Genomic DNA, 45,520 nt, shown 5'->3' with positions numbered 1-45,520 from the left:
TGTAGGGGCGACTGGAAGGTCGCCCGCACTACACGCAATGCTGAAACCAGAATGACCGCGGTCCTGCAAACATGCGGGCGAGCTTCCACTCGCCCCTACACTGCCTGTATAAACCTCATGCAACCCATTGCGTAGCCTCACCGCGCAGTGTATCGCGTAGCTGTAGGGGCGACTGGAAGGTCGCCCGCACTACACGCAATGCTGAAACCAGAATGACCGCGGTCCTGCAAACATGCGGGCGAGCTTCCACTCGCCCCTACACTGCCTGTATAAACCTCATGCAACCCATTGCGTAGCCTCACTGCGCAGTGTATCGCGTAGCTGTAGGGGCGACTGGAAGGTCGCCCGCACTACACGCAATGCTGAAACCAGAATGACCGCGCTCCTGTAAACATGCGGGCGAGCTTCCACTCGCCCCTACACTGCCTGTATAAACCTCATGCAACCCAATGGCATCACCGCAACCCACCGCGCAGTGTATCGCGTAGCTGTAGGGGCGACTGGAAGGTCGCCCGCCACCACACGCAATGCTGAAACCAGAATGACCGCGGTCCTGCAAACATGCGGGCGAGCTTCCACTCGCCCCTACACTGCCTGTACAAACCTCATGCAACCCATTGCGTAGCCTCACTGCGCAGTGTATCGCGTAGCTGTAGGGGCGACTGGAAGGTCGCCCGCCACCACACGCAATGCTGAAACCAAAATGACCGCGGTCCTGCAAACATGCGGGCGAGCTTCCACTCGCCCCTACACTGCCTGTATAAACCGCCATGGAACCCATTGGCATCACCGCGCAGCCCCTACACTGCCTGTACAAACCGCCATGGAACCCATCGCGCAGCCTCATCGGGTGGGGCGGCGTTTCGGCGCCGTGGCTTAATTGATTTTTTTGAGTACCTGGCAGGTGCGTGCCGGCAGATAGAGCTTGAGCCATCCTTTGCCGATCCGCATATACTCTCACCTCCGCGGATGTCCTGAGTGTGTTCAGTCGATGACTTTTGTTACTTTGCCGTCGGTGAAGATGATAATAAGGTCGTTGCTGTATATCCAGCGTGTGCGTTCACCGCTTTTCCGTTCAGCCGGCGGCATGCCGAGCAACACTTTTACTTCAAGTTCTGTCATCCCCTCTGTGACTTTGCCTTTGCTCATGGCTGCGGTGTTGTGAAACATCAGGTCGGGATGCTCTTTAATGAAATCAGCCATCGCTTTGACTTCCGATGCGTTAACGCAGGAAAACTCCTCAATCAGTTCGCGGTGTCGCGGATTATCGGCGGGATTCAGTTTTTCAAATGGAAGGGTGCGGGGGATTATGCCTTTTTCGCGATAGCGTGCATCAAGGTCATAGGATGTATAGCGCAACTCTCCGTCGCCACACTCGATAAGTGTGTGGCGGGAATATGCCGTTTCGGTGTTGTTGCTGCCCCGGGTGTCATGTTGAAAGAGCAGGAAGGAATTGCCGGAGTAGTCGGCTTGTTCGATTTTCTCCGTTTCGGGATTCATCGTTTCTACCGCATGACACATTGCGGCGGCGAAGATACACTCGCCTTTGATGCCGGGGAGCGCCACGCTTCCGGTGAATACGGCAGTGCCGTCAATGCTCTTGGGGTAGACTGCCGGCAGGTCGCCGCAACTGCTGTTCAGTCGGGCGGTGTCGGTCCATGCCGTGTAGTCAAACGGTACAAATTCCTTTTTCTTGAATAGGTCGATTGCTCCGGCGTCGACCGATAGTGAGGCTAAAAATATTGAGAATACTATTATACGTAACATTGCCTGTAGTTTTATGTAAGTGTGTCGCATGACTGCATTTTCCTGAAAAGCACAGCAGTCATGCGACACATTTTTTCAGAGATAATTAAAATGCGATGCCGAGGCGTAGCATAAGATTTGACGAGCATCCGGTTTTTGTGCTCTCTCCGTCAATTTCATTCACCATGGTTCCGAAGCCGCGTTGCCAGGTTACATCAATATTAAACCGGTCATACCACATACCGATGCCGAGCTGGATGCCACCGTCAAAGTCTTCGTAACCACTCTCGTCTTTGAACTCATCCCAGTCGATATCGTCAATCTTGTGACCATCTACCTTACCCGACAGGGAGTGGGCGAAATCATAGCTGAGATAGCCGCCGAAGTGAGCGTCGATTTTGATTTTGTCGGTCACTGAATATTTGTAGCCGATAGTGAAAGGAGAGTAGGTGAGATTCCATGCAAGAAGCGACGCCTTTATTTCGCTCTCGTCAATTTTTTCGGTAACTGCAAACCCCCGGTTGCCGAGTCCGAGCTCCATTCCCCAGTAAAGTCCCGATTTGCCGATTGCCTTTTGAAATCCGAAATCGACTACAAAGCCTGTCTTTGTGCCGAGTGAGACTTTTTCGCCGTCGGCATCAAATTCGATGCTGCTAAGTCCTGCGATGTTATTAAACGATGCGCCTGCGCGGGCATACCATAGTGTGGGATTTTTTGCCTTTGTGTAAGTGCGTGATGTAAGCATCTGGGCAGATGCGCCGAGAGCGAGTATGCCCATGAGCGCTGTTAGCATGATTTTTTTCATTGTTAAAAAATTAAGTGATAATGTTGGTTAATATAAGTAATGGATTTTGTGATGATTCATGTGATGCCGGCCGTTTATTTGCCTTTTTGATTGGGCTGATTGGGCGTGATAGATGGCGATATCATCACGCTGGAGTTGGCGACGGGGTATACTACTCCCATCATTTCAATTTCGGCTTTGGATGCGGGTCGGAAATTAGTGTATTTTACCGGATAGCCTGAAAGCTCTATATACATCTTCTTGGAATCTTTTTCACTGACATAGGAGTGATACACGACTTCAATCACGGCATCGGCGTCGGCCTCGCGGCAGGCAAGGAACAGGGCGTTGCTTTTAAGATTGTCGAGGTCGCCGTTGGTAGTGTCTTCAATTGATTTGATGTCGAAGATGTAGGGACCGTAGATTTCACGCTCATTGCTCAGCATTGTCATGTCACATATCTGTGGCGTGATTACCATTCTGATTTCCGGGTTGATACGTCGTGCTTGTGATTCTTCCCATGTGTTTTTAGCCTTGTTGGACTGGGCGGAGGCGGTGATGACGCTGCCTGCGAGAAGTGCCAACGCCATTGTAGCGCGTAAGGGATTCATAATGCGTTGCCCTGGGGTTTGTGTCGGGCGCAACTTCTAAGGTGCATGACCGTTCCCTTGTCGCTGCCGGATTAAACTAAAAAAAAGGTGTATAAATACACAAAAAGCGCGGGAACTGCATCAACTTTGCTTATCCCGCCCTTCAGGCTTCTCGCATTGCCATCGACAGAGGATAAGCAACGACGGTCAGCCCGCGCAGTATATGGACACGCACACGACAACCCGGTTGAGGAGCAAGCTCCTTTACCGGAATGGCGCGGGTAGGTTACGGTGTTAGCCGCACTAATCCATATTAGCGCAAACCGTTTCGTTGCTGTCTACTTCTCTGTCCTGGAAATTTTGCGAGAATTTGAAGGGTCAGAAATAAACGCGTTGAAACGCTTTTTTCAAATGTATACAGCCTGCTCCTCTGAGCTGACCGTTGCTGCAAAGTTACTTAAAAAAACTTATTTTCCAAATATGCCCTGTGATTTTGGATGTCGGGCAAAAAAAGATGGCGCAGCAAAATCATGATTTTGCTGCGCCATCTTGTGGGGGAACGGGGTCTTAATTGATTTTTTTGAGTACCTGGCAGGTGCGTGCCGGTAGATAGAGCTTGAGCCATCCTTTGCCGTCGGCGGCGTACAGCTCGTCGTGCTGGGTGAGATGATGTATGCCTTCGTCGATGTTGCCAAATCCGCCGTATTCGGGATTGTCGCTTGATAGCACTACCTCATATTCGCCTTCGGGGGCAAGGAAGCCGTAGCCGTTGTAGGACTTGAACGGCGCCCAGTTAAATACAAACACATAGTTGCCTCGCATGAACGCCAGGACCTGGTCGTCATCTTTTTCCCACAGCTTCACGACAGGCAGCGCCTGGAAGTCGTAGATGTCGTCGACAAGGCGTATCATCGCATTGTCGAAGGCGTTAAGCTCGCAGTAGCGGAGTTCCTGACGGTCTACGAGGTCCCACTGGCGGCGGGCATACTTGTAGCTCCAGCCGTTGCCTTCGCGCGGGAAGTCGATCCACTCGGGATGTCCGAACTCGTTGCCCATGAAGTTGAGATAGCCTCCGTTGATGGTGCCGATGGTGACAAGGCGTATCATCTTGTGCATCGCTATGCCTCGGTTGACAGTGGCGTTGTCGTCGCCCTTGGTCATGTGCCAGTACATCTGGTCGTCGATAAGACGGAATATGACGGTCTTGTCGCCCACGAGTGCCTGGTCGTGGCTCTCGACATAGCTGATGGTCTTTTCATCGGCGCGGCGGTTGGTCAGTTCCCAGAATATTGATGTCGGGTGCCAGTCCTCGTCTTTCTTCTCTTTGAGCATCTTTATCCAGTAGTCGGGCACACCCATCGCCATGCGGTAGTCAAATCCTATGCCGCCCGCCTTGAAGGGGGTTGCGAGTCCTGGCATGCCGCTCATCTCTTCAGCGATGGTGATGGCCTTGCGGTTGACTTCGTGGATAAGCTTGTTGGCGAGGGTGAGATAGGTGATGGCGTTTGTGTCCTGTCCGCCGTTGTAGTAGTCGCCGTAAGAGCCGAATGCCTGACCGAGCCCGTGGTTGTAATAGAGCATCGAGGTCACGCCGTCAAAGCGGAAGCCGTCAAAGCGGAACTCTTCAAGCCAGTATTTGCAGTTGGAGAGCAGGAAGTGGATCACCTGGTTTTTGCCGTAATCGAAGCAGAGCGAGTCCCATGCCGGATGCTCGCGGCGGCTGTCGCCGTAGAAGTATTGGTCATAGCTACCGTCAAGTCTGCCGAGTCCTTCCACTTCATTTTTCACGGCGTGGGAGTGTACGATGTCCATTATCACCGCTATGCCTCTTTCATGGGCGGCGTCGATGAGCGCCTTCAGCTCCTCCGGGGTGCCGAAGCGGCTCGACGGAGCAAAGAAACTTGACACATGGTAACCGAACGACCCGTAGTAGGGGTGTTCCTGTATCGCCATTATCTGGATGGCATTGTAGCCGTCGGCGGCGATACGTGGCAATACATTGTCCTTGAACTCGGTGTAGGAGCCTACGCCTTCGCGCTCCTGCGCCATGCCTATGTGACATTCATAGATGAGGAGCGGACGGATGTCGGGGGAGAAGCGTTTCACCTTCCATTTGTAGGGCTTTTCGGGAGCCCATACCTGGGCTGAGAATATCTTGCTCTGTTCATCCTGGACCACTCGGTTGGCATAGGCGGGTATGCGCTCTCCGGCGCCTCCTTCCCAGCTTACAATCATTTTATATAGGTCGCCGTGATGCAGGGCGTCTTTTTTGAGCTTTATTTCCCATACGCCGTTGCCTATGGGCTTCAGTGCATATTTTCTGTATTCTTTCCATCCGGAAAAATCGCCTATAAGGGTTATTCCGGTGGCGTTGGGAGCCCATTCGCGAAATACCCACCCGGTCTCTGTGCGGTGCAGACCGAAGTAGTTGTGGGCATTGGCAAATGCTTTCAATGACCCGTCGGCGGCGATAAGTTCTTTCTCCTTTTTCAAGGCATCTTCGTGCCGGCCTGTGATGGCTTCGGCATATGGCTCAAGCCACGGGTCATTTTTAATGATTGATAATGTTCCCATAAGTTAATGAGGTTTTTATATATACTTAGTGATAATCTGCGTTTACAAATCTAACAAATTAAATCCGACATTGCACCATGGCGGCGGAGTTTTTTTGTTATTTTCTTCTACAGTTATCTTGCCGGGCGTCAAAGGGAGTTGAGGCTGATGACTTCCTGCAGGAGCGCGACGCCCTCCTCTACCGTCGGGACATCGCTGATTACGATGCTCCTTCTGCCGTTTTTTTCGCGTATGCGGCAGCGGCGCGGATGAGCCTGCATGTAGTTGAGGATTTTGCCAAACATCGGCGACCTGTAGTAAGCCTGGTTGCTGTCATCGACAAAATACATGTACATCTGTCCCATCTTGAGCATGATTTTCTCAATTCCGAGGCGACGCGCGAGATAGCGCAGGCGCGGTATGCGGAGCAGTTCGGCTGTCTCTTTGGGTATTTTGCCGAAGCGGTCCTCAAGGTTGAGCTTGAAGCGTTGCAGGTCAAGCTCCCGCTCGATGCCGTCAAGCTCTTTGTAGAGGCTTATGCGCTCACTCTCCTGGGGCACATAGTCGGGCGGCAGCAGCAACTCCATGTCGCTCTCTACCGTGCAGTCGGCTACATACTCTTCCTCGCCGCTGCCGTCGTCGGCTGTGAGTGTGTCGGCAAACTCTTCGTTTTTGAGTTCGGTCACTGCCTCTTTGAGTATGCGTTGGTAGGTCTCATATCCGAGGTCGGCGATGAAGCCCGACTGTTCGGCACCGAGCAGGTTGCCCGCGCCGCGTATGTCGAGGTCCTGCATGGCTATATGTATGCCCGACCCGAGTTCGCTGAAGCTCTCGATTGCCTGAAGGCGGCGGCGCGCCACGGGAGTGAGCGGCAGATGGGGAGGCACGAGCAGGTAGCAGAATGCCTTGCGGGAGCTTCGCCCTACGCGTCCGCGGAGCTGGTGCAGCTCGCTGAGTCCGAAGTTTTGGGCGTTGTTTATCACGATGGTGTTGACATTTGGCATGTCTATGCCCGACTCGATAATCGTAGTGGCGAGCAACACGTCATAGTCATGGTTGGCGAAGTCGATTATCGCTTTTTCAAGCTTGTCGGGGGGCATCTGCCCGTGAGCCACGATAGTGCGGGCGTCGGGCACGAGACGCTTTATCATGTTTTCGAGCTCGTAAAGACCCTCGATGCGCGGATTGATGAAAAACACCTGACCGTTGCGCGACATCTCGAAGTTGACCGCCTCGGTGATTATGTCGTCGTTGAGGGCGTTGATGGAGGTGAGGATGGGGTAGCGGTTGGCGGGGGGAGTGGTGATTGCAGAGAGGTCGCGCGCTCCCATGAGCGAGAACTGGAGGGTGCGCGGTATAGGCGTGGCTGACATGGTGAGGGTGTCGACGTTGACCTTCATCTGCTTTAGCTTTTCTTTGACCGCGACTCCGAATTTCTGCTCTTCGTCGACGATAAGCAGTCCCAGGTCCTTGAATTTCACATCCTTGCCTATGAGTTTGTGGGTGCCGATGAGGATGTCGATTTTCCCTTCGGCGAGGTCGGCGATGATTTTTTTGACATCTTTTGCGGAACGGGCGCGGGAAATGTAGTCGACACGCACGGGAAATTCCTTCAGGCGCTCGCGGAAGGTGTTGAAATGCTGGTAGGCGAGCACTGTAGTGGGCACGAGCACGGCTGTCTGCTTGTTGTCGGTCGCTGCCTTGAAGGCGGCGCGGATAGCCACTTCAGTCTTGCCGAAGCCTACATCGCCGCAGATGAGGCGGTCCATAGGCCGGGGCGACTCCATGTCGCTTTTTACCGCCTGAGTCGCCGTGAGCTGGTCGGGGGTGTCCTCATATATGAACGAAGCCTCCAGCTCCTGCTGCAGGTAGCTGTCGGGGGAGTAGGCAAATCCCTGCTCGTCCTTTCGGGCGGCATACAGCTTTATAAGGTCGCGGGCTATGTCTTTCAGCTTGGACTTGGTGCGGTCTTTCATCTTGCCCCAGGCGCCGGAGCCGAGACGGTTGATGCGCGGCTCTACACCTTCCTTGCCGCGATACTTTGACAGCTTGTGAAGCGAGTGGATGCTCACGAGCAGGATGTCGTTGTTAAGGTAGATAAGCTTTATCATCTCCTGCATGCGTCCGTTGACCTCGGTGCGTATGAGACCGCCGAATTTCCCTACTCCGTGGTCGATATGGACTATGTAGTCGCCGGTCTCAATCTGTCCGAGCTCTTTTAGCGACAGGGCGAGCTTGCCCGAGCGGGCGCGGTCGCTCTTGAGGTTGTATTTGTGGAAGCGGTCAAATATCTGGTGGTCGGTGAACACACACGTTTTCGTGGCGTGGTCGACAAATCCTTCATGAAGCGTGGAGATGACCGGGGTGAAGCGTATGTCGTCGCCGCGGTCGTTGAAGATGGCGCGGAGGCGTTCGATCTGTTTCTCCGAGTCGCTGAGTATGTAGATGGTGTACTTGTCGGCGAGCAGCCTGGTGAAGGAGTCGCTGATAAGGTCGAAGTTTTTGTGATAGATGCCTTGAGGCGTGCATCCGAAGCCTATTGCCGCTTTCGTGTCGCCGTCGGGGTTGTCGGCTGCCGCCGTGAAGTGGACGAGGCGGTGACGCCTGAGGGCAACGGCAAATTCTTTCGGGTCGATGACCTGCTGCATCGCCTGCGAGTCGCCTTCATCGGCTATCAGGGCGCTGTCGCTGAATGACTCGGCTGCGATTGCCTTGACGCGCTCTACGGTGTAGTCGGCGTCGCGCACCCATATGGTGGCGCCGTCGTCAAGATAGGTGAGCAGCGAGCCGCTTGACCGGCGCGCTACATTTGACGTGACGGCGATGCTGTCGAGCTTACGCTCCGAAAGCTGGGTCTCGATGTTGAAGGCGCGTATCGACTCTATCTCGTCGCCGAAGAAGTCGATGCGAAACGGCTCTTCGGAGCTGTAGCCGTAGATGTCGAGGATGGAGCCGCGTATGGCGAAGTGTCCCGGGTCATATACATAGTCAACTTCCGTGAATCCGTTGGTGCGCAGCCACTTTGCCGTCTCCGAGAGGTCGGCGGTGCCGCCTGTGGCGAGATGCAGGGTGTGTTCGGCGATGGTGTCGCGTGAAGCCACTTTCTCGGCAAGCGCCTCGGGATAGGTGACCACGTAGCGCAGCCCGCGGTCGGAGTTCCAGCGGTTAAGCACCTCTGTGCGCATGATTTGTGAAGGCGGGTCGGGCTGCCCGTATTTTATCGCCCGCTTGTAGCCGGAAGGAAACATCAGCACCGCGCCCTCGCCGAGCAGCCTCGACAGGTCGTGGTAGAGATAGCCGGCGTCGTCGAGGGTGTCGCCTACGACCAGCACCGGTGTGTCGCCCGGCTTTTGGGCGAGCGCACCCATCAGCATCGGCGCCGACGAGCCGGCGAGCCCGTAGAGGGTGATGGCGTGTGAGTCACGGCTGCCAAACGCCGCGTCAATAGCCTCGCGCCGCGACGGCGTGAGAATCATTTTGCACAGTTGTTCCAGCTCCATCGCGTAAGGATTATTTCTTCACGGGCGAGAGTATCGCCTTGTAACGGGTCTTGTCGTTGAGCACTACCGCCGCCGAGTCAAGGGCGTTGTCGCGCTTCAGCGTCTCGATCACCTGTCCCTTCTGGTAGTAATAGCGGCGTATGATCTCGGAGGCGAGTATCTCCTCGATGTCCTTGCGGTTGTTGTCAAGGTCATGGTCGAGGTTGTGTTTCAGCAATCCTTCAAGCACAGTAAACTCCTTGCGGGTGGAGTCGTTCATGTAGCCCTCGACCTCAGCCGCTTTCTTGAGCGACTCGAGCATCTGTTCACATACTTTGTCGTAGTTAAACTTTTCCGGGTCGATGCTCTTCTTGAAGTCCTCAAAGATAGAGTCGGTCATCTGCCACTCTTCGGCAGGGGCTATCTCGGGATGTTCGGCTGCATAGCGTGTGGCGTAGTCAAATGCCCAGTTGTCGCTCACGATGTTGTAGGTAAGGCGGTTTACTTCCCCGTAGTCGATGTCGATGTCGGGAGTGATGCCGCCACCGTCGCGCACCTCCCTGCCGTGGACAGTCTTGAACACATTGGTCAGCGAGTCGGGGATGCGTGCCACGGAGCCGTCGGGGTTGCGGTGGCTGTAGTCGATTGCCTGGATGAGGCGCCCGGAGGGTATGTAGTATTTGGCGATAGTCACTTTCAGCACCCCGTCGTAGGGGAGGGGACGTGTCGACTGCACGAGCCCTTTGCCGAAGGAGCGGTTGCCGATGATGACGGCGCGGTCAAGGTCCTGCAGCGCGCCGGCTGTGATCTCGGAGCTTGACGCCGACCCGCCGTCGATAAACACGGCGAGAGGTATCTCGGTGTCGATAGGCGCAGAGGTGGTCTTGTAGACTTTCTCGTTGAGCAGCCCCTTGCCACGGGTGCGTAGCACCTCGGTGTTTTTGGGCACGAAGAGCCCCACGATTTTCACCGCAGCCTCAAGGAGTCCGCCGCGGTTGCCGCGAAGGTCGAGCACGATTGACTTCACGCGCGGGTCCTTCTTGAGCTCGATAAGGGCGTTGCGCACATCGGTAGCCGCCTTGTCGGTAAATGACGTGAGGTTGATGTAGCCGATGTTGTCCCTCACCACTCCATAGTAAGGCACGGCGGGAAGCTGTATCTTCTGTCGCATGATGTCAAAGGTGAGTATCGAATCGGCTACATAGGGGCGACACACCACTACCTTGACCGGTGTGCCAGCCTGTCCCTTGAGCTTCGCGCTCACCTGTGCGCTGTGCCATGTGGTCACCGAGTCGCTGTCCACCATCAGTATGTGGTCGCCGGGGCGGAGTCCCGCCACCTGTGAGGGACTTCCCTCGTAAGGCTCGGAGATAAACACCCCTTTGCCGGGCTTCTCGAGAATGACGGCGCCGATGCCGGCATATTCGCCCGAAGTCATCATGGTGATGTCCTCCTGCTGTGAGGCGGGAAAATATTCAGTGTACGGGTCGATGTCGTTGAGCATCGCCGCGATTGCCGTGTTGATTGACTTCTCCGCGTCAATGGTGTCGACATAATTGGTCTGCAGCTCCTTGTAGAGCGAATTGAAAATGTCGAGATTGCGGGTGATTTCCGCCTTATTGCTACGGGTGGCGGCAATAGCCGACAGCGCGAGTGCGGCGACAAATGCCACAGCCCCGACGCGTCCCGGAAGTGAATTACGATACTTCTTCATCCTTATAAATAATTGAGGTGCTAAGTTACTTAATATTTATAACAACCAATTATTAATTTTGTCAAAATCGGTTAATAAATAGTTTTTCACGCGCTGCACACATAGCAGTGCAGCGCGTGATGTCATTGTGTTGCATGGCGGTTCGTGCAGGCAGTGTAGGGGCGGTGATGTCATTGTGTTGCATGGCGGTTCGTGCGGCAGTGTAGGGGCGAGTGGAAGCTCGCCCGCGTGTCTGCAGTGCCGGGGGGCATTCGCGTTTCCGCAGCGCATGTGGTGGCGGGCGACCTTCCAGTCGCCCCTACAGCTACGCGGTGGAGCGTTGATGTGATTTACAGGACATTATTAATGATTGTCCATGCAGATACACGGTGGGTATTGATGTGATTTGTAATGCATCATAATGGATTGTCCATGCAGGCAGTGTAGGGGCGAGTGGAAGCTCGCCCGCGTTGCGTCTGCGTTGGTGACGTATATGTGGTTGGCATCCCCGGAGGGGATGATCTGACTTGTAGCCGTGGGTTGAGCGTAGCAATACCCACGGACAGGTGTCGCCGGGCATGATGTTTCCGACAGGAATCATCAAAATACGGCATGGAAATGATGAATATATGCGATGATGATTCCTGCGGAAACGATATTTTGGGGGTTGCGGTTACCGTGGGTATCGCTGCGCTCAACCCACGGCTAAACATGGATTATCCCCTCCGGGGATAGACCGCGTTTCCGCAGTGCATGTGTTGCGGGCGACCTTCCAGTCGCCCCTACAGCTACGCGGTGGAGCGTTGGTGTGATTTGCAATGCACCATCATGGATTGTCCATACAGCTACGCGGTGATGTCATTGTGTTGCATGGAGGTTTGTGCAGGCAGTGTAGGGGCGAGTGGAAGCTCGCCCGCGTTGCACCCGCGGGGTCATATATGGGCGGCATCCCCGGAGGGGATGATCTGACTTGTAGCCGTGGGTTGAGCGTAGCGATACCCACGGACAGGTGTCGCCGGGCATAATGTTTCCGACAGGAATCATCAAAATACGGCATGGAAATGATGAATATATGCGATGATGATTCCTGCGGAAACGATATTTTGGGGGTTGCGGTTACCGTGGGTATCGCTGCGCTCAACCCACGGCTAAACATGGATTATCCCCTCTGGGGATAGAGCGCGTTTCCGCGTTGCATGTGTTGCGGGCGACCTTCCAGTCGCCCCTACAGCTAAGCGGTGGAACGTTGCGGTGATTTACAGGGTATTATTAATGATTGTCCATACAGCTACGCGGTGGAGCGTTGGGGTGATATGCAATGCATCATCATGGATTGTCCATGCAGATGCGCGGTGGGTATTGATGTGACTTGCAAGCATCATCAATGATTGTCCATGCAGGCAGTGTAGGGGCGAGTGGAAGCTCGCCCGCGTTGCGCACGCTGTGGTAGCAGTGCATGTTGGGTGGCATCGCTAAAGGGGATAGACCGTGTTTCCGCATGGTTTGTGTTGCGGGCGACCTTCCAGTCGCCCCTACAGCTACGCGGTGGAGCGTTGGGGTGATTTGCAATGCATTATCATGGATTGTCCATGCAGATACACGGTGGGTATTGACGTGATTTGCAATGCCCCATCATGGATTGTTTATACAGGCAGTGTAGGGGCGAGTGGAAGCTCGCCCGCGTTGCGGTCGCTGTTGCGGATACATGTTGGGCGGCATCCCCTAAAGGGGATAGACCGTGTTTCCGCATGGTTTGTGTTGCGGGCGACCTTCCAGTCGCCCCTACAGCTACGCGGTGGGCGTTTGGGTGATTTACAGGACATTATTAATGATTGTCCATGCAGATACACGGTGGGTATTGATGTGATTTGCATTGCACCATCGTGGATTGTCCATACAGGCAGTGTAGGGGCGAGTGGAAGCTCGCCCGCGTTGTTCACGCCGGTGCGGGTGCATGTTGGGTGGCATCCCTACAGGGGATAGATTGCGTTTCCGCAGCGCATGTGTTGCGGGCGACCTTCCAGTCGCCCCTACAGCTACGCGGTGGAGCGTTGGGGTGATTTGCAATGCATCATCATGGATTGTCCATGCAGTCGCCCCTACAGCTACGCGGTGATGTCATTGTGTTGCATGGGGATTGTGTAGGCAGTGTAGGGGCGAGTGGAAGCTCGCCCGCGTTGCGGAGGGGGTATAAAAGTGAAGCGAGGGTTGCCTCACGGCAATCCTCGCTTCGGGGGGAATTCAAAATTAATTAAGCTGTTATTGAATCCTGTATAAATCTTTATTTTACGATAAATTTCTTACCGTTCTGGATAGCGATACCGGTGTAGCCCTGGCTAACCTTCTGACCCATTACATTGTAAACAGGTGCGTTCCAGTCAAGCTCTGCAGCCTCAGCAGCAGTCACGTTGTCGATACCTGCAGGGTCGCCTGTGGTTACAAACATAACTGTTGATTGTCCCTTATACTCAAGCTTAACGTAGCAGTTAACAGGAGTAGCAGGAGCATTGTCGGCAAGTCCAAGATATACATAGAAGTATTTTTGACCTGCGTCGTTGGGACCGTTGTCGTCTGCTTCAAACTCGGCTGCGGATACAACTTCACATACAAGCCATGAAGGTATATCATCACCTGTGATTGTAGAGCAGGTAACATTTTCAACATCACCCGGGCAAAGTACAGTTACGGCAGTTTCAGGCTCATCATTAGAAAGACCTACAGATATAATTTCTGTGCTGGGGTCATCCTCTTCTCCAGTTACGATGTTCATCAGCGGCTTAATATAGGGATACTCAGCTTCAACAGTAATAGCCATTGAACTGTAAGTTGTCCATATTGTTTCGCCGGTTGTTTGGTATGTCCAGCCTGCTATATAGCCTGTATCTCTAAATGATGCTCCTTCTTTGTCAGCTACAAATGCATAGAAGTTGCGGGGCTCCGGGCAATAAGTGCTAAGAGTCCTATCGTAATTGAAGAATGCTATATAGGGAGCAAATGTTTTGAATGATGGGTCGGTGAATCCGGTAACCACCATCATAACTTCAGAGTCGATAAGGACATAGTTGATTTCGTCACCAATTTCGTCTTCAGTAGTGAAGGGTACGGTAATTGTCAAGTCTGCATTGTTCTTTGCTTCCGCAATAGTATATGTATAAGAATAAAGCGGTGTATCATCTACTACATTTTTGTCTACTTTGAAAAAGTCAAACTGTAGTTTTGCATTAGCACTGCAAGTTGTATTTACGTCAAGGCTAAGTGATGATAATGCATATGGAGCAGCTGGTGCAGGGAAATCTTGACAGAAACCGACTACCTTTATATCATTTACAGTTTCGCCAGTTTCAAGATAGAATGTTTCTATAGGTTCTTCTTCTGTGCCGGGATAATCACATGCAAAAGATATATTATCCATCAAATAATCGTCAGAATAACGATTATAGATGAAAGATGAGCCGGAGGTAAATTCGTTAATCTGACCGGTCTGACCTGTTAAAACCTTGGAAAGCTCACTTAACAATTCCGGGTTGGGTTGTCCATAGCCACCATATTCAACGAAAGATGGGATGAAACCGTTGTTCCCTTGTGTGCCGGCTTGATATGTTTTGTCTCCACATGTCAGCACAGGAGTGTTTTGTCCGTATCCGGCACTCAATGACGGATCTGATAGGACAGAATAGTCGAATGTCGTAGCAGAATTGACTACTTGTTCACCTACAATTGTTTCCCATTTATATGATTCATCTTTAGCAAGTGTCAGTCTATTATCTTTAATATACCATGACATGTTAAGCCATTCGTTATTTACATAAGCCGGAAGAATTACAGATCCGGGATAAGTATACAAGCCATTGGCAGCATCTATTCCTATAAAAGAGTAAAATGTGCCGTCAGGGTAGGCGTAGAGTGGATTTACGTCAGCGTTTGCACGTGATGTTTCAGCTGCAGCTTTAAGATCAGTTTTTTCTGATACTGCAGTCATTGATTTTGCACGCTCTACTTTTTGTGCGTTCTTAACTACAAATTCCATCTTTTCTCCTGCCTGATCGTAGGATACGACGCTGTTCACTTTTTGAATTGCATTAGCTGCAGCCACTGTTGCCAATGCGGTCGTTAAGGTAAAAATTTTTTTCATACTGTTTAGTATAATTGGTTATATGGGGATTAAGCTTTGTGATAATGATAGTGTCGCTTAAACAAGCGGCACTATCATGTAGTCATTTTCGTTGTCTTTGCTCTTCAAAATAACTGTTGTCGGAGCAAGAGGATTATCTGTCGACAAAGTAAATTGAGTTGAGTTGAGCAAATTAATAAACGTAGTTAGCGAGGGAATATCGCGGAGTCGGTTTTTCCCGTTGTTATTGCCTTCGGTTGTAGAGAAGTCAAATTTGACCGATACGCCGTCGGCATCAACGGTTTCATCACCATAAATATATGCTGCTGCCGATGTTCCGCTGTTGCGGAATGACAGTGCATATGTACCTTGATTTGAGTAATATGTCAAATCGATGCTGTTGAAGTTGCGTTTAAGCTTGTCTTTAGTCTCAGTCTCTATTACAGCAAGAACTGTTGCAAATGAGCCATAACAGTTGGCGGTAGTTATACGCCATGAGAATGATTTGCGAGCAAATATCTCATTTAATGCAAGAGACTGACGCAAGCCGGCTCCTTCGATGCCTTCTACGTGGAGGGTTCCGTCTTCGCTAAATAGTAGTTCTTGGATTTCAGTATCTTCAAATTTTTCTTTGAATCTGATTCCATTGTTGTTTATGATGTAGGGATGCTTTGTTGTCTGAGAGATTGCATCTCCGCCCTCCGGATATATGTTGAATACACCGGTAGACGCTTTTGATACAATAAATCTGTTATCGTCGCCTAAATCAAGAAGCAGAGGGTCAAATTTATCATTGAAGAGAGAGCGTGACTTTGCTTTTAAATCATCAAAATAAGTTGCCCAGTCTGCGTCTTCAGGAAGAGCGGTCATAATAATGTCAACACCATGTTTTTTTCCGCGGAGTTCGATGCGGTCGGCTGTGGCGTCCATGATTATAAACTCATAGTCGCCACGGTGTCCATAGCCCGATTCGTCACCGGGAAGCGAGGGCACGTCGTAGGGGTCGGCAAGCTGATGGAAAATAGAGTTGTAGCTGTTGAATGTCAACACGGGACCGTAGTCGGCGATGACATCAAACATTGAGGTCTCTTCTTCATAGACGTTTCCGGTAAGGGAGCTGTTGGCTGCGATCTTGACTGAAGTGTTTTTGTCAAACTTCATCAGGAACGTGTAGCCTCCTTCGTCGGTATTGTCGGCAAAGTATTGCATTGCCCAGCCATTAGGAGCAGCACAGAGAAGGTTGTGGTTCTCGGTCTTGGCTTGTTCAAGTCGCTCGGCTGCCGATGCGTCAAAGATGTCATCCTCCTCGTTTTTGCAGGAAGAGAAGGCTGAGGCAAATGCAATCAGGGTTGCCGAAGCGAATATGTATTTATTAATATGTTTCATAATCATAAATGTAATCGTGGGGGTGGTTACTGTACATTTTCGATTTCTGACAGAAGCGCGTCAAGGTCAAAGTTGCGCTGGCGGAACTGCACCTCGTCGCGAAGCTTGTCGAGGTCAAGATTCCAGGCGCTTTCAAGCCAGTTGCGTGCAATCGATGTCTTTTGCAGGATTACAGCCTTTCCGTCGACATTGTCAGTGTCGACAACATCGTAGAGGTCATACTGCTGTGCAAGCTGAGCGAAATATGCCTCGATGTCTGGTACAGTCTTGAATGCCATATTTCCGCCTGAAACTCCGTAGTTGCCTGAGTCATCGGATGCCGAGCCTGTGGCATCGACTTTTACGCAGATGTCTGTTACGGTATATATACCGTCGGCTTCAACAAAGCATCCGGTCAGAGTCTTCATGTCGTTGGCACGGTCGGTGGCGTTGGCGTAGTAATATTTTGTACATGCAAGCTCGATGCCATTGGCGAGTTGTGCTACCTGCCATCCTCTGTTAGCAAGCCATAGGGTGAGATCCCACTGCTCGTCGGTTCTTGTGATGTAGTTGGCGATGGTTTCAGCGAAGTCCTCGCGAGCCTGTCCCGAAGCATATGCCGATGTACATCCATAGGAAGCTACTACCGCACCGCTTCTGTCCTGCCATCCCATCGGCTCATAGCGGTCGGCGGTAATCAGGTCAAATTCCTTGGGGTAGGTCTTTGTCTGGTGAAGGATGTGGGCAAACTCGTGGTGCATAGTCTTGAAATACTTCTCGTTGAGCTGCTCGAAGTCGTTGGGGTCAAACTGGTTCACGCGGAACAATGACACCTTCAATCCTCCCTCGGCAAGACCGAGAATCTCGGTTCCGTTGGCGGGGTTGATTGCGGTAGAGCCGATCAGGTGGAGTATCTTGGGACCATACTGCTTGAGGAAGTCGATGCCGACAAGGTCGGTGTAGACGTCAAACCACAGATACTTGGTGAGCACCGCAAGTTCCTGTGCCTTGTTATATTCGGCAGGCACAAGGTTGTAGTCCATGTCGGTGGCAAGGTCTTCCATCTTGTAGATGAAAGTGAGGTTGTAAGGTTCGGTGTATTCTTTCTGAATCCACCTGTCAAACTTATAGGTATAGCTGTTCGGGTCAAGGGTGACATCTGTTGTGTCGAAGATGCTCTGGTCGTCGAGCTTTTCTTCAGAGCATGATGCAAGCGCGCCTGCAATCATGACCCCTGTCGCGAGACAAGATATGTATTTATTTGTTAGCTTCATAATCTTATAGTTGTTTATTGACTATGATGGTTATTTCAGTATCGGTTTTACCGGGGCCAGGGTCGTAGATCCTTCGGGCAGCGGGATAACGCGAATGTTGGGTTCAAATCCGGCTGAAAGCACGTCGGTAGGTATCTGGAGCGCGCGGCGCGGGTCGTTGAGAGTGAGTGTCTCTACGCGGTCTTTGCCGATTTTGTGCTCGATTTCGATTCCGTAGCGCTTGATGTCAAACCAGCGTAGACCATCCTCTATTGTCTCTATGCGGCGGAAGTGGAGCGCACATTGTATGAACGGCTCTATCGCGGGAGTGAGGGCATAAGTGTCGGAGGGATTGACCTCGTCGATGTGAAGCGGTTTCACGATTCCGTAGCCGGGGTCTCTGGTCTGATAGAAATTTATGATAAGCTCTTTGGTTAGCTCGGGGAATGTCATCGGAACCGGAATATTCTGGCGGCTCTTGTCCCAGATGCTGAGGTCGGCTATGGCGTCGTCGATTGTGTAGACTTGTCCGCTACGTGAAGCCACGCCTGCCGCAGCCATGTAAAGGCGTGCCTCTGCTCGGGTAAGAATAGCTTCTTCGGCGGTGAACTCGCTTCTTATGATGTGGCAGTATCCGATACCGGCAACCTTGTCGGTGTACTCGAATATTTCGCCTGCTTTCATTGTAAAGAGTCCGTAATCCTGAGAACTTCTGAGATATAGCTTACCTGAGTAGCAGGGGTGAAAACTGTATCTCGACCATGTAGGTCCTGAGCCGTAGATAGTCGCATTTGCCGCATCGCGGTTGATGGAAAAGCGTTGTCCGCGTTTACGATGCCATTTTGATACTGTCGGCAGCAGTAGAAGGTTGCTCTGCTCTTCAGCCGAGCAATATGCGTAAACCTGTGCGTCGGAAGTAGTGAATGTCTTTGACCATATGGTGCGCATCATTCCGGCAGGATTTCCGGTGGCTCCGCCGAGAGCCTGGGTAGCATGGTAGTCAGCTTTCTCGTAGTCGCGCTTGTAAAGGTAGAAGCGGGCGGCGAAAGCATTGGCAGCCTTGCGGTTGAAGTGATATTTGGGCACATCATAAATCGCGTCGTTGATCAGGGGCAGACCTGCCTCGATATCAGCCTCGATTTTTGAATATACGCTTGCAAGGTCTTCGCGGGGATAGTCGACCATCACCTTGTCTTCAATCTCATACATGTAGGGGATTGAGGGAATCTGCTTTGATAGTTCCGGTCCGGCATAGTGCAATGCAAATATGTTGGTAAGGATGAAGTGGTGGTAAGCACGGCTTATAAGAGCCTCGCCCTTGATTGCCGACACTTCGTCGCCTCTTCCTTCGGCTTCAAGGCGTTCCGCTGCATCAAGCACGTTGTTGCACACCGCGATGGCATGGTAACAGTCTGACCATACAGCGGAAGGTGAATCCTGCTGAATATCGCTTACAATATCCTCCCAGGAGTATGCCTCAAGGTCAGCGGGTGAGTCGTAGGTGAGGTTGTACCGGTTGCCTGTGTTGTCGGGAGAGTTGTTGTCGATGATGTTGTCGGTACCGAGCTCACATATCGGAGTGTAGTTTGTAGTGCTGTATGCGTTAATCATCAGCTGTCGCATCTGTTCCGACGTGCTTATGATCACACGGTTGTCAGGGGTCTTGTCCAGATAGTCGTCACAAGCGGCTAAGGGGAGCAGCCCTAAAAGCGGAATATATTTTATAAAGTTCAGTTTCATAGTTTTTTATGTCTTGTAGATTAAATGCCGAGACGCAAAGTGAATGTGAACTGCTTGGGTGAGGGGGTTGCTACACCGCCTGAGTTGAAGAACTCGGGGTCCTGTCCGTTGAGCTTCTTGTCAGAGTAAATCAGGAAGAGGTTGGTCGCCTGAAGCTTGAGAGAAGCCGAGCGCATGCGGAGCTTTTCCATGAAAGAAGCGGGTACGTCGTAGGTTATCGAGATGTCCTTCATGCGGATGAAGTCACCCTTTGCGATACGGGCCGTAGAGTAATTATATGCATTGTAGGCATAGCTCAGATACGGGTCAGCGTCATACTGGCGCTTTGAAGCGATTACAGGGATGTTGGTGTACTTCTCGTCGCCCGGCTTCACCCAGCGGTTCTTGAACTCCTTGGGCATTGCGTCAAGGTCGCCGTAGTAGTCGTCAAATACCGGGTCAAGACGGATTACATTGCCGAATGAATAGGTGATGAACACGTTGGCATGCCAGTTTTTCCAGCGGAACACGTTACCGAAACCTCCTGTTACAGTCGGGTCGGTAGGACCTTCATATACAAGGTGGTCAAGGTTCTCAAATTCCTGGAAGTTGATGTCGCTGACTGTGACTTCCCCTTCTTCATTGATGAATGTGGGAAGACCTTCGTCATTAAGTCCCTGGAAGTCGAAAGAGAACAGTGAGCGTACAGGGTAGCCTTTCATCGGGTAACCGTTGCCGGTTACAAGCTCTACAACCTGTGAGCGAGAGTCAAGGTCTGTAATCTTATTCTTTGCATAGGCAAATGTAAGGTCGGTGCTCCATGTGAAATCGCGGGTAACGATGTTTCTGGTAGAAAGAGTGAACTCGACACCGTGGGCTGCCATTGAGGCAACGTTTGCCATCTTGAGGTTCTGACCGCCTACACCTTGTGTGTAAATCGGGCCGATAAGGTCGTAGTTGTCGCGCTTGTACCAGTCAAAGTCAAGATTGATGCGGTTGTTGATGAAACCGAGAGCGACACCGATGTTAAGCTCGTGCTTCTTCTCGTAGGTAAGCTCGCTGTTGGCGATTTCATCAAGGATGATACCGATTTCGCTTACCGACGACAGGGGACGCCAGGGACGGTAGGGGTTGAATATGGCGGTAGCGTTTGAAACTGACGCCGGTCCTGACTCTGCTGTCAGCGAGTAAGATGCTTTCACTGTAGCATGGCTCAGCCACTGATTGCTGATTGCTTTCTGGAACCAGGGCTCTTCATGGGCGTTCCATGCTCCTGACACGTTCCATGTCGGAAGCCAGCGAGAAGAGCGGGCTTTACCAAGCTTGTTGGTTCCCTCATAACGGATGGTACCGTTAACGATGTAGCGTCCGGCAAATGAGTAGGTACCTGTTCCGAAGAACGCCGCCGAGCGACGGTAGGTCCACTGGTTAGAGTAGTAGGTGTGTCCTTCCTCAATCTGCTGCTTGAAGAGGTTGTAGTCAAGGAACGGTGTGTTACCGTTGTCATAGCAGAATCCCCAGCCTTCAAATGATACGGCGTTACGGTCGGTAGCTGAAATTTCGGTACCTCCCATGAGGTTCATGATATGAATGCGGTTGAAAGTCTTGTTGTAAGTGGCAAGTGCGCGGAAGTCGGTCTGTGCGATCGAGTATGCGCTGTTGTAGTAGATACCGCCCTTGGGAAGCACTGTCTGAGGAAGTGCGTTGGGGTTTTCGGGGTCGGTGTACAAGAACTTGTTCAGGTCACGTATAGTGGCGTCTTCCGGGTCGATACCGGCGCGGTAGGCGTTAGCCTGGTTGGAGTTGTCTTTTACGAAGTGCTCGTTGGTAGAGCGCTGGAAGCGGTAGGCTCCGAGTGCGGTAAGGTCAAGCCCTTCGATGGGACGCCAGTTGAGCTCGCCCTGGAACTTCAGGTCGGTCACTCCGAGGTCGATGTAGTTGTTGTCAAGTTCCTCGAAGATGTTGAAGGAAGAGTAGTTGCGGGTGTATCTCGCGTTGGGGTCAAGGGTGCGCGAGGTGTTGAGCGAGTAACTGTAAGGGTTGATGTCGAAGTTACGCTTTACCTCACCCGACACAACGTCTACATCCTGTGACAATGTACCGGGAGCGCGCTGCTTGCGGTAAGAGTCGCTGGTAAGAAGCTTTACGGTAACGGTCGGCGAGATGTCGTAAGACGCGTTTCCGTTGAATGTGTAGCGGGTCACGTTGCTTGACAGGGTCCAACCCGGATCGTGCATTACCGATATAGAAGAGTAGAAACGTCCTTTCTCAGTACCGCCTGAGATGCTCACGGCATGGTTCATCATGACGTTGGTCTTGAAGAGCTGGTCAAACCAGTCGGTGTTGCGGTATTCCGCTTCACGCAGGTAAGCGTTTTTGGCAGCCACGGTGTTGGCAAGACCAAACTGACCGGTAGCGGGGTCGTAGGTGTTGATAAGCTGATACATCTTACCGTAGACACCCGAGTCGGCTGCCTTGGTAAGGCTTGAAAGCTCAAGCCAGCCTTTTTCTTCCATCTCTTTGTAGACGCCCATCTGCTCCTGAGAGTTCATGATGTTGAAGTTGCGGTAGTTGGGCTTCAGGCGGAGAGTGAACTCACCGGTATAGTTAATCTGGCTTGAACCCGCTTTACCTTTCTTTGTGGTGACTACGATCACACCCGCCATTGCGCGCGCACCGTAGATTGAGGTTGCGGAACCGTCTTTAAGAATCTGGAACGACTCGATGTCGTCGGCGTTAAGTCCGGCGATTGCCGATGAAATAAGGGTAGTGGCGTCACCCGACGAAAGGTCGTCGGCAGAGACTTCCACGGCGTCTTCAAGCACCACGCCGTCAACCACCCAAAGAGGGGTTGAGTTACCGTAGATTGATGTCGCACCACGTACACGGATCTTCGGTGCGGTACCGAAAGTACCGGACACGTTTTGCACCGACACACCTGCCGCACGTCCTTCGAGCGAGCGAGAGATGTCGGCAACACCGGTAAGACGCGCGTCTTCGGCGTCAATCTTGGTGGTCGCACCCGTGAAGAGGCGCTTGTCCATTTTAGACATACCGGTAACAACGACTTCACCCAACTGCTGGGCGTTGGATTCCATCACGATTTTCAATGGAGATGTGCTTGCTTTTACTTCGACAGTCTTCATGCCGACATACTTCACTTCAAGAGTTGAGTTGGCAGAAGGCACATTAAGTGTAAAATTACCGTCAAGGTCGGTCGCGGTAGCTATCGCGGGTTTTCCCTTGACAGATACGGTCGCGCCGATAAGCGGTTCATCATCATCCCCGGAAATCACGACACCTGTTACACGGCTTTGAGCAAACAACCCTATGCCTATGCATAGCGTCGCCAATAACAGCATTAATCTTTTCTCCATAGAATCAATGTAATAATGATAATTCAATCAATTCTGACAGCCTTAATACAAACTATGCCGCGCAGGCAGGCTGTCGGTTGGCCTTGCCCGGCATCATACACTTTAAGATGATTTTTGCATGAACTCCCTACAAAAATACAGCTAAATTACTCCTACGCTATCAAAGCGTCATTGCAAATTCCAATGGCAAAATTACGTTTTATATCTGAATAAACAATATGTTTCGATGCTTTTTAACACAAATAATGTGAAGTTTTTATTCTGAAACCAACGTTAGTTATGATTTGTAAGTAATATCATGATTGATTTAGGTGAAAATTTGTCACTATATATGCAGATTGCTTATGATGTGTGTTAATAAAAGGCAAAATGCTTACTGATTTGTAAAAATCAGTTAACCTATAATAATCGGGTTGTGACAATTATTAACCGACAGGTTTCGGATTGTAATGGAGGTGGCGGAGATTGTGGCAGAATGTTTTATGACGCAGTTACGGCAAAGGCGACGGCGTAGAGTAGCATGAGCATCGCTGTCATGCCGAGAATCGGGTTCAGCGCCGCCCCGCGGTGGGTGCGCATGAAGTTCCACAGCGTTCCGTGGGCAATCAGGTAGACTATGGTGACCGGCATAGGGATGGCGGCAATCATGAGTGTTGCCGCGATGACTCCGTTGATGAGATATATGGTGATTGCCGTGCGGCGCCCGAATATTACGGCGAGCGTGTTTTTCCCTACTGCGGCATCATCGTTGGCATCGCGGTAGTTGTTGACCAGCAGTACGTTTGCCCCCATCAGTCCGATGGTGACGGAGCCGAGCAGCACCGGGGTGGTGAACGCTCCCGTGAGTATGTAATATGTGAGATTGACGGGGATTATGCCGAAAAAGAAGATTACCGCCACCTCGCCGAGCCCGTGGCGCGACAGGGGGTAGGGTCCTGCAGAGTAGGCGATAGCACCGATGGCGATGAGTATTCCGGCAGGCAGCAGCCACCATCCTCCCCAGTGGATGAGCGATAGCCCTGTTATGCAGGCAAGCAGCAGGGTGAGGTAAGTTGCGCGCTTCATGGCTCCGGGCGTGATGTCGCCTTCGGTCACTCCGCGTCGCGGTCCCTCCCTGCCGGCGCGGTCAAGTCCGTCGCGGAAGTCGTAGTATTCATTGGCGAAGTTGGATGCAATCTGCGCGAGTATGGCAAAGAGCAGACACAGAAGAGCGGGCAGGAGGTCGAAACCGGGTTGAGTCAGGGCGAAGCCTGTGGCTGTTATTACGCCGGCTATCGACACGGGAAGGGTGCGGAGGCGCATTGCCTCGATCCATGATTTAATCATTGTCAATAAGTGAAATGTTTGGTTTTGCTGAAGCCTGGGCTTCGTCAATGCCGAAGCAGGCTATGATGGCTTTGCGTATGCGGTTTGCGCCGGGGGCATCGTGGCGCAGTATGTCGATTACTTTCTTGATGTAAGCCTCTTTGTTGGCAAGTCCGCACAGTCCCGCCACATTTGAGCCCGGGAGCATCGACTTCTGATTGTAGACCCTCAGCACTGCTGTGTAGTCGCCTTCGGCTACGTAGCGGTGGAAGTCGTTGCAGAAGTTCTGGAAAAGCTGCCGCGGCTTTATCTCGTCGACGAGTCCGGTCATGTGACGTTCGAGCTGACCGATGTTGGTAAACCTGCCGTCGATGCGACATTCGACGAAGCGTTTGACGCGGTGGCGGGTGTGGAGCATCGCTTGCTGGCGGATGTCTTGCCTGAACTGTCCGAGGATTGATTTCTTGACGTGGGCAAACACCTTGTCTTCGTTTTTTCCGCATGTGCGGGCTACTGTCCTGATTACCTCCTCGAGCATGAGTATATTTTCGATTTCGGCTACGTCAGGCACAAATATCTTTTTGTCGCGCAGATATTTCACTTCTTTCGGGTCGCGGCGGTCGCGGTCGACTATGCCGTGGCTGTCAAGATGGTGGAAGGCGTTCAGGTCGTTGAAGGTGCGTGTAGCCTCAATCACCTTGTTGCAGCTGCCGAGGGAGCGCACGGTGTAGTCGGTGAATACGAGCGGGTAGAGCTTCGCGTCGATGGAGTGGGTGGCGTCGCCTTCGATGAACAATACGGGCTTGCGTGCGCCGATAAGGGTCATATAGAGGTCATCGCTCATCGGCGAGCCGGGGGGGAGGATGACGTAATCCCATGTCACGCTCGCCGCGTCGTAGTCGCGCACCCATATTATGAGGTTGTCGGGACGGGAGGATAGGAAGTCAAAGTCATGGGTGGTGTATATGAAAGAGCAGTCGGGGCGCATGGCCTCTACACGGTCCCAGATGGCTCCCGTTATGCTCGGATGGAGGAAGAGTCCCGGGCTGTCGACAAATACCGTGGCTCCCTTGGGGGCGTACATCGCCGCGCCGAAGTAGTAAAGCACCGCCTTCTCTCCGTCAGAGAGCTTGACGGGCAAGTAGGATTCTCCGGGATTGCGGCTGAAGAGCATCTTGCCGCCTTCATAGAGCACTTTGCTGCCGGGGAATATCTCCTGCCATGCCTTTATCACGCTGTCAAGACGGCTGTCGGAGGGTTCGGCGCCGCTTACTTTCCAGGCGAAAAGGTTGAGCATCTCGTCAAACACCATGAGCATCATGAGCCGGTCAAACTGAGTCGGGACATCGTCTCTGAGGAAAGTCGTGTGGGTCACCGCCTCGGCAAACAGGGAGTCGATCGACCCGGGAAGGGTGTCGGGCTCCGTCGACCTGTAGAGCGCGTTGAGTGCGGAGATGCGGAAAGCCTTGTCCTTCATGCCCGAGATAAGGTTTTCGGTGAAACGCGTCTTGCCGGAGCCGTTTGCCCCGATTATGACGATGCGGCGCTTGCCGGCTTTTACTGTCTCATGGGTCCCGTCGTGTCGGGCTGGCAGGTGTAGGTCCATGGTGGTATCTTTTTAGTGACTATGTAAAGTTACAAAAAAATCTTTGTAATCTCATAGCCGCGGCGCGGGTTTATGAATTGCTGATGACTGAAAGGTCATATTTCTTGAGGAGCATCGCCGGGTGGTAGGACATTTTCGCCTTTCTCAACCCTTCGTCGCCCACATCCTCCTCGCGGTTGATATAGCGTATTTTGTGACGGTCGAGCATGTCGGCGGCAAACATCTTGTTTATCGTCTCACCGGCTCCGTTTATGTCGTGGCGCATTTTTTCGATGTGGACATACAGTGTGTCGCCTATGACCTCGCCAATGGCAAATGCCACAATGCCGTCGGCAGGGGTCGACAGTACCGCGCCCTCAAATGGCAGACTCTCGTAGTTGTCAAGCATCTTGAATGTCTGACGCCGTTCTTCTGCTGCCGTAGGGTCATACAGGTCTTTCTCGCGTGACAGACCGTTGTAAAACTCCTTGACCCTTGCCGTCAGTTCCGGGGTCAGGCGTTGGTAGGTGTAGCCGGGATGTTCGGCGATGAACCGGTTTACGTGGTTGCGCTTCTTGCTGTACTTGTTGCCGGGCAGGGTGGCGAGCGACTCTGCGTCGTAGAGATAGTCGGCCCAGTCGGTTAATTCCTCTATATGGCATGCACCAAGCGAGTAGAAGTCGCCGAGACGATCTTCCGGCACGGCTGAAAATCTCAGCGGCGTGTTGTTGGCACGGCAATATTCGGCGACAATCCGCAGGGACTTGCGTAGCGGCATCGCTCCTATCGGCATGGAGAATGCCGCTGCCGACCTGTCGTTTTCGTCCACTCCTTTTATAAATAAAGTGTTGTCGGCAATCGCGTATTCATATTTGAAATAGTCGGCCCACATGAGTAGTCCTGCCGCTGTATAGTCGCATGTGCGGCTGTCGGCATATCCCAATAGTGGCACTATTTCGGTTAATGAGTTTATAGTCAGTGGTTTAAACGTGATGACAGTAATAGTATCCATAACATCCTTTTTTCTCAGGCATGAAAAATCGTGCCGTTTGTAAAATATAATGTCGGAAAAAGTGGAAAAGTTTAAAATATTTTACTATATTTGTGGCGTCATTCAGAGAAATACAAAAGCCGACAGGCTAATTACCTAACATAAATTATCACATGAGTTCAATTTTACTTATTGAAAACGTATACGGTGTCACAACCGCATAATTGGCTTTTCGTGGACAATGGAGTTTGCCCCGTTGCTCATGAGATGTCTTATTTTGTTATGTGACTACTGAAGATATCGCACAATCAACATTCACTAATTTTTCCGGAAGAGCTGTAGTTGTGAAACTGTGGCCCTTCTTTTTTTGTGAATACACCGTTGTCAGTCGGTGGTGTCTTTAAAGTGATATTGCCCTTTTGAGATTGTGGCTTTGCCGTAGTTGACGGCATGGACGGGGCATATGTGATAGCAGGCGAGGCAGAGGGCGCAGTCCGACTCCCATTGTGGGCGGGAGTCTATGAGCCTTACGTTGCCCATCGGGCACGCAGCCTCACACCTTCCGCAGCTGATGCATCTTTTGGTGTCGCAGCAGAACCTCTCGGGGTGTACTCCATATTTCATGAACCGGGGGTATATGACCGATGTCTTGAATCGTGGAAATCTACCTTTCGTTACATCGTCACCCCGCCATCCATCTTTTATGCGGCGGGCTATTAAGTCGATTCTTCCGGTTGCCGCGTCAATCTTCTTGGCGGCTATTTCCGGCTTGTCTACGTCAAAGCCCGGCAGCAAGGTATAGGTATTGGGCATCTGCACGGAAAACGTCGCTGCCGCGTCCCATCCGCGACGGTCACACAGACGTCGCCAGTCGCGGTGAGCCATGCCCGTATCGTCACCGCAGGTAAGTACAAGAAAATGGGTCGCTCCGTTCACATTTACCCGGCTGATAAACTCTTTTACAGGGAGAGGCAATCCCCAGCTATAGACGGGACACACCCATATTACATGTCTGTCGGTCGTAATGCAGGATTCCGCCGCGCGGAGGGTGGTGTGGTCGATGCGTGTCGTGCTGTCGCCAAGCGCGGTTGCGAGCCGTTGTGCCACATGGCGTGAGTTGCCGTTGCCTGAGAAGTAGTATATCATCTTATGGTCACTTGCGTGGCGCCGAATCCATATTCGCGGAAAGAAGCGTCCTGCACGTCGCAGTTCTTGTATTTGTATTTAAGCTCTTTGAGCAGGGCGTTGCGCAGGACTCCTTCGCCTTTACCGTGGATAAACACGATTTTGGTGCCCTTGTCGCGCTGATACTTCTGCATTACCGAGTTGAATTCCTTTAGCTGGACTTCGAGCATCTCGGTATTGGACAGTCCTGCTGTGGAGTCAAGCAGCTCGCTTATATGGAGGTCTACTTCGATGACGCCCTGACGTCGCTGCTTCTTTTCCACGTTGCGTCGCTCGGGCTTGTCGGCGGCTTTCTTGCGCAGCATGGCTTCTTCAAGATGGCCGCTGTCAAAGACCACGCTCCTTTGCGGAATATCATTTTTAACTATGTCAAACGCAATGACGGGTGTGTCGAAATAGTCATTGTCATGAAAGCAGTGAAGCTTGAAAAACTTGGTGTTGTCAACCGCATATTCGACAGCGACAGGCGCTTTCAGCTTAAACTCCTTGCCCTGCTTGAACGCGATATACTGTATAGCCACGCGGTCGATGCTGTTGACCATGTCGCGTGTCACGTGCTCAAGGTGTACCTGTATGCCCGGTTCTACTATCCCGGCAAATCGGGTCACCCAGTCATGGAGATTGCTTTTTACGAGATAAGTGAAATATAGGTAATAGTTGGAGTCGTTGACAAGATATGCGTCATATTCCGTAGTGTTAAGATGCTTTATCTCTTCCGGCTCGTAGGCAAGCACGATGTTGAGCTTTTCGCCTGCAGGGGTCTCCTCTACGGTCTCTTCCTGCTTTTGGGCGGGTGCCGGGACGACAGTGGGCGAAGCTACAAATTTGCTCTCGCTTTTAGCTTTTGGCTGAGATGGCGTAACCACCACACACTCTTTTAGCAAAACCGGAGTCTCAAATCCGTCCTCGTCGACATAAGCCATGTTGCCGTCGATTCTTACTATTTTTCCGCCGCCTACCGAATTTAGGTAGCGCACGATATCACCTACCTGTGCCATATTGTCATTGTTTATTGTGCAAAGATAATAACACTCTGACTGTAGGTTTCCATGCGTTAACATGAATTAACGCGGGCGCCGGCGGTTGTGCCCTTATGGAAATGTCGCGGATAATGCCTAAATTTGCGGTATGATTGACAAAGTATCCGATATATTGATTGAGGATTACGATTATCCTCTTCCCGACGAGCGTATCGCCAGGCATCCGCTGGCAGAACGCGACAGGTGTAAGCTGTTGGTGAGAAGACCCGACGGCACTCTTGAGACACGCGTGTTTTGCGAACTTCCGGAGCTGCTTCCTCCCGGATCGTTGCTCATATATAATAATACGCGCGTGATAAATGCACGCCTGCGGTTCCGTAAACCGGGTGGCGGGGCGTTGATTGAGATATTTTGTCTGGAGCCGGTGATGCCTGCCGACTATGCGGTCAATTTCGCTTCCGACCATAAGTGCTCGTGGCTATGTTTTGTAGGCAATTCAAAGCGCTGGAAAGACGGTAGCCTGAGTATGGAGCTTGATATTGACGGAGTAACCGTCACGCTGACGGCGACCAGGGAGTCAAGGGAAGGAAACGCGTCGGTAGTGATGTTTGAATGGGATAACTCCGGCATCACTTTTTCACAGATAATATCGGCGGCGGGCGAGATTCCGATACCTCCTTATCTTAACCGCGACACTGAGCCGAGCGACTCCAGCGATTACCAGACGGTGTTCAGCCATATCGACGGGTCGGTCGCCGCTCCTACTGCGGGCCTTCATTTTACCGACGATGTGTTGCGCCGTGTTGACGAGGCGGGGATGTCGCGCCGGGAATTGACGCTGCATGTTGGCGCCGGTACATTCCAGCCGGTCAAGAGTGACTCGATAGGCGACCATGACATGCACAGTGAGTTCATCGCCGTGAGGCGTGAGCTGATCGCTGAGCTTGCCGATACGTCGCGTCCTGTGATAGCGGTCGGCACGACTTCCGTCCGCACCCTGGAGAGCCTTTACCACATTGGGTGTCTTATCGCTGCCGGCGAATGGCAGGGTGAGGTGCCGCAGTGGTATCCTTACGGTGACGGTCATCCGAGGCTGTCGCGCCAAGAGGCATTGTCGGCTATAGTCGGGTATCTCGATGCCAAGGGCAGCCCCGCATTGCTCGCCTCTACACGCATTATCATTGCACCCGGTTACGGCTTCAAGGTCGTTGACGGCATGGTGACAAATTTCCATCAGCCCAAGTCGACGCTGCTGCTGCTCGTGTCGGCGTTTATCGGAGGAGGCTGGAGAGAGATGTATGATTATGCGCTTGCCGGCGATTACCGTTTCCTTAGCTATGGCGACGCGTCGCTGCTGCTTAGGTGAGGCTGTAAAACCGATGTCGGCAATGAACCACATGCCGTAAAAAACGGTTAGACTTTTCTGATGGGATTATTTGGGTTTTAAAATTGACAAATGTTACAGATATTCCATTGTTTTTCGTAAATTTGCCACCGAATTAAATTTGATTCTAACTTTTTATCATACAATTAATGATGCAACAGATTTCCAATCGCGTACAGGCGCTTGCCCCCTCGCAGACTCTGGCAATGTCGCAGAAAAGCCAGGAGCTGAAGGCTCAGGGCGTAGATGTCATCAATCTTTCAGTAGGTGAACCCGATTTCAACACCCCTGCCCATATTAAGGATGCGGCAAAGAAAGCCATTGACGAAAACTTCTCGTTCTATACTCCGGTGCCGGGTTACATGTCACTCCGTAAGGCTATATCGGAAAAGCTTAAAAAGGAGAACGGCATTGATTTTGCCCCTGAGCAGATTGTGGTGTCAAACGGTGCCAAGCAGTCGCTCTGCAACGTGATTCTTGCTGTCATCAATCCCGGTGATGAAGTTGTTATCCCTACTCCCGCGTGGGTAAGCTACGTGGAGATGGTAAACCTTGCCGAAGGCAAGAGCGTGCTTGTACCTGCGACAATAGAGCAGAATTTCAAGATTACACCTGAACAGCTCCGCGCCGCTATCACCGAGCGTACAAAACTGATATTTTTCAACTCGCCGAGCAACCCTACCGGAAGCGTGTATTCCAAGGAGGAGCTTCAGGCGCTTGTGGATGTCCTTGCCGATTATCCCGACATACTCGTGCTTTCCGACGAGATATATGAACATATTAACTTTACAGGCGAGTTCACTTCGCTTGCGTCATTCCCTGAGATTGCCGACAGGGTATGTGTAGTCAACGGAGTCTCAAAGGCATATGCCATGACCGGATGGCGCATCGGCTACCTTGCCGCTCCGCTCTGGCTTGCACGTGCCACCAATAAGTTGCAGAGCCAGTACACTTCGGGCGCGTCATCAATCGCGCAGAAAGCCGCAGAAGCCGCTTACACCGGTTCACAGGAATGTGTCGAAGAGATGCGTAAGGCGTTTGAGCGTCGTCGTGACCTGATTGTAGGGCTTGCCTCAGCTATACCCGGATGGAAAGTCAATGTGCCGGAAGGCGCTTTCTATCTCTTCCCTGAAGTGTCGAGCTATTTCGGCAAGCGTTACGGCGATTATGTCATCAACAATGACGCTGACCTCGCCATGTATCTGCTTGAGGTAGGACATGTCGCTACTGTTGCCGGTTCGGCTTTCTGCTGCCCGGGATATATCCGCCTGAGCTATGCCACCGCCGACGATACTATCCGTGAGGCTATCCGCCGCATAGAGGAAGCACTTGCCAAACTTGTGTGACGACATGGCTTCTTCATCGGACTGTCTCGTAATCATACCCACCTATAATGAGGCTGAAAACGCCGCCGCGATAATTGACGCGGTGGTGTCTCAGCCTCATCAGATGGATGTGCTCATAGTCGACGACGGGTCGCCTGACGGCACGGCGGCGATAGTGAAGGAGAAGATGGCTGAATATCCTGGCCGTGTGCATATCCTTGAACGCAAAGGTAAGCTCGGGCTTGGCACTGCCTATATCGCCGGGTTCAAATATGCGCTGCGGGAGGGGTATACCTATATATTCGAGATGGATGCCGATTTCTCTCATAATCCCGCCGATCTTATGGCGCTTTACAAGGCGTGTCATGACGATGGCGCCGATGTGGCTATCGGCTCCCGTTATGTGTCAGGAGTCAATGTGGTCAACTGGCCTATGAGCCGTGTACTGATGTCATATTTCGCGTCCAAGTATGTGCGCCTGATTACAGGAATGGACATCCATGACACTACGGCAGGCTTTGTATGCTATCATCGGCGTGTACTTGAGGCGTTTGACCTTGATAAAATCCATTTCAAGGGCTATGCATTCCAGATTGAAATGAAATTTACCGCCCATAAGCATAAATTCAAGATTGTCGAGGTGCCGATTATATTCGTCAACCGCGTGCTTGGAGAGAGCAAAATGAGTTCCGGGATATTCTCGGAGGCGGTATTTGGAGTCGTGCGTCTTAAAATCCACGGGATGACACATAAATATAAAGATTACAGCAACATTAAACAGACATCCAATGCGTGACACCCTGCTATATAACGCCTTGATTGTCAATGAAGGCAAGAGTGCGGTCGGTTATGTGGCGATTGACGGCGAGTTCATTGTGGCTGTCGGCGAGGGTAATCCTCCTGCCGATATTGCCGCTGAATGTCGGGAGAAGATTGATCTTCACGGAGCCATGCTCCTGCCCGGAGTAATTGACGACCAGGTTCATTTCCGTGACCCCGGACTGACCCATAAGGCCGACCTCTCTACGGAGTCGAGAGCCGCTGTTGCCGGTGGTGTGACCTCTTACATGGACATGCCTAATACGAAGCCTCCTACAGTGACAATTGACGCGGTTGACGACAAACTGCGCCACGCGTCGGAGGTGTCGGTCGCAAATTACAGTTTCTTCATCGGAGCCACTAACGATAATGTGGCTCAGCTTGTAGAGTGTGACTACTCGCGTGTGCCAGGTGTCAAGCTGTTTCTCGGGTCATCTACAGGCAATATGCTTGTGGATGAGGAGGAGACGCTTATAAGGATTTTCCGCGATGTGCCCGCTCTTGTGGCTATACACTCTGAGGATGAGGCTACGATACGCGCCAACCGTGACCGTTATGTAGCCGAGCTTGGAGAGGATGTGCCTGTCGGTTATCATCCGCTGATACGCAGTCGCGAGGCCTGTGTCGTGTCGACCCGCAGGGCGATGGACAGGGCGCGCCGTTACGGGACACGTCTGCATGTGCTGCATGTGTCAACTGCCGAGGAGGTGGAGCTGTTTTCCCAAAAACCGTTGACTGAGAAACTCATCACCGCGGAGGTGTGTGTGCATCATCTGTGGTACACCGATGCCGATTACGCTACACTCGGGACGCGGGTCAAGATGAATCCGGCTATTAAGACCGAGGCCGACCGCGAGGCTCTGAGACGCGGACTGCGTGACGGGCGCATTGATATTGTCGCTACTGACCATGCCCCGCATCTCCTGTCGGAAAAGGAGGGAAACGCGCTTACGGCAGCTTCCGGGGCGCCTATGGTGCAATTTTCATTGCCGGTCATGCTCGAGCTTGCCGACAAAGGGGTGTTCACGACCGAGCTTGTCGTTGAAAAGATGTGTCATGCCCCGGCTGAGCTTTACCGCATTGACCGTCGCGGCTATATACGTCAGGGTTACTATGCCGACCTCGTGGTGGTGAGCCCCGACACGCCCTATACCGTGACCGACGACATGGTGCTGAGCCGCTGTGGATGGACTCCGCTTTCGGGCACTCAGCTTCATAACAAGGTCATGATGACCTACGTAAATGGCCGGTGCGTATATGCCGGAGGCGTGATTGACGACTCGGCGAGAGGACGCGAGCTGCGTTATCGTCCGCTTTAAACTGTTAATAACACCGGTGAAATTATTATTTAGTCAGGATTTTTGGCGAAATACGAAAATTTTGTCGTAAATTTGCGGTGTTTCATAAAATTATAACTAAAAAGCTCGACAAGAGTTGGCATTATGTTAGAAAAAGCGAATGTAAAGTATCTCGACAAGGTGGTGATCCGTTTTTCCGGTGATTCCGGCGACGGCATGCAGCTTGCGGGAAACATTTTCACCAACGTATCGGCGGGAGTGGGCAACCAGGTGTCTACATTCCCCGACTATCCGGCTGAGATACGCGCCCCGCAGGGATCATTAAGCGGAGTGTCCGGATTCCAGGTTCATATAGGAGTAGGTGTACACACCCCCGGTGACAAGGCTGACGTGCTCGTGGCGATGAATCCCGCCGCGCTAAAGCAGAATATCAAGCATCTCAACCGTGGCGGCATTGTGATAGTCGACATAGATTCGTTTAAAGAGTCTGATTTGAAGAAGGCCCTCTTTGCAACCTCCGAGCCTTTCAAGGAACTGAATATTGAGGAGCGTATTCTTGAAGTGCCAGTCACCTCTATGACAAAGGCGGCGCTTGAAGGATCGGGACTTGACAATAAGTCAGTGTTGAAATGCCGCAACATATTTGCGCTCGGACTTGTGTGCTGGCTGTTTGACCGCCCGCTTGAAGCCGCGCTCCATCACTTGAAAAACAAGTTTGCCCGTAAGCCTGCGATATATGAGGCCAATGCAAAGGTGCTCGATGCAGGTTACAATTACGGAGCCAATATACATGCATCGGTGTCGACCTACCGCATAGAGTCGGAAAGCATCGCCCCGGGATATTATACTGACATAAACGGAAACACCGCTACGGCGTGGGGGCTTATTCTCGCTTCCGAGAAGTCGGGACGCCCGCTTTTCCTCGGCAGCTATCCTATAACTCCCGCTACTGATATACTTCATGAACTTGCCAAGCGCAAGGACCTCGGAGTAAAGGCAGTGCAGATGGAAGATGAGATTGCAGGCGTATGCTCCGCCATCGGTGCGTCATTTGCCGGCAACCTCGGCGTCACATCTACTTCCGGCCCCGGTCTTGCGCTTAAAAGCGAGGCGATAGGACTCGCCGTCATGGCTGAGCTTCCGCTTGTGGTGATTGACGTGCAGCGCGGCGGCCCTTCTACCGGACTTCCCACAAAGGCCGAACAGACCGACCTCCTGCAGGCGCTGTACGGAAGAAACGGTGAGTCGCCTGTAGTCGTGGTGGCTCCGGCTTCTCCTACCGATTGCTTCACAATGGCGTTTGAGGCTTCACGCATAGCGATTGAGCATATGACCCCGGTGATTCTTCTCTCCGACGCCTTTATCGGCAACGGCTCATCGGCATGGCGTGTGCCCGAGGCTGAGGATTATCCCGAGATAAAACCCCGCTTCGTGCCCGACGAGCTTCGCGAGACATGGCTCCCTTACATGCGTGACCCGGAGACCCTTGTCCGCTATTGGGCGATACCCGGAGAGAAGGGGCTTATGCACCGTCTCGGCGGACTCGAAAAGGACTTCCACACAAGCGTCATCTCTACCGACCCTGTAAATCACGAGCAGATGGTGGAAGTGCGTCGCAAGAAAGTGGAAAAGGTGGCAAACGACATACCTGCGCTTGACGTGCACTGTGACGTTGACGCCGATACCTTGCTGATAGGATGGGGTGGTACCTACGGTCACCTCTATACTGCGGCTGAAGAGCTGTGTGCCGCCGGACATAAAGTGGCGTTCGCCCATTTCCGCTATATCAATCCGCTGCCGGCAAACACCGAAGAGGTGCTTCGCCGTTACAAGCGTGTGATATGTGCCGAGCTCAATACAGGGCAGTTTGCCGATTATCTGCAAAGTAAATTTGCCGGTATCGAGATTCACCGTATCAACAAGATTCAGGGTCAGCCATTCCTCGTCAAGGAAGTGGTCGACGGAGTGATTAAGTTTATTGACCAACAGTAACGATCAGCAATTATGGAATGTACTAAATACAGTGCCGGTGACTATAAGAACGGACAATCGGTGCGCTGGTGTGCCGGATGCGGTGACCATGCCATTCTCAATGTACTCCACAAGGCGATGGCTGAGGTCGGGGTGCCCCCTCACATGACGGCGGTTATCTCCGGAATCGGATGCAGCTCGCGTCTGCCTTATTATATGAACACTTACGGCTTCCACACCATCCACGGACGTGCGGCGGCTGTGGCAACCGGTTTCAAGGTGGCAAATCCTGAAATGACTGTGTGGCAGGTGTCGGGTGATGGCGACGGTCTTGCAATCGGCGGCAACCATTTCATCCATGCCGTGAGGCGTAATATCGACATCAACCTGCTCCTTTTCAACAACAAGATATACGGATTGACCAAGGGTCAGTATTCTCCTACGAGCGACCGCGGATTTGTCAGCAAGTCGTCGCCTTACGGCACCACTGAAGATCCCTTTATCCCCGCCGAGCTTGTCTTTGGCGCCCGTGGCAACTTCTTTGCCCGCTCGATAGATGTAGACCTGCCCACTGCCCAGGAAGTAATGGTGGCGGCTGCCCGCCACAAAGGCACCTCTGTGGTAGAAATGCTTCAAAACTGCGTAATCTTCAACAACGGAATCCATAACCACATCACTGACCGTGAATTTCGCGAGGAGCGCACAATCCATCTGCGTCACGGAGAGAAAATGCTCTTCGGCAAAAACAAGGAAAAGGGTCTTGTGCGCGACGGATTTCTCTTGAAAGCCGTGGAGATAGGTAAAGATGGCTATACGATTGACGATGTAGTCGTTCACGACGCCCACACACCGAGCAACTTCCTGCATCAGCAGCTCGCCATGATGGACGGATATTCACTCCCCTTGGCTGTCGGTGTCATCCGTGATGTTGAGAGTCCGGTCTACAATGAGGAAGTCGACCGCCAGATAGAGGAGGTGAGAGCCAAGAAAGGATTCTCAACCCTCCGCGACATGATACTCGCCGGCGAGCACTGGGTAGTCAAATAAACATATCCTCACAATACCTCGTCAGGGCTGACTCCATCCGGAGCCGGCCCTGCTTGCTTATATATGTATATGCACGGCAATAATGCGCAGCAATTGATTTTTTGTCGTTTTTTGTCCTCGTTAACATTCTCGGATAATAGCCCTGATTTCCAATAAAATTCGTAACTTTGCTAAATGAAATCCGAGCTGAAGAAATACGACAATATCAACGCTGATGACGCTCAGTTTATCAGCGAAATAAAGGCTATAGTATATACCGCCAAACAAAAGGCATATCAGGCCGCCGACTTATACCAAGTAGTCAGCAACTGGCTTGTCGGAAAAAGAATTGTCAAACAGGAGCAGCATGGCCGGGAGCGCGCTGAATATGGCAAACGAATCATAGAACTTGCATCGGAGGCGTTGACGGCAGAGTTCGGAAAGGGATATTCTGTTGTAAATATAAAGAGTTTCAGGAAGTTCTATCTGACATTCAATAACTTGCTAATTGGGCAGACACCGTCTGCCCAATCCGAAAACGGCCTTACCATAAAAGGGCAGTCAGTGTCTGCCGAATTGGAGTTAGCAAAAATGCTCCCCTACAATTTGTCTTGGTCACATTATGAACGGCTGATGAGAATCAAGATTAAGCCCTTGCATTTCCTGCATTATTCGCATTTTGGAGAATCATGAGATTGCACAATTTCCATAAAACTTTTATAGCAACATTAGCGATGTTTTTGCTGTTAGTGGCCTGTAACAGTGGCCATAATGCTGAAATATATCGTGGATTACAAAGGGCAGAGGATTTAATATCAGAGGATAAAAAAGATGAGGCGCTTACACAACTTTTTGATCTTGAGAATAATCTCGATGTAACGACGCCCGACACGTTGAAATATAAGGTGTTGTCACGTATCGGAAGTATATATTATTCTGACTTCAAAAAGGATAAGGCTGATGACTATTTTAAGAAGGCATTGGCTGTCGCACGTGAATGCGGCAAGGAATATGAGAGTACTGCGCTGTGGAACAGGTGTCTGACTATATCCGACAATGATTCGATTTTGATTTATCTTAAGGAATGTCAGGATATAAGCCATGTCTCCGGATTAAGATATACCGAAGTCATGGCGGGAATTAATCTTGCAAGCGCATACATCCAGATCGGAAATATGGATGAAGCGCATGAGATACTTGACAATATGGATCGTGCTGTTGGCAGTGATAGCGTACTAAAAATTGAATTGACAAACGCCAGATTGAATTATCTTATTGGTAGTAAGAACTTTGATGAGGCAAAAGAAATGCTTGAAGAGCAGAGTGTAATAAATTTGAATTTATATGGTCGGCTTTCTCGATATCGTAATTTATATGCCATTGAAATAGGGGAAGGAAGGTACGGGTTTGCTCTTGAATATCGTGATTCGATTGACGAAATAAAGAACAAGATTGATTCGATAAGTCTTGATGAAAAACTATCAAAAACAGAGCTGGAGTTTACATCTAAACTTGATAAAGAGAAGAGGAATAGAGAGATTACCGTCATAATCGGCTTATGTGTCATCATTATATTATCGGTATTCCTTTTTGCAGGAGTTAAGCGCAAGCTTATGATGAGGAAGCAGATTGAGTTGAACGAACAAATATTAAAGCTAAATCTTAGAATAGCTCAGCTTACAGAATCTCATAATGAAGGCGACACACCTGCCAACGAAGTGAATGCCGATGTTCAGCCCGAGATTGTTGAAAAGTTGAGGCTGAACAAGGAACTGTTCATACGGAAGCCGATATATAGTCGCTTGAAACAACTGAACCTGAAACGTGATTCTGATGCAATAGCTAAAACTGCAGTCAAGGAGATTCTGGAAGGAGTTATCGGGCAGTTTGCAGATGTATGTTCAAACCTCCGGCAACTATATCCGGGCATGACATCTGATGATGTATTGTATTGCTCTATAATCTATGTCGGATTCTCGAAAGAGGTAGCATCTGTGGCTTTCGGGTCAAGCGAGGATGCACTCCGACGGCGCAAGAGCAGAATCAAACAAAAGCTTCCTCAAGCTGTTTTTGATGCCATTTTTGGGACAAAAGCGTGACATTCGACTTGTGTCACACTATTGTCCGACTTGATATATAGACGGTTATGGCTGTCCGTGTTAACTTTGCGGCAGAAACAAAAAGCGTTTATATATGGAAAGAATCATACTGATTATATCGTTCCTGCTTGCAATGCCCATAGGCATCTACGCACAGGATTCTCTTGATTCCCTTCTTATAAATATGGGTCTTGATGAGGTTGTTGTGACCGCCCAAAGAAAGTTCACCAAACCTACGGCTCGCGGTCTGAAAGTGTCTATGTTCGGCAATCCTCTTTCAAAAATTGGGAGCGCCACAGACGCAATTATGCAGATGCCACTTATCGACGGCTCGGCAGGTAGTATTTCTGTTCTCGGTAAAGGTGCTCCCGTGATATATATCAACGGGAGGAAAATGATGAGTTCATTTGAATTGAACATTCTGAAATCTTCTGACCTCGCATCAGTGGAAATCATCACTAATCCGTCCGCTGAATATGGACCGGACGCATCTGCTGTAATCCTCATTAAAACAAAACAACCACTCGCCGGATTATATGTTTCCGGCAAAGGAAATGTGACAGTCTCAGAAGAATGGTCGGAATCAGCCGAAGCCAATCTTCAATATCATAACGATAACGGATTGACGGTTTTTGGTGACATCTCATATGGATGGAATGGCTTTAAGCAGAAGCGACATTATGCAGAAATATTCAAAAGAACCTTAGATGCTGAGGAAACCTTTACAACACTCTCTGATGAAACGGCAAAGAAGCGTAGTAAATCGTTGACAGCAGACGGTGGCTTAAACTATGACTTCGGTGAAAACTCAGCCGGCATAAAGTATATCTTCAGCCGCACACCTAAAAGTAAATTTACCACTGAGGGCAATTCTTCAACCGATGCGCTGCCAATAAGTGACATTACATCGACAACATCACTTGATGCTAAGACTTTCGACCATTATATCAATGCCTTTGGCGATTTCAAACTGCCACTGTCTATCGGTTTGCGCGCAGATTTTGACTATCTGTTCGGAAAAAATATATCATGTTGGGATGCAAAGGAGGAAGAAACCGGAAGAATCATAACAAACAGTAATAAGTCGAATCACGATTATTTTGGTGCCAAACTGAGAATAGATAGAAAATTCAGCGACATCGAGGTCGAGGCTGGAGCGGAATATGCCTATACAAAAAATGACCAATACTTTACAAGTCATGGAATATCTGATATGTTTCCAATGTCTTCATCTGATATAGTCCGTCAGAATCTGCAAGCATATTTTGTTTCGTTTGATTGGGGCATAAGTCCAAAATGGAACATTTACGGAGGTGTCCGATATGAAGCCATCGATTCGCGTTATTGGAGAAATGAGACTCTTGACGATAATCTTTCAAGGAAATACCATGATTTTCTTCCCAATTTGGGATTTCAGTTCAAATCGCCTGTGAATTTAACAATATATTACAGAGCTAAAGTCAGCCGTCCGTCATATTCATTGCTTGATAACAATTTTGCATATGTCACACCAACACTATGGGAAACAGGCAATCCGGAATTAGTTGCTTCAAAAACCCACAATATAGGTGTTTCATTATACTACCGAAATTTTATCTTTCAAGGGACATATATACGTTCTGAAAATGCAATCGGAAGTGTATATCAATATGATGCCGGACTTAATGCAAATGTAAGAACCAATGTCAATCTACCGGACTATGATACATGGCAGTTTGTCGCTTCACAAGGATTTAATATCAAGTTCTGGCATCCGACTATTCAAGGCGTGTTATTGCTTCAAAATTTGAAATACGGTAACCCAATCAGGAAATATAATAAACCGTTCTATCAGTTATCCTTGAATAATAGATTCGATTTGCCTGCGGGAATCTATGCCTATCTATCAGCGTTTTATCTTGGAACCGGCAATACATCCACCACATATTCCTGCGGGACATGGCAAATGGCATTGACACTAAGCAAAAGTTATCGAAATTGGACTTTTACACTTTCAGCCAATGACATCTTCGGAACGTGGAAGCAAAAATTTGATACTTATTCCAATACAGTAGACTATAAATCTGTCATAAAGGGAGCTTCGCAATATGTGTCGCTTACTATTCGATATACAGTTAATGCTGCCAAGGGTAAGTACAAAGGTAAAGCCGTGCGAGAAGATGAAATCAACCGACTATAAAATAAAACAGCTTAATCATACAAAGACAGTCAATCCCGGCAGTGATGTCGGGGTTGACTGTCTTCGAGTTATCACGAATTATTCATATCCCCGAAGATGCCAAGCCGGAACTCACCGAAGACTACGAAATAGTATGTTTTGGCTATATTTTGTGCTTTGCCAAAACATATTACTTGCTTTATATTGCAACGCATTCCGGATTAAGTAATAATCTGATATTTGTTACTTTAAAAACTTGCAAATTCATACACAAAACAATATATTTGCGAAAAACCAACTTATCACATCATGAAAACGCCTCTCTTCTCTTCCAGACACAACCACTGTTACCCTTACGGACTGACGTTTGCCGACGCGTGGAAAGGCGCCTCGGTGCAGCCCTACAAGTTCGGGGGCAAGGAGCTGGACGCCATGTACGGGCTCAACATATATGACTTCCATGCACGCACCCAGACACCCTACCTCTTCTGCGCCAACAACCCCATCAACAACACCGACCCAACCGGAATGGAAGTATGGTTCAACGACTTCATGTACACTCCCGGATGTGAATACTTCGGTGACGCCAAGATATACCTTAACCAGGCATTGGACAGAAATGGTTTTATCTCCGCTGTAGCCCACGAATCGATGCACGTCGGACAGTTCCTTAACGGACAAGGTGGACGCGCAATATTTAACGAGGTAGAAGCCTACGCATTTGAAGCAGCTACGTCATTAATAAGTTTTGACTTAGAAACGCCTTTTAATTCTGGAGCTTTGTCGGGTGAGAATAGATACGTGAATTCAATGAATCAATTACTGTCGGGCTATTCTAAAGAACACTTTACAAATGCCATGTTTGTCTTTACGAGAGAAGCAAGTGCCAATAATAGTGGAATATATGATTCCTATTCATTTATGCCAAATAGCCGTCAATTATATCATAATAATATAAAGTCAATACTTTTAAAATATTCACCATGGTAAGATTGATAGTTGTGTCATTAATATTATTTAAGTGTATCTTGGCGTCTTATTGCCAACAAGATGATTCTGCGATATTGTGTGAGCAAATTGCAGGTAAAAAATCAACGATAACGGATACTATGAATTCTACCGATAGCATATATCGAGTTGTTTGGCAGGAATTTTATGATTAGGAGGGAACACGCAAGATGGGAGCATCCAATATGAAATTGATTATTTATACAAAAATGAATGAAATAATAAGAGTGGTATATATATATGATGAAAAAACAAATTTTGAAAAAACGACAATCCACCAACAGGATATTTCAACTGAGACCAAACTGAGAATTGATTCTATTGTAGCACGTGAGTATGCCAGATGTCTTAATTGGCGTAAACAGATGAATGTACCAGCCGTCATTAAGAAAAGGGCACAATGCACACTTAACGAATTTGAACATGCCGGAGTAATTGGGCTATCCTTTTATTATGACGTTGTCCCCATAAAAAACAGTTGTAATGATACCCACCCCTAATAAATTACCGTTATTATATGTTCAACTTTTTTCTCCAATACTGCGAAAATGAATGAATTCTGCGCCAACGACCCCGTCAACAACACCGACCCGACAGGAATGGAAGTATGGTTCAACGACTTCATGTACACCCCCGAATGTGAATACTTTGGTGACGCCAAGATATACCTTAACCAGGCATTGGACAGAAATGGTTTTATCTCCGCTATAGTCCACGAATCGATGCACGTCGGACAGTTCCTTAACGGACAAGGTGGACGCGCAATATTCAATGAAGTAGAAGCCTACGCGTTTGAAGCAGCAATCAGCATTAATGCCAATGAACTTTCCGATAACCTTATGTTTTCATCGGGAGCAATGGTAGGTGAAAATAATATCTTTGGAAGGTTATATCATGATGCAATTTCATCACTCAGCACAAGATACTCTTATTATAAGAATATTCTTGGCATTATTTCTTTTAAAGAAGGAGCTGCTGCAAATAATAGCAGGATATATGATTCTTATCCCGACTATTTAAAATCCCAGCCACTACTGACCTCATTATTAACAAAGTACTCACCATGGATAAATTCAAAATAATAATATTTCTAATACATTGTGCCTTACTGAATGTCTCATGCTCAATGAATAGACCATCAGATAATACATCTGATTATGGGCAAAATGAATACGGAATTATGTATTCCCATGCTGACTTAAATGAAATTTATAATAATGCAGCAGATTCAATAATGTCGCATAAAAGATTTCATGTATGTATAGACTCTTTTCCTGAAGAAATCAATGGTAACATTACTGTTATATGCGAAGTTTGCCTTGACAGCAATCTTTATGTTTTGAATAAGGCTCTTGTTATTCGCTATAAAAGCTATGAGGAGAAAAAAGATTGTGAAAACGATAAAATATTGACTCCTACATATAGAAAGCTATATTCTTCACAAGAAGAGTTTACTGACAGTATTTTAGACCATGTAAACAATTTATCTCTACTAAATAGCGGTCGCCTCCATTATGTTGATGCCGCAAAACAATATGTATTTACTTTTGTATATTATCTCGTCGATTGCCATGGATAATATTTTTCGAATACTCAATACCAGGCTACGCCGTGACACACTCGACTTATCCTGCCCGGTGGTCTACGAGAACGGGGCGGTCAAGCGGGTGATTTAATTATAATTATTTTAGTATAACTAATCATTTAAATTTGTAGTATATGAAACGATTATTGGTATTGATTTTGGTTATGGCGGCGATGATGCCGGTGTGTGTCAGCGCGCAGCGTCGAGCAAAGGCTGCCGTGCCGCCGCTTAAAGAAATAGTCAAGGAGGTTTTTGTCAAGGAATTTGGAATGGGAAAACCTAAAACAGTCAGAATCACCCAGATGTATGATGCGTTGACCAAATCCAATATCCTTGAGCTGGCCGACACCAAAAACCGTCCGGACACACTATATATCACTTTCACGATGCCCAGTGATGGTGATATCAGTGGCGTTGGAGTGTGGCACAAAGGAGGGAAAGAATATCGGAGTAAATTGGAGGAAGACACAACTTACGTTTACGGACGGCTCCGTGAACGCTACGAGAGACGCAATATCAATTGGTATTATAAGAATTCATATGTCGTGATTGAACCATTATGGTTTGAAAGCAAACCAAGTGATAGAATAATATCCGATTTAGTTTATTCCTGGGATAAAACAAGGTTTGACAACTATTTCAAGGAAATGTTCGGAAAAGTCTATGATGAAGACAGTGACACCTTTATCCGAATAATCCGGAATCGTGACAGTTACAGTTTTGACAGCTACACAGGTTATTACCGCAAATTCATCCACACATATTAGACTCCGTTCCCCAATATTTGTTAACGCTGCCACGGACGCTCTTTAGCAGCTCCGGCGCTGTCGCTCGAGATGCTTGACGTCATGGAATCCGCGGGTCACACTCGCGGAGCGCAATATTACTCTTGCCGCTACTGTGAAATAAGTGTAATATTCTTGTTTTGTAGGTTGGGATTGTGTAAATTTGCACGATAGCATAACCAAATACTTAACTATATATGGCACAAAAACCGTTTGTATATCAGGAACCGTTTCCGATGTCGGCTGACACTACGGAATATTATCATCTTACTTCCGACTACGTGAAGGTTGAAAATTGGAACGGACACGAAATGCTTGTCGTTGATCCGGAGGCTCTGAGGGTGCTTGCCCGCCAGGCTACCCACGACAACTCTTTCATGCTCCGTCGTGAGCATAACGCTATGGTGGCAAAGATACTCAGTGACCCTGAGGCGAGTGAAAATGACAAGTTTGTGGCTCTTACGATGCTCCGCAACGCGGAAATCGCCGCAAAAGGTCAGCTTCCTTTCTGCCAGGACACCGGTACTGCGATTGTCATCGGTAAGAAGGGTCAGAATGTTTACACCGGCGGCGGTGACGAGGAGCAGCTGTCACACGGTGTCTATGACACTTACACCGGCTGCAACCTGCGCTATTCGCAGAATGCCCCGCTCAATATGTATGACGAGGTTAACACCGGCTGCAATCTTCCCGCCCAGATTGACCTCTACGCTGTAGACGGCAATGAATACAAATTTCTCTTTGTCGCAAAGGGTGGCGGCTCGGCAAACAAGACTTATCTCTATCAGGAGACCAAGGCGCTTCTTAATCCTGAGAAGCTCGTGCCCTTCCTCGTTGAGAAGATGAAGTCGCTCGGAACGGCTGCATGTCCGCCTTACCATATTGCGTTTGTCATCGGCGGAACATCGGCTGAAATGAACCTTGCCACAGTCAAGAAGGCTTCGGTTAAGTATTATGACAATCTTCCTACGACAGGAAATGAGTATGGTCGCGCTTTCCGTGACGTGGAGCTTGAGAAGACGCTCCTCAAGGAAGCGCAGAATATCGGTCTTGGCGCACAGTTTGGCGGCAAGTATTTTGCCCATGACATCCGCGTCATCCGCCTGCCGCGTCACGGTGCTTCGTGTCCCGTCGGTCTCGGTGTGAGCTGTTCTGCCGACCGTAATGTGAAAGCCAAGATTAACAAGGACGGACTCTGGATTGAAAAACTCGACACCAACCCCGGTGAACTTATTCCCGACGAGCTGCGCAAGCAGGGCGAAGGTAATGTAGTGAAGATTGACCTTAACCGCCCGATGCCTGAGATACTCGCTGAATTGACCAAGTATCCCGTGTCGACCCGTCTC

The 45,520-nt window shown here is 50.0% G+C and carries 31 protein-coding genes (1 of these 31 running past the window's edge); 15 read left to right on the top strand and 16 right to left on the bottom strand.

Going from position 1 to position 45,520, the window contains the following annotated elements; translation table 11 throughout:
- Positions 1-984 precede the first annotated feature (984 nt).
- From E4T81_RS13070 to E4T81_RS12995, 16 genes are all read right to left on the bottom strand, one after another.
- Positions 985-1,767, bottom strand: a complete 783-nt coding sequence (locus tag E4T81_RS13070; protein WP_135045291.1) for a hypothetical protein — start codon at positions 1,765-1,767, stop codon at positions 985-987.
- An 85-nt stretch (positions 1,768-1,852) separates the two neighbouring features.
- Positions 1,853-2,551 (bottom strand): outer membrane beta-barrel protein, encoded by a 699-nt coding sequence (locus tag E4T81_RS13065; RefSeq protein ID WP_135045289.1) that lies wholly within the window; start codon positions 2,549-2,551, stop codon positions 1,853-1,855.
- Between the two features lie 74 nt (positions 2,552-2,625).
- Positions 2,626-3,141, bottom strand: coding sequence for a hypothetical protein (locus tag E4T81_RS13060; protein ID WP_135045287.1), 516 nt, complete (start codon positions 3,139-3,141; stop codon positions 2,626-2,628).
- Between the two features lie 546 nt (positions 3,142-3,687).
- A complete protein-coding gene (locus E4T81_RS13055; RefSeq protein WP_135045285.1) occupies positions 3,688-5,694 on the bottom strand; it encodes an alpha amylase C-terminal domain-containing protein in 2,007 nt (668 codons plus the stop codon).
- Positions 5,695-5,822: 128 nt separating this feature from the next.
- Complete coding sequence (mfd, locus tag E4T81_RS13050; protein ID WP_135045283.1) at positions 5,823-9,173, bottom strand: transcription-repair coupling factor; 3,351 nt, start codon at positions 9,171-9,173, stop codon at positions 5,823-5,825.
- A 10-nt stretch (positions 9,174-9,183) separates the two neighbouring features.
- Positions 9,184-10,866 (bottom strand): S41 family peptidase, encoded by a 1,683-nt coding sequence (locus E4T81_RS13045; protein ID WP_135045281.1) that lies wholly within the window; start codon positions 10,864-10,866, stop codon positions 9,184-9,186.
- A 2,260-nt stretch (positions 10,867-13,126) separates the two neighbouring features.
- Positions 13,127-14,977, bottom strand: a complete 1,851-nt coding sequence (locus tag E4T81_RS13040) for a hypothetical protein (RefSeq protein ID WP_135045279.1) — start codon at positions 14,975-14,977, stop codon at positions 13,127-13,129.
- 57 nt (positions 14,978-15,034) lie between these two features.
- The gene (locus tag E4T81_RS13035) at positions 15,035-16,342 is read right to left on the bottom strand and encodes a DUF4302 domain-containing protein (protein ID WP_167761911.1); all 1,308 of its coding nucleotides are present in this window, start codon (positions 16,340-16,342) and stop codon (positions 15,035-15,037) included.
- A gap of 26 nt (positions 16,343-16,368) precedes the next feature.
- The gene (locus tag E4T81_RS13030) at positions 16,369-17,595 is read right to left on the bottom strand and encodes a substrate import-associated zinc metallohydrolase lipoprotein (RefSeq protein ID WP_135045275.1); all 1,227 of its coding nucleotides are present in this window, start codon (positions 17,593-17,595) and stop codon (positions 16,369-16,371) included.
- Positions 17,596-17,625: 30 nt separating this feature from the next.
- Complete coding sequence (locus E4T81_RS13025) at positions 17,626-19,314, bottom strand: RagB/SusD family nutrient uptake outer membrane protein (RefSeq protein ID WP_135045273.1); 1,689 nt, start codon at positions 19,312-19,314, stop codon at positions 17,626-17,628.
- A gap of 20 nt (positions 19,315-19,334) precedes the next feature.
- Positions 19,335-22,670, bottom strand: coding sequence for a SusC/RagA family TonB-linked outer membrane protein (locus E4T81_RS13020; RefSeq protein WP_135045271.1), 3,336 nt, complete (start codon positions 22,668-22,670; stop codon positions 19,335-19,337).
- Between the two features lie 480 nt (positions 22,671-23,150).
- Entirely contained in the window at positions 23,151-23,996 is an 846-nt protein-coding gene (menA, locus tag E4T81_RS13015) for a 1,4-dihydroxy-2-naphthoate octaprenyltransferase (RefSeq protein WP_135045270.1), read from the bottom strand.
- Positions 23,989-25,581 carry a DUF4435 domain-containing protein gene (locus tag E4T81_RS13010; protein ID WP_135045268.1) on the bottom strand — a complete coding sequence of 531 codons (1,593 nt, stop codon included), beginning with the start codon at positions 25,579-25,581 and terminating at the stop codon, positions 23,989-23,991. Before E4T81_RS13010 ends, menA begins: the two co-directional genes overlap by 8 nt.
- 70 nt (positions 25,582-25,651) lie before the next feature.
- Positions 25,652-26,572 (bottom strand): DUF2156 domain-containing protein, encoded by a 921-nt coding sequence (locus E4T81_RS13005; RefSeq protein WP_135045266.1) that lies wholly within the window; start codon positions 26,570-26,572, stop codon positions 25,652-25,654.
- A 363-nt stretch (positions 26,573-26,935) separates the two neighbouring features.
- Complete coding sequence (locus E4T81_RS13000) at positions 26,936-27,697, bottom strand: EFR1 family ferrodoxin (RefSeq protein WP_135045263.1); 762 nt, start codon at positions 27,695-27,697, stop codon at positions 26,936-26,938.
- Complete coding sequence (locus tag E4T81_RS12995; RefSeq protein WP_135045261.1) at positions 27,694-28,734, bottom strand: DUF2027 domain-containing protein; 1,041 nt, start codon at positions 28,732-28,734, stop codon at positions 27,694-27,696. The genes E4T81_RS13000 and E4T81_RS12995 overlap by 4 nt, the downstream gene beginning before the upstream one ends.
- Positions 28,735-28,864: 130 nt before the next feature.
- Here E4T81_RS12995 and E4T81_RS12990 point away from each other — a divergent pair, with 130 nt between their 5' ends.
- From E4T81_RS12990 to E4T81_RS12920, 15 genes are all read left to right on the top strand, one after another.
- Positions 28,865-30,082 carry an S-adenosylmethionine:tRNA ribosyltransferase-isomerase gene (locus tag E4T81_RS12990; protein WP_135045259.1) on the top strand — a complete coding sequence of 406 codons (1,218 nt, stop codon included), beginning with the start codon at positions 28,865-28,867 and terminating at the stop codon, positions 30,080-30,082.
- A 170-nt stretch (positions 30,083-30,252) separates the two neighbouring features.
- Entirely contained in the window at positions 30,253-31,446 is a 1,194-nt protein-coding gene (locus E4T81_RS12985; RefSeq protein WP_135045295.1) for a pyridoxal phosphate-dependent aminotransferase, read from the top strand.
- Positions 31,447-31,450: 4 nt separating this feature from the next.
- The gene (locus E4T81_RS12980; protein WP_135045257.1) at positions 31,451-32,221 is read left to right on the top strand and encodes a polyprenol monophosphomannose synthase; all 771 of its coding nucleotides are present in this window, start codon (positions 31,451-31,453) and stop codon (positions 32,219-32,221) included.
- Complete coding sequence (locus tag E4T81_RS12975; RefSeq protein WP_135045255.1) at positions 32,214-33,563, top strand: dihydroorotase; 1,350 nt, start codon at positions 32,214-32,216, stop codon at positions 33,561-33,563. The genes E4T81_RS12980 and E4T81_RS12975 overlap by 8 nt, the downstream gene beginning before the upstream one ends.
- Before the next feature lie 123 nt (positions 33,564-33,686).
- A complete protein-coding gene (locus E4T81_RS12970) occupies positions 33,687-35,534 on the top strand; it encodes a 2-oxoacid:acceptor oxidoreductase subunit alpha (RefSeq protein WP_135045253.1) in 1,848 nt (615 codons plus the stop codon).
- Between the two features lie 12 nt (positions 35,535-35,546).
- The gene (locus tag E4T81_RS12965) at positions 35,547-36,560 is read left to right on the top strand and encodes a 2-oxoacid:ferredoxin oxidoreductase subunit beta (RefSeq protein ID WP_135045251.1); all 1,014 of its coding nucleotides are present in this window, start codon (positions 35,547-35,549) and stop codon (positions 36,558-36,560) included.
- Positions 36,561-36,734: 174 nt separating this feature from the next.
- Entirely contained in the window at positions 36,735-37,232 is a 498-nt protein-coding gene (locus E4T81_RS12960) for a DUF1016 N-terminal domain-containing protein (RefSeq protein WP_135045249.1), read from the top strand.
- Between the two features lie 41 nt (positions 37,233-37,273).
- Positions 37,274-38,638: a hypothetical protein gene (locus tag E4T81_RS12955; RefSeq protein ID WP_209308199.1), complete on the top strand. Its 1,365-nt coding sequence runs from the start codon at positions 37,274-37,276 to the stop codon at positions 38,636-38,638.
- 94 nt (positions 38,639-38,732) lie between these two features.
- A complete protein-coding gene (locus E4T81_RS12950) occupies positions 38,733-40,817 on the top strand; it encodes an outer membrane beta-barrel family protein (protein WP_135045244.1) in 2,085 nt (694 codons plus the stop codon).
- Positions 40,818-41,105: 288 nt separating this feature from the next.
- Positions 41,106-41,786 (top strand): hypothetical protein, encoded by a 681-nt coding sequence (locus E4T81_RS12945; RefSeq protein ID WP_135045242.1) that lies wholly within the window; start codon positions 41,106-41,108, stop codon positions 41,784-41,786.
- A gap of 203 nt (positions 41,787-41,989) precedes the next feature.
- On the top strand, positions 41,990-42,304 hold the full coding sequence (locus E4T81_RS12940; protein ID WP_167761909.1) for a hypothetical protein: 315 nt from the start codon (positions 41,990-41,992) through the stop codon (positions 42,302-42,304).
- A 48-nt stretch (positions 42,305-42,352) separates the two neighbouring features.
- Positions 42,353-42,886 carry a hypothetical protein gene (locus E4T81_RS12935; protein WP_135045238.1) on the top strand — a complete coding sequence of 178 codons (534 nt, stop codon included), beginning with the start codon at positions 42,353-42,355 and terminating at the stop codon, positions 42,884-42,886.
- A complete protein-coding gene (locus E4T81_RS12930) occupies positions 42,868-43,383 on the top strand; it encodes a hypothetical protein (protein WP_209308198.1) in 516 nt (171 codons plus the stop codon). Before E4T81_RS12935 ends, E4T81_RS12930 begins: the two co-directional genes overlap by 19 nt.
- A 140-nt stretch (positions 43,384-43,523) precedes the next feature.
- The gene (locus tag E4T81_RS12925; protein WP_135045234.1) at positions 43,524-44,156 is read left to right on the top strand and encodes a hypothetical protein; all 633 of its coding nucleotides are present in this window, start codon (positions 43,524-43,526) and stop codon (positions 44,154-44,156) included.
- A gap of 215 nt (positions 44,157-44,371) precedes the next feature.
- Positions 44,372-45,520 carry the 5' portion of a fumarate hydratase gene (locus E4T81_RS12920; protein ID WP_135045232.1) on the top strand. 501 nt of this gene lie beyond the right edge of the window, so 1,149 of the gene's 1,650 nt are visible here — the first part of the coding sequence; the start codon lies at positions 44,372-44,374; its stop codon lies beyond the right edge, outside the window.

It is taken from the genome of Barnesiella sp. WM24 (assembly GCF_004570975.1).
Classification (GTDB): Bacteria; Bacteroidota; Bacteroidia; order Bacteroidales; family Muribaculaceae; genus Muribaculum.
This window is presented reverse-complemented; position numbering and strand designations above follow the sequence as displayed.

What these genes read in the sequence shown, in the direction of transcription:
- E4T81_RS13070 (WP_135045291.1), bottom strand. Translation starts at nt 1,767, where the DNA reads ATGTTACGTATAATAGTATTCTCAATATTTTTAGCCTCACTATCGGTC.
- E4T81_RS12980 (WP_135045257.1), top strand. Translation starts at nt 31,451, where the DNA reads ATGGCTTCTTCATCGGACTGTCTCGTAATCATACCCACCTATAATGAG.
- E4T81_RS13040 (WP_135045279.1), bottom strand. Translation starts at nt 14,977, where the DNA reads ATGAAAAAAATTTTTACCTTAACGACCGCATTGGCAACAGTGGCTGCA.
- E4T81_RS12975 (WP_135045255.1), top strand. Translation starts at nt 32,214, where the DNA reads ATGCGTGACACCCTGCTATATAACGCCTTGATTGTCAATGAAGGCAAG.
- E4T81_RS13010 (WP_135045268.1), bottom strand. Translation starts at nt 25,581, where the DNA reads ATGGACCTACACCTGCCAGCCCGACACGACGGGACCCATGAGACAGTA.
- E4T81_RS13055 (WP_135045285.1), bottom strand. Translation starts at nt 5,694, where the DNA reads ATGGGAACATTATCAATCATTAAAAATGACCCGTGGCTTGAGCCATAT.
- E4T81_RS12950 (WP_135045244.1), top strand. Translation starts at nt 38,733, where the DNA reads ATGGAAAGAATCATACTGATTATATCGTTCCTGCTTGCAATGCCCATA.
- E4T81_RS13020 (WP_135045271.1), bottom strand. Translation starts at nt 22,670, where the DNA reads ATGGAGAAAAGATTAATGCTGTTATTGGCGACGCTATGCATAGGCATA.
- E4T81_RS12960 (WP_135045249.1), top strand. Translation starts at nt 36,735, where the DNA reads ATGAAATCCGAGCTGAAGAAATACGACAATATCAACGCTGATGACGCT.
- mfd (WP_135045283.1), bottom strand. Translation starts at nt 9,173, where the DNA reads ATGGAGCTGGAACAACTGTGCAAAATGATTCTCACGCCGTCGCGGCGC.
- menA (WP_135045270.1), bottom strand. Translation starts at nt 23,996, where the DNA reads ATGATTAAATCATGGATCGAGGCAATGCGCCTCCGCACCCTTCCCGTG.
- E4T81_RS12995 (WP_135045261.1), bottom strand. Translation starts at nt 28,734, where the DNA reads ATGGCACAGGTAGGTGATATCGTGCGCTACCTAAATTCGGTAGGCGGC.
- E4T81_RS13025 (WP_135045273.1), bottom strand. Translation starts at nt 19,314, where the DNA reads ATGAAACTGAACTTTATAAAATATATTCCGCTTTTAGGGCTGCTCCCC.
- E4T81_RS13005 (WP_135045266.1), bottom strand. Translation starts at nt 26,572, where the DNA reads ATGGATACTATTACTGTCATCACGTTTAAACCACTGACTATAAACTCA.
- E4T81_RS12970 (WP_135045253.1), top strand. Translation starts at nt 33,687, where the DNA reads ATGTTAGAAAAAGCGAATGTAAAGTATCTCGACAAGGTGGTGATCCGT.
- E4T81_RS12955 (WP_209308199.1), top strand. Translation starts at nt 37,274, where the DNA reads ATGTTTTTGCTGTTAGTGGCCTGTAACAGTGGCCATAATGCTGAAATA.
- E4T81_RS13045 (WP_135045281.1), bottom strand. Translation starts at nt 10,866, where the DNA reads ATGAAGAAGTATCGTAATTCACTTCCGGGACGCGTCGGGGCTGTGGCA.
- E4T81_RS12935 (WP_135045238.1), top strand. Translation starts at nt 42,353, where the DNA reads ATGAATGAATTCTGCGCCAACGACCCCGTCAACAACACCGACCCGACA.
- E4T81_RS12965 (WP_135045251.1), top strand. Translation starts at nt 35,547, where the DNA reads ATGGAATGTACTAAATACAGTGCCGGTGACTATAAGAACGGACAATCG.
- E4T81_RS12940 (WP_167761909.1), top strand. Translation starts at nt 41,990, where the DNA reads ATGAAATTGATTATTTATACAAAAATGAATGAAATAATAAGAGTGGTA.
- E4T81_RS13035 (WP_167761911.1), bottom strand. Translation starts at nt 16,342, where the DNA reads ATGAAACATATTAATAAATACATATTCGCTTCGGCAACCCTGATTGCA.
- E4T81_RS12985 (WP_135045295.1), top strand. Translation starts at nt 30,253, where the DNA reads ATGCAACAGATTTCCAATCGCGTACAGGCGCTTGCCCCCTCGCAGACT.
- E4T81_RS13000 (WP_135045263.1), bottom strand. Translation starts at nt 27,697, where the DNA reads ATGATATACTACTTCTCAGGCAACGGCAACTCACGCCATGTGGCACAA.
- E4T81_RS12945 (WP_135045242.1), top strand. Translation starts at nt 41,106, where the DNA reads ATGAAAACGCCTCTCTTCTCTTCCAGACACAACCACTGTTACCCTTAC.
- E4T81_RS12930 (WP_209308198.1), top strand. Translation starts at nt 42,868, where the DNA reads ATGGATAAATTCAAAATAATAATATTTCTAATACATTGTGCCTTACTG.
- E4T81_RS13065 (WP_135045289.1), bottom strand. Translation starts at nt 2,551, where the DNA reads ATGAAAAAAATCATGCTAACAGCGCTCATGGGCATACTCGCTCTCGGC.
- E4T81_RS12925 (WP_135045234.1), top strand. Translation starts at nt 43,524, where the DNA reads ATGAAACGATTATTGGTATTGATTTTGGTTATGGCGGCGATGATGCCG.
- E4T81_RS13030 (WP_135045275.1), bottom strand. Translation starts at nt 17,595, where the DNA reads ATGAAGCTAACAAATAAATACATATCTTGTCTCGCGACAGGGGTCATG.
- E4T81_RS13060 (WP_135045287.1), bottom strand. Translation starts at nt 3,141, where the DNA reads ATGAATCCCTTACGCGCTACAATGGCGTTGGCACTTCTCGCAGGCAGC.
- E4T81_RS12990 (WP_135045259.1), top strand. Translation starts at nt 28,865, where the DNA reads ATGATTGACAAAGTATCCGATATATTGATTGAGGATTACGATTATCCT.